The organism is Maribacter sp. 2-571 (genome assembly GCF_050589625.1).
Classification (GTDB): Bacteria; Bacteroidota; Bacteroidia; order Flavobacteriales; family Flavobacteriaceae; genus Pelagihabitans.
In genome coordinates, this window is sequence record NZ_JBNGOP010000033.1 from 1 (window position 1) to 55,893 (window position 55,893).

Genomic DNA, 55,893 nt, shown 5'->3' on the forward strand with positions numbered 1-55,893 from the left:
GTAGTTAGTAGTTAGTAGTTAGTAGTTAGTAGTTAGTAGTTAGTAGTTAGTAGTTAGTAGTTAGTAGTTAGTAGTTAGTAGTTAGTAGTTAGAAAAAAACAAAATACAAATGTCAAACACAAATACAATAGCCGATCACATTCGATAATCTTGTACTTGATACTTGAATAAAAGAGTTAGAAAATACAAATGTCAAACACAAATACAATAGCGACCACATTCGATAATCTTGAATTTGACACTTGAACTTGAATTTGAATTATGAACCTATTTGACGTATACCCTTTGTACAACGTAACCCCCGTTTCCGCTGAGGGAATGGTCGTTACCGACGATAAGGGCAAGGAATATTGGGATTTTTATGGCGGACATGCCGTAATCTCCATTGGCCACTCCCACCCGCATTACATCAAGCGGCTTAAAGCGCAGCTCGATCAGATCGGTTTCTATAGCAATGCCGTAAAAAATCCATTGCAAGAGCAATTGGCGCAAAAATTGGGAGTCCTTTCCGACTGTCCGGATTACAACCTGTTTCTTTGTAATTCCGGGGCGGAGGCCAACGAAAATGCTTTAAAGATCGCCTCGTTCCAAACCGGAAAATCAAGGATTATCGCCTTCAAAAATGGATTTCACGGACGTACCTCTGCCGCTGTTGCCGCAACCGATAATGCCAGTATCAATGCCCCGATCAACCAGCAGCAAAAAGTAACGATCGTACCGCTAGATCAGCTCGAAACCTTTCAAAAAGAAATTGAAAAAGGAGATGTTTGCGCGGTAATTTTAGAGGCCATACAAGGCGTAGGCGGGTTGGACGAACCTACCACCGCGTTTTACCAAAACGTGGCCCGGTTGTGCAAAGCGAACCAAGTGATTCTAATCGCTGACGAAGTACAGTCCGGTTTCGGTAGAAGCGGGAAGTTTTTTGCGTTTCAGCATCACGGCATTCAACCGGACGTTATCAGTATTGCAAAGGGCATGGGCAACGGCTTTCCCGTTGGAGGAGTCCTTATCCATAACGACATTCCCGCAAAATATGGAATGCTCGGTACCACCTTCGGAGGAAACCATTTGGCCTGTACGGCAACCTTGGCCGTATTGGAAGTGTTGGAACAGGAAAACCTTATCTCCAATGCGGAACGGATTGGCAAGTACTTTTTTGAAAAGGCCGCAATGTTTCCACAGGTAACAAAAATTAAGGGTCGTGGATTAATGTTGGGGCTTGAATTTGACTTTGAAGTGGGCGAACTCCGCAAGAAATTGATTTACGACCATCGTATTTTTACCGGTGGTGCCAAAAACAAAAAGGTGTTGCGCATTTTGCCGGCCCTAAACATTAAAGAAGCACAGATCGATATATTTTTTAACGCCTTAAAAAAAGCGCTACGGTGAACAAACAACTACAACTAGCAGAACGGAACAACGTATTGTTGTTAATGGCACAACTCGTTACGGGTGCGGCTCCCGAGCTTCTCGAAGCCAATAAAAAAGACCTGGACGCCTACAGTGGGAACGATATTGCCATGCGCGACCGGTTAAAGGTAGACGATGAAAAAATAAAAGGCATGGCGACCTCTTTGCAGCAATTGGCGGCAGCGGCAGATCCTTTGGGTGTGGAGCGTTTTGCCTTTACCCATGAAAATGGAATGGAAGTCAGCAACAAAACGGCCCCTTTTGGCACGGTATTGATCATTTATGAATCCCGGCCCGATGTTACCATAGAAGCTGCGGGAATCGCGTTTAAATCGGGAAACAAAATTCTGCTCAAAGGAGGAAAGGAATCGCTCAACAGTAATCTGGTGTTGATTGGCCTATGGCACCGCGCACTTAAAGAGGTAGGCTGCGCAACCGACTGGGTACAGTACCTCCGGTTCGATCGTACGCAAACCCAAGCGTTTCTTCAAAACCCGACACAGCGGGTAGATCTCATCGTGCCCCGTGGCGGGGAGCGGCTTATCGCCTTTGTAAAAGAAAACGCCAGCTGTCCGGTAATCGTAAGCGGACGAGGCAATAATTTCGTGTATGTAGATGGCGAAGCGGATCTGGAAATGGCACTGGACATCATTATCAATGCAAAAACCACAAAAATATCGGCTTGTAATGCCTTGGATAAGGTACTTATTGCCGCGGACCTTCCCAGAAAACAGGAGTTTTTAATGCAGCTGATACAAGAATTGAAAAAAAGAAAGGTGACCCTCTTTGCAGCGGACCAGCTTATCGATCTGGAAGGGACAACCCCATTGCCCGATGAAGCGATGTGGTATGAAGAGTTTTTGGATTATAAAATCGTAATCGGTCAAGTACCCGATGTGTATTCCGCAATCGACAAAATCAACACTTTTGGAGGTGGGCATTCCGCAGCGATCATTACCGCAGACGCTGAAAAGGCCGATACCTTTATGACCGCTGTCGATACCGCTGCTGTGTATCACAACGCATCTACCCGTTTTACGGATGGGGGACAGTTCGGACTCGGTGGGGAATTGGCCATCAGTACCGATAAACTACATCAAAGAGGTCCTATCGGACTGCAACATTTGGTCACTAATAAATGGTACGTCACCGGAAACGGACAAACCAGGAACTGATATTGTATAAAGGTGTAGCATGGTAAAAAAAAGAATATTGTTGAAAGTAGGGTCCAATACCCTGACCAAGGAAACCGACCATATCTCCCGCGGAAAAATCGAGGATATCGGTAGACAGATTGCCAAACTTAAAGATGATTATGAATTCATCATTGTGAGTTCAGGGGCCATCGCCGCTGCAAAACAGTTTGTAAAATTGGAACACAATGGAGAAGAAATTAATGTAAAACAGGCTTTAGCGGCAATAGGGCAACCCCATTTGATGCGAATTTTTCAAGAAAATTTTAGGGAGTTGGGACTGTTTACCTCTCAATGCCTACTATCCTATGCCGACTTTGAACAACCCGACTCCAAAGCCAACATTCGGAATACCATCAACGTTTTGGTGGCAAACAACTGTATTCCGATCATCAATGAAAACGATACCGTTTCTACTGCCGAAATACAGTTCGGGGACAATGACAAGCTCGCTGCACTGACCGCGGCATTATTGCAGGTAGACCTATTGATGATCGCGACCAATACCGATGGCATCTATACCAAAAAATCCCTTGCCGAAAAACATCCGGCAACTATCGATACGGTTACGGACATTAACGCATTACAACAGGAAATCAGTTCGGAAAAATCGTCTCATGGTACGGGAGGAATGCAATCCAAGATCGAAGCGGCCACCATTGCCCAAAATGCGGGGATAGCCACCTGGATCGTAAACGGTTTAAAGGAGAATTTTATCATCGACAGTTTGAACGGAAACGCAAAGCACACCAAAATAAGTACGACATGAATTATCTTTCCCTAGCAGCTATCGACCATTTGCCCACCTGGGTAAACGAGGCCAGAAAATTAAAATCGGACCCTTTGGCCCATAAGGCCCTTGGAACGGGAAAAACCTTATGCCTTTTATTTTTCAACAACAGTCTGCGCACACGATTGAGCACCCAAAAAGCTGCGATGAACCTGGGCATGGACACGATGGTCATGAATTTTGGGGGTGAAGGATGGGCCCTTGAATTCGAGGACGGTACCATAATGGACCAGGGAAAGGCCGAGCATATCAAGGAAGCGGCACAAGTAGTATCCCAGTTTTGCGATATTGTTGCCATTCGTGCATTCGCCGGTTTGGAAGACAAAGAAAAAGACCAAGCGGAAATTGTGTTGAACGGCTTTAAAAAATATGCTACGGTACCGGTAGTGAATATGGAAAGTTCGGTAGGGCATCCGCTTCAGGCCCTGGCCGATGCCATTACCATTGCCGAAAACCAAAAAACGGTCCGGCCCAAGGTGGTACTTTCTTGGGCACCGCATCCCAAGGCCCTCCCGCATGCCGTGGTGAACTCCTTTGTTGAAATGATGCGGCATCAGGAAGCCGATTTCGTCATTGCCCACCCCGAAGGATATGCCCTCGACCCTAACATAACCCAAGGCGTACAGAGTACCCATGACCAACAAGAAGCATTGAAAGGGGCCGATTTTGTATACGTAAAAAACTGGAGCAGTTTCACCGATTATGGTGCCGTGCTGAACCAAGACCCCGATTGGATGATCACCGAAGAAAAGTTGGGAAAAGCCTTTTTTATGCATTGCCTTCCGGTACGCAGAAACGTTGTGGTGGCCGATGCCGTTATGGATAGCGACCGATCGCTGACCATTTCCCAGGCCAACAACCGTACCTATGCCGCCCAGATCGTTTTAAAGAAAATTTTAGAAGAGGGCCGATCTTAAAAGCATTTGGCATTAAACCATAAGTATCCTATGAAACCATTAGTATCCGTAGTAAAAATCGGGGGGAACGTTATCGGCAATGATACCGAGTTAGCGACCTTCCTAAAACGGTTTGCCGCGATCAAAGGGCATAAAATACTGGTGCATGGCGGCGGCGCCCTAGCGACCGAGCTTGCGGCAAAATTGGGTATTCCTTCAAAAATGGTGCAGGGAAGGCGCATTACCGATGCCCAAAGCCTAGAGGTGATCACCATGGTGTATGCCGGGCTCACGAACAAAAAAATTGTAGCCAAACTGCAGGCAAACGGCTGCAATGCCATTGGATTGAGCGGTACGGATGCCAACCTGATACAGGCGCACAAACGACCGGTAACCGACATTGACTACGGCTTTGTAGGAGATATTGACGGCGTGGCCACCAAAACGGTATCCCAACTCTTGAAAGCGGATCTGAGTCCTGTTTTTTGTGCACTTACCCACGACGGTCACGGACAGTTGCTCAATACCAATGCAGATACCATTGCGGCGGAGCTCGCCATTCATATGAGTCGTTTTTACACCACCACGCTCTATTACTGTTTTGAAAAAAAGGGTGTACTAAAAGATATCGATGACGAAAATTCGGTCATCGAACAGTTGGATAACCGATCTTACACCCGATATAGGGCCGAAGGCGTGGTTGCCGACGGAATGATACCGAAATTGGACAACTGCTTTCATGCCCTGGAAAGGGGCGTAACAAAAGTATGTATCGGAGACACCGCAATGATTGCGGATACTCAAAACAAGTTTACGACCATTACCTTTTAATATGACCCAAACAGCACTTACAGAAAAGGCACTTTCCCTTCTAAAGACATTGATTTCCATACAATCGTTTTCTTCCGAAGAGGATAAAACGGCCGATGCCATAGGAAACTGGCTCAGGGATTTTGATATCCCCTTTGAACGGGTACACAACAACATCATTGCAAAAAACAAACATTGGCAAGACGACAGGCCCACACTCTTGCTAAATTCGCATCACGATACGGTAAAGCCGAACAAAGCCTATACAAAAGACCCTTTTCATCCGCATATCGAGGACGGGAAATTGTATGGCCTGGGCAGTAATGATGCCGGTGGGGCCTTGGTATCGTTATTGGCAACCTTCGTTCATTTTTATGCCGACGAAAACTTGGGCCATAACATTCTTATGGTGGCCTCCATGGAGGAAGAAAATGCGGGTCCGAACAGTTTAAGGGGACTGCTTCCAAAATTGCCCAGCATAGCTGTCGCCATTGTTGGGGAACCTACCCTAATGCAGTTGGCCATTGCCGAAAAAGGACTAGTGGTGTTCGATGGTACGGTAAAGGGAACCCCTTCGCATGCCGCGCACCCCAACACCGACAATTCCATTTACAATACTATCTCCGTTTTGGAATGGTTTAAAAATTACCGCTTCGAAAAAAGTTCCGAGGCCTTGGGGGACGTAAAAATGACCGTTACCCAAATCAATGCGGGTACCCAGCACAACGTGGTGCCCGCCCAAGTAAATTTGGTGATCGACGTACGGGTCAACGATGCGTACACGAACCAGGAAATGGCAAACTTGTTAAAAGCGGAGGCACCCTGTGAACTACAGGAGCGAGGATTAAAACTGAATTCCTCTAAAATTGATAAAGACCATCCTTTGGTGCGTTCGGGCTTGGCCTTGGGAAGAACTACTTACGGCTCCCCTACCCTTTCAGATCAGGCCGCGCTCAGCTGTCAATCGCTAAAATTGGGCCCTGGGGACAGTACCCGTTCGCACTCGGCGGATGAATATATTTACGTAGATGAAATAACGGAAGGAATCGATCTGTATATTCAGATTTTAAAAGGATTTCTCAAACAATAAAACACCAACGCGGATACCGGGTACTCCGGTACTTGATTTTTGAACATGAACTTGAACATATGACATGAGCCATAACAATTCTTGATACCAAGCGAAATGATTATTGGCGAATTACATGTGACCATTAAAAAACATTAAATATAAACACATGAAACTTTGGGACAAAGGCTTTAGCACCGATCAAAAAATAGACCATTTTACGGTAGGGAACGACCGTGAACTCGATTTGCTGTTGGCCAAATACGACGTCATCGCTTCCAAGGCACATGCAAAAATGTTAGGTTCCATAGGAATACTCCAAGGTGAGGAAACGGAAGACCTGTTGCGGGAATTGGACGCCATTGCCGATACCATTGCTAAGGGCACCTTTGTAATAGAGGATTCTTTTGAGGATATGCACTCTAAAATTGAATACCTCCTTACCGAGAAATTGGGCGATACCGGAAAAAAAATCCACACCGCCCGCTCCCGAAATGATCAGGTTTTAGTGGCCATGCACTTGTACCTTAAGGACGAGCTCACGGAGATCAAGGAACAGACAAAAGCGTTGTTCGAATTATTGTTGGATTTGGCGGAAACCCATAAAGCGGTTCTGCTGCCCGGGTATACCCACCTGCAAATTGCCATGCCCTCCTCTTTCGGACTTTGGTTTTCGGCCTATGCCGAAAGTCTGATCGACGACCTCTATTTCGTAGAGGCCGCTTATAAGGTTGCCGATCAAAACCCTTTGGGCAGTGCCGCGGGTTATGGTAGTTCGTTCCCTATAGACCGAACGCTGACCACTCGTGAGATGGGTTTTGAAACCATGAAATACAATGTGGTCGCCGCACAAATGGGTCGCGGAAAAGTGGAGAAGGCCACTGCATTCGGACTGGCCAACATCGCCGCAACACTCTCCAAAATGGCCATGGACATCTGTTTGTATATGAGTCAGAATTTTGACTTTATCTCCTTCCCCGACGAACTGACCACGGGTTCCAGCATCATGCCCCACAAGAAAAATCCGGATGTTTTTGAACTGGTTCGCGGCAAGTGCAACAAGCTGCAATCCATTCCGAACCAGCTGACCTTGGTCATCAATAATTTGCCCAGCGGCTACCATCGCGACCTACAACTGGTAAAGGAAATTATTGTTCCGGCCATTCAGGATATGAAGGCCTGTTTGGAGATACTGACCTTTAGCTTAAAGGAAATACGGGTAAACGATACGATATTGGACCATTCCAAATACGATTATCTTTTTAGCGTGGATACCTTGAACGAGTTGGTGCAAAATGGCATGCCTTTTCGGGATGCTTATAAAAAGATGGGGCAAGAGATCCAAGCGGGTACCTTTGTACCCAAACGAGACACTGTGCATACCCATGAAGGAAGTTTAGGAAACCTGTGTTTGGACGAAATCCGAAATAAAATGAAGGAGGGATAACGGAAAATATCAAATGACCTATTGGCAAAACCGCGTGCAGCAGCTTCATCTTCCTTTTTCGGTACGGCCCGAAGGAGAAAATAGGATTACGGTAAAAGAGTAGTCCGTTCTAAAAGAAACGATCAATTGATCATTCCCAGGTTAATGACCTCTTGATCGGTCAAATAGCGCCAGTGGCCCCTAGGCAGGTCCTTCTTGGTCAGACCGGCGTATACCACACGGTCCATTTTTACGATTTCGTATTCCAAGGTTTCAAAGATTCTTCTTACAATATTATTTCTACTGCTATAAATTTCAATGCCGACCTCGGTCTTCGGGGCTTTTTCTACAAAACTGATTTCCTGTACTTTTACCACCTTATCATCCACCGCTAATCCTTCCTGAATTTTCTTAAGATCCATACTGCGAAGTGGCTTGGTCAATTCGATATGATAAATTTTACGCAGTCCGTTCTTTGGACTGTTCAGGCGTTTGCTCAATTCTCCGTCATTGGTGAACAGTTGCAGCCCCATACTCGGTTTGTCCAATTTCCCAACGGGCTTCAATTCCGATTTAGAGGCTTGCGAAATGAGGGAAAGCGCGGTACGCTGTCCACGTTCGTTTCTACCGGTTACGGCAAAATCCTTTGGCTTGTTCAACAAAACATATTCGCGTTTGGCGGGGTTCAGCAAACGGCCGTCAAATTTCACCTCATCGGTACGCTTCACCTTGAATCCCATTTCTGTAACCGGTTTTCCGTTTACGGTTACACTGCCCGCAGCGATATAGATATCGGCCTCCCTACGCGAACATACCCCCGAATTGGCGATATAACGGTTTAAACGCATTACATCGGGATTGGATTCGGCGGCCGGTGGCTGCACTCGTTTTTTATCGGAAACCTTCCCTTTTACGAACGTTCTCTCCCGGGGCGCACCCTTTTTTCCCGACTGTTTTTTATTTTTGAACGAACCCGACTTGGCCATGTGTCTATTTTTTGGCAAAGGTAATGTTTTCGGTGGCGTAGACACTAGAATACCAACTGCTAATTAAAACGAGCCATTCCAAAGCCGAAAACAGAAGGGCATTTGTATTCCAATAGGTGTTTGGAATTCCGTTCTGTTATGGCACCTCCTAAGCTTATGAGAATCCAAGGTCATAGGAATTCTACCGACCTCGCCCACAGTATCGAACACCATCGAAACTCGTCATAAATGGTCGTCCCAAAATCATTGGCATGTTCGTTTTTAGTCCCTTGAACTACTGCAATTATTCCGATCCACCAACGTTATATAGCCACAAGCAATACCATACCGCATGAAAGCCACTATCATAAAAAGACATCCATTCTACTCGCTCTTTGTTACCATTTTAATAGTGGTATCGTTACTAGGGTGCTCCAAAGGGGATACTTCCGGTGAGACCGTAGCCGTTAACAATCCATTGGAAAACCCTGAAAACGGACCGGCCGCAGGAAACCCGGACGGGAACGCTACAATACCCTTGGAAGCAGGGCTAGAGGATGTAACCGATCCTGACACCATTATCGGAAATGGTACGCCGGAAAGCTGCGATTGCGATGCCGTAATCGATGCCGTGGCCAAAGGTGGTAAAATAACATTCGACTGTGGTGCCGATCCGCTTACCATAACCATGGACAGGACGGCAAAAGTGGTGAACGCGGCAAATGACGAAGTGGTTATCGACGGCGGCGGATTAATTACGTTGAGCGGTGGCGGTGCATCAAGAATCCTTTATATGAATACCTGCGATCAAGACCAGGGCTGGACCACGGCACATTGCCAAAATCAGGACCATCCTCGACTAACCGTGCAGAACATTACGTTTGCGGACGGGAACTCCATTGGTGAAACCGAATATGACGGAGGAGGGGCCATATGGGTACGGGGAGGCAGATTCAAGGCGGTAAACTGCCGTTTCTTTAACAATGTGTGCGCAGGCACGGGACCGGATGTTGGAGGCGGTGCAATTCGCGTTTTTAGCCAATACGAAAATCTACCCGTTTACATCGTTAACAGTACGTTCGGCGGCGGCGAGGGATACGGTAATTCCGGTTCCAACGGAGGGGCCATCAGTAGTATTGGTGTTTCGTGGACCATTGTCAACAGTCTTTTTTCGCACAACACCGCAATCGGCAATGGAGGAAACCCATCACAGTCCGGAACACCGGGCGGTGGCAGCGGTGGAGCGATCTACAACGACGGCAATACGATGACACTGACCGTTTTGGGAACTTCCATCGAGCGGAACGAGGTGAATACGCATGGATCATCCATTTTTTTCGTAAGCAACGATCATTCCGGTAACATCAGAATAGACAATTCGGTAATTCGGAACAATATCGGAGGCAGCTGGTATCCCGTTCATCCCAGCATTTCCATGCATGATGATACTCCAATCGAGGTTACCAACTCCACCATTGAGTAGAAAAAGGATATTTTTTAGTCCCGAAGTTCAATGGTAGACTGCCGTTCCCGATTTACGGATAAACGGGTAACATCGGGTCGCGAATAATGGCCCACCGGATCAAAGTTTTGCCGTTCCTCATAAACGCGGTTAAAATCCAAGGTTTCATAGATCAACCCTTCGGTATGGAGCACGGGTTCCACGATCCATTCCCCATCGGGTCCGGCGATACAACTACCGCCATTGGCCAATACCTCGGGAGCGTTTTCTTTAAGTTGCGCAAGGTGTGGCGTGTTTTCGGGGAAGGCCGCTTTTGTCATCAACGACGAAACGGACAGCACAAAACTGCGCGACTCCCTTGCTATAAAACGGGTAATATCCTTGGTATTATGATTACTGCCCGGCCATACGGCAACATGCAGATTTTCACCCTGGCCGTACAAGGCGGCGCGGGGCAACGGCATCCAGTTTTCCCAACAATTGAGGCCGCCTACGGTAAATTGCTTGAGCGGGTGTACTTGAAGTCCATTTCCGTCGCCCGGAGCCCATGTCAACCGTTCGTCGTAGGTAGGCTGTAGTTTGCGATGTACGGACTTTATTGAACCGGTCGGGTCGATATACACCAAGGAACAGTAAATGCTATGTCCGCCCCGATCTTTAGGACGTTCCATCATTCCCAAATAAATGGCGATTCCGTGCTTTTTGGCCAATGCACATAGCCCATTAAGCTCTCCGGCCTCGATCTGTATGGAATTGCGCACATAATGCGCATGCAGTTCCTTGTTTACCTTCAAATCCCATTTGGCGCCCTCGGTCCATGCCAACCAAAAGGGATATCCGGGCAGCAATGCCTCTCCAAAAACGATAAGCTCGGCACCTTCGGCCGCAGCGGCAATTACATGCTCCTCAATTTTATGTAGGGTTCCTTTTTTGTCGAACCAAACGGGTGTAATTTGAGCTAGGGCTACCTTTAAGTGATTTTCCATATACGCAATCGGTCTATAACGAGATCTAGGTCTATTAAAACAATACTGAACACTCCAAAAACAATAATGAGTTTTAAAATGTTATGCAACCAAACATACTCCTTTTTTGTATTGGAACGCCATAACAAAACCAAAAAAAGTAGGAGTACGCCCATGCATGCCTTAAAATAATAATCCATTCGACCGACATTAAAATTTTCGATCAACAACCATGAGGGAAGCAAGGTCAACAAAACGACAACGGTGATGACCACCTTAGAGATTACCGTACCGTAAATGATGGGTATGGTACGATACCCGTGGGCCAGGTCACCGGCAATATTTTCCAGGTCTTTGATAATTTCCCGTGCCAACATTAAACAAAAAAGAAAAAGGGCGTGAACGAAAATGTCGGTCTGAAAATTTTTGTAGTACACAAAAACCGCAAAAAAAGGAGCAATAGACAGGGTTACGGAAACGACATTACCGACAAACGGTACTTTTTTCAACTTATGCGAATACAGCCATATTCCAAAAATATACGCGGAGAAGAACAGCACCGCCCTGAAGGATACATAACTGGCGACAAAAACGGCCAGCAAATTGAGCAAAAAGTAGGTCGTCAATTTAAACCGCTGGCTAACCAAGCGATCTAACATACTCTTGCGGGGTTTGTTGATCAAGTCTTTTTCCGCATCGTAAAAATTATTGATGATATAGCCGCTTGCGATAACCAGGGAAGAGGCCAAAACGATGAAAAAGAGATTGAGGTCAAAAATAATTTTACCCAAAGGCAGGTCCGGCGATAAAATAAATATGGAGGCCAAATACTGTGCTACCAAGATTATGAGCACATTATACCCCCTAACGACCGAAAAAAGGCTCAATACTTTTAAAAGTAAGAGCCTATTCTTTCTGCTGAGCATGAATTTTTGATTAGAAGTTGTATACCACCTCTAAATTGTAGTCCTTCAACGCTTTTTTTGCTTTTTCGATATCTTGGGTGAATCCGAGAATATAGCCACCTCCACCGGAACCGCAAAGTTTTAAGTAATAATCGTTGGTGTCGATACCATTTTTCCAAAGGTCATGGAACTTGGCAGGTATCATCGGTTTAAAGTTGTCCAACACTACGTTTGATAATTGTTTGAGGTTTCCAAAAAGGGATTTGAAATTTCCTCCTACAAAATCGTCAACACAGGCATCGGTATGTTTTATAAATTGGTCCTTTAGCATGCTTCGGAAGCCTTCCTGCTTCATTTTTTCCATAAAAATCTGTACCATAGGGGCCGTTTCACCGGTTACCCCACTGTCCAAAAGAAATACGGCACCTTTACCATCAGTATTCTGCGAAGGAATACTGGTCGACTCTATATTGTCTTTGGAATTGATTAAAATGGGCAGGCTCAAATAGCTGTTCAACGGATCTAATCCGGAAGATTTTCCATGGAAAAAAGACTCCATTTTTCCGAAAACCCGTTTCAATTTCAACAGTTTCTCCCGGGTAAGGTTTTCCAATACGGTAATCTTATCATTGGCATACTTATCATAAATAGCGGCAACCAATGCCCCGCTACTCCCTACACCATATCCCTGCGGAATTGAACTGTCAAAATACATTCCCTGTTCCACATCGCGCTCCATGGCCTCCATATCAAAGTTCACCAAATCGGGAAACTCCTGCTGCATACCTTCAAGATATCGAACATAATCCCGAAGGGCACGATTAGATGTTTTAGCGTTATCGTCGGCGTTCGCATCCGACTTTAAGGCTCCCTTAAAAAAGTTATAGGGAATGGATAGCCCTTTGGAATCCTTGATAATGCCATATTCTCCAAAAAGAAGAATTTTTGAGTAAAATAATGGTCCTTTCATTGTTTGGTACTGCGACAAGGGCAAAACCCTTGGTTTTGTTTTACGAATTTACAAAATTGTTCAACAATTACCTGTTAAAGATAAACAAAATTGCGCTCATATACGACTCAGCTCGTTATACGGTCGTTTATTGGTTACTATAGGAACGCTCCCATTTTAAATTACGTATCCCGATTTTCTATATTGCCCACTTTTTTGGCACCCTGCCCTACCGCATCGCAAAGGTGATCTCCTTTTTCGCAATAGGTCAAAAGCGCATCCTTTATAAAATCGTAGACCGCTTTTTTGTCCTTTTCGGGATACAGCACATGAACGTTCGCGCCGGCATCCAAGGTAAAACCTACCGGGATATCAGTGCTTTTTCGAAACTCCCAAATCCGATTAATGATTTCCAAGGTATTGGGTTTCATTAAAATAAAGTAAGGGACACTTGTCATCATCATCGCATGGAGCGTTAACGCCTCGTTTTCGACGATATTGATAAACGCCGATAAATCACCCGTAGCCAAAACATCCTTGAGTCTACTAAGGTTAGCGTTCGCCTGTTCAAATCGTGACGATGCAAAGGCATGGCCCTCCATCAACTGATGTCCAACGCTGCTACTCACTTGCTTTTGACCTTTGTCCACCAACAAAATAGTATCCATATAGTTTTCAAAAACAGGATGGATCACATCCGTATGGGGAATCCCAAAAAGATCGGAACTTCCTTCAAATCTCGAATGTAAGCCCCACTGCACCAAAGGCCCATCAATGCTCCTGCACGCGCTTCCCGATCCTAAGCGGGACAAAAAAGATGCTTTACGCTTAAAATAACTGTCCTCCATTTCAGGACACAGTTCACGTTCCAAATCCACCAAACAGAGCGCCAAGGCGGACATGCTACTTGCCGATGAAGCGATGCCGCTACTATGCGGGAAGGAGTTTGAACTTTCTATTTTGAATCGGTATTGTTTTAAAAAAGGCAGGTACGGATAAATCCGCTCAAAAAACTGGGCGATTTTCGGGTGAAAGTCCGGCTTCTCTTCACCTTCGAACAGTAGATCAAAATCAAAAGATGCGGCCGGGGCATTTTTTCTTTTATAGGTAAGCGCCGTTGTTGTAGCTGCGGCATTTAAGGTGAAGCTTATCGACGGATTTGCCGGAATCTGATTTTCCATTTTACCCCAGTACTTTACTAAAGCAATATTACTAGGAGATTTCCAGATTACGGTCCCTTCCCGCTTTTCTTGGGAATATGCCGAGGGAATAAAGTCGGTAGCGATCATGAAAAATCATTTTTTGCAAAGATAGTTTTTAAGCTGTTCTTCGCTAGCGGTCCCTAAAATAAATCTTACCTTAGTTAAGGTAAAGGTAAATTGGCTATCTATGGAACCGAGTTGAAGGCAAATCAAGTCCTTGCCAGACAGCACGAATCGTTTAAAAGGCAAAAACTGAAAAACAAGCTACTTTATATCGTTATTTCCGTTATCATCTGCCTGGCGGTCGGGTTTTTGTCCGGTTTTGCCACGCAAAGTTCGGTCGGCACCTGGTACGTTACCTTGAACAAGCCCAGTTTTAACCCCCCGAACTACCTGTTTGCCCCGGTATGGACGGCACTTTACTGTATGATGGGCATTGCCGCGGGAATCGTTTGGGCAAAAGGGTTTTACCACAGGTGGGTAAAAACCGCATTGTACCATTTTGGATTCCAATTGCTTCTAAACGCAAGTTGGAGCATTATTTTCTTTGGTTTACGGGAACCTTTTTGGGCGTTCCTTATCATTATCGTTTTGATCGGAGCGCTATTACTGACCATACGATGGTTCAATGTAGTGAGCAAACTCGCAGCGTTGTTGCTTATTCCCTATCTGGCATGGGTTTGTTTCGCCGCCCTTCTCAATTATAAGATATGGGTATTGAATTGATCCTGGCGCCTATCGTTCCGCAAAAGAATATTGATTTTACCATGCACGGACCGTTACACTCCGGAAAGCTCCAGTATTTTTTGCATGGTTTTATGATTGCGTGCCGTGACCTCAACTTTTAATTTTCTTTCCAGAACGGCGGCATTCAGTTTGGCGTTCCCGTATCCCTTAGTACAGTAGAGGTACAAACAATCCGTTCCCAGCGCAAACTTTTCATTGGGATAGGCTGCTTTTTCGAGTACCGAAAAAGAAACGGTGGGCCATTGTTTCAGCAAGAGGTAATACATTTGGGATTCCGTAAAATTGGAGGCACCGACAAACGGATTTTCGGTCATCATACTGCGCAACTTCCCCTTGCTGCGCAAAAGCACCGGAACGTCAAAACCAAAGGTTTTCTTTATTCCCATTTCAAGGGTAGCGGACAATTGCCCTTCATTCGACAAGGGTCCGTTAAAAACAACATTTCCGCTCTGGATATAGGTAATTGCATCGGCATACCCCAATTTGGCAAAAAGCGTTCTCAGTTCCGCCATGGGAACGCGCTTATGCCCTCCAACGTTTATCCCCCTTAATAGTGCAATATAGGTTTCCATCTCAACGCTTTACAATTGCCTGGGCCGCCACGTAGGCACTTGTCCAAGCATTTTGAAAATTGAAGCCGCCGGTTATGGCGTCCACGTTCATGATCTCTCCCGCGAAATAAATGTTTTTCAACAGCTTGCTCTCCATGGTCTTAAAGTTGACTTCCTTTAAATCGACACCGCCGGCGGTAACGAACTCCTCTTTAAAAGTACTTTTGCCGTCTACCTGAAACGTACAGGCCGTTAGTTGCTCCGCTAAATTTTGCAATTGTACTTTGGACACATCCGCCCAGGTTGTCGTTCGTTCCAGTCCTGCGCTTTGCACCAAGTTGGTCCATAATCTTCTCGGTACGTTTACCGCTTTTGTACGCAGTACCGTTTTTTTTGCTTCCACTTCCTTTATCTTCATCAGATAGGGAAGCACCTGCGCCGGATTAAAATCGGGAAGCCAGTTTACGCGTATTTTAAACCGATACCCGTACTCGTTCAAAACCTTTGCGCCCCATGCCGACAGTCGTAAGATCGCGGGACCACTAAGCCCCCAATGGGTAATCAACACGGGGCCTTCTTCCTCCAGTAGCGTTTCCGTTGCCTTTTGGCTACGCAAGGTAATGGTAATGTTGGGGTTGAATACCCGTTTCACCATGATGGACACTCGGGCCGGCGTACTCAAACCCGGAATTCCATTAATGCGTTCGTCCTTTATATTAAAGGTAAACAAGGAAGGGGTGGGCGCTACGATCGTATGTCCCAAGTTTTTCAATACCGTCCAAATCTTTGGATTGCTCCCTGTGGCCATCACAATTTTTTTGGTAGTATAGGCATGTTTGATGGTCGTAATCTCCCAAATCGGATTTCCATTATCCCCGAGCTGGACGATATCGGTTACCGAACTGTGTTTTAAAACCTGTACCCCCAAACGGTCGGCTTCGCCCGTAAAGCAATCGATAATGCTCTGGGAGCTGTCGGAAACCGGAAACATTCTTCCATCCTCCTCAATTTTTAAGGGAACCCCACGTTCTTCAAAAAAGGCCATAGTATCGCCCGTGCAGTAGGTGTGAAAAGGCCCGAGCAGCTCTTTTTCCCCTCTCGGATAGTTTTTGACCAATGTTCCGGGGTCGAACTCGGCATGGGTAACGTTACAACGTCCTCCACCGGAAACTTTTACTTTTGCGAGTACGTTCTTTCCCCGCTCCAAGATCGCGACCTTTAAACCGTTATTTCCCGATGCAATATGAATGGCCGCATAAAAGCCCGCCGCCCCGCCGCCAACAACGATTACATCGTACTTTGTACTCATTTGGAACAGTCCATTATCGAACCCTTTCGGGATAGTTAGTGATGATGCCGTCTACGCCCCATCGTTTGGCGCCATTGATGTGGTTGTCGGTATTAACGGTCCAGGTATAGATCTTAAACCCAGCATCCCTGATGGTATTGCAGATTTCTAGATCCAGTGTGGTAAAATCAGGATTTATGGCCACTGCACCCAGGGTCTTCGCGACGGCAATGGCATCCAGCGGATTTTCTTCGGTCAACACGGCGATGGCAATTTCGGAATCGATTGTTCTCATATCCCGTAGTTCGTCCCAGTTAAAACTAGAGATAATGATATTTTGGGCATCCCATCCGTGGTCTTTTTCAAACACTTTTACGATACGGTGTACTTCTTTTGCGGTGCCCGCACCTTTTAGCTCTATATTGAGCAGTACCTTGTTGTCGATAAGCTGCATCACCGCTTCCAGAAGCGGAATGGAATGCCCACCTTCCAAGGTCAATTTTTGAAGGTTCTTTAGGGTATATTCCTCAATTTCTCCGGTACCATCGGTCAGGTCGTCGACCGTGTCATCGTGAAAAACAACGGTTTCCCCGGTGGCAATGCGAAACACATCGATTTCGATGCCGTCCACACCCAGATCCAATGCTTTTTGCACGGAGGCCAGGGTATTTTCCGTTTCGTGCCCCATAGCACCACGATGTCCGATAACCAATGGTCGATGTACGTCCATACAACTGTTTAATGTGAATACGGCGGCAATGACCCAATGTGCATACCTGCCCATAAGTTACTTATTTAATGGTAAAAATAAAGGATTCCAGGGGAGCGATCTGTACGGTGATCTTTCCGACCCCGTCAGCAACGACAAGTTCGTTTTTTCCGTGATACAGCGCATCTTCAACTTCATAGGTACCCTCCGCCATATCCCATTTTTTAAGAAGGTCGCCCGGCACTTTAAATTCGAGGTCATATGACTTCTCGGCGTCAAAATTGGACAGCACGATTAACTTTTCTTCCGAAGACCATCGGGCATAGGAAAGCAACCGGTGATCATAACCGGCCGTATGGTCCTTGTTAAAAAAATGAAGTTCTTGATAGGCTCCCATCAATGCACTGCTCTGAAGGGTAACGTTCAAGAGACGCTTGTAAAAATCCCGTAGCGCTTTTTCGTTTTCGTGTAGCTGTCCGCCATCGAACGCTTTGTTATTCACCCATCGCTGATGGTGCGGAACCCCGATGTAATCGAAAATAGAAGTTCTTGTGGGTTTTCCGAACCCGGCATCTTCCGCTGCGGGCTCCCCTACTTCCTGACCAAAATAGATCATGATCGGGGCGGTGGTCATGGTAGCGGAAACCACCATGGCCGGTTTTCCCCTTTGTGCGTCCCCGGCAAAATCGGGACTGGCGATTCGTTGCTCGTCATGGTTTTCCAAAAAATGCAAAAGGTGGTGTTCGATGTCCTCCGTATTTCTCTTGACCACGGGAATATGGTCCGTCCACCCATGGCCCTGCATGATATGTTTTAGGGAATCGTACATTTCCACCTTATCGTACAGATAATCCATTTTCCCCTTTTTAATATAATTTCGATACTCTGCGGGGTTATATACTTCGGCCAATAAAAAAGCTTCGGGGTTTATATTTTTGATATGGGAGTTCATGTAGGACCAAAATTCCACGGGAACCATTTCGGCCATATCGAACCGAAACCCATCCACTCCCTTGTCCAACCAGTACAATGCGATATCCTTGAACTTCACCCAGGATCCCGGCACCTTTTTATCCGACCAAAATTGGTAGTGTGCCGCTACATTTTCGGTGTCGTATCCATCGGGAAGCACGTCAAAATCATAGCTGCCATCGGGCCGTACCCCATAATTTATTTTTACCGTCTCGTACCAATCGTTACTATCGGGCCGTGCCAACCGGGAACCGTTTCCGGTCCATTTGGCAGGAATTTCATTGAATCGATCATCTGCCAAGGGGTGCGGTTTCCCTCCAAGTGGGCGATAGCCGTTACGCCATTCCGGCACTTGAAAAACGGTATCGGGAATGTAATAAAAATCATTGTCCCTAGCGTATGCTACTCCGGTATCATCCTTGGCACCGAAAGGTTCCAGACCTTCGGGAGTGGAAGTACCTTCGTAATTTCGGGCGACATGGTTGGGTACGATATCGATCAACAACTTTAATCCCGCCTTGTGCGTTCTTTGGATCAGGGCTTCAAACTCGGCAAGTCGTTCTGCAGGGTTCTCGGCCAAATCGGGATTTACGTTGTAGTAATCCTTAACGGCATACGGGGAGCCTGCCCGACCTTTTACGATATCGGGGTCGTCATTGGAAATTCCGTATTCCGTATAATCGGTAATGACATCGTGGTGCGGCACACCGGTATACCAAATATGGGTGACGCCCATTGCCTTTATTTCCTGTAAGGCCTTCTCGGTAAAGTCGGAAAACTTACCGACCCCGTTTTCTTCCAAGGTTCCCCATGGGATGTTGGCGGTATTGGTATTTCCGAACAAACGGGTAAACACTTGGTAAACGACCTGCTTTTTTTTGCCGGGAACTTCCTTTTGCATCTTGTCTTTTTCGGTTTTACAGCCCAAGGCCAGTATACAGCCCAACAGCACCATGTATCCTAGTTGCCGTCCCATATTACAGGGTGGATACTTCTTCCGGGTTCAAATGTAAAGGTTTCCCGTGCAATAGTATGGTCAACGGCCGGGTTCCTTCCAAGGTAAAGCTGGCCTCTTGGTTTTCGACCATTACTTTTACGATTTGATCGCGAAAATTTACCTTGAACGAATAGGACTCCCATTGCTCCGGAATTTTAGGGGCAAAGGACAGCATATCGTCAACAATCCGCATGCCGCCAAACCCTTCTACGATACTCATCCAGGTACCGGCCATTGAAGTAATATGCAAGCCTTCTTCCACCTCCTTGTTGTAATCGTCAAGATCTAAACGCGACGTTCGGAGGTAAAATTCATACGCCTGGTCCATTCGATCTAACTTCGCCGCTTGAATACTGTGCACGCAAGGCGACAGCGAGGACTCGTGTACGGTAAAGGGTTCATAAAAATCGAAGTGTTTTTCCAGATCTTCAACGGTAAAATGGTCTTCGAAGAAATAAAAGCCCTGTAGCACATCGGCCTGTTTGATGTAGGGCGATCGCAGAATTCGGTCCCAACTCCATTTCTGGTTGATGGGCCGTTGTGTTTTATCCAGATCGGCAACGGTAATCAGTTCTTTATCCAAAAACCCGTCCTGCTGTAAAAATACATCGTGCTCCTTCGATCTTGGGAAGTACATGTTGTCCGCAACCTCTTTCATTAAAGCGGTCTCCGAATCGGTGATGCCGGTTTTTGTAACGATACGCGCATGGTCTTGGGCGTATTCTTCCTTTACTTTTTGCAATTGTTCCAAAGCGTAGGAAATACACCATTTTGCCGTATAATTGGTATACCAATTATTGTTCACATTGTTTTCATACTCGTTCGGACCGGTTACGCCAAGAATTACATATTGGTCCTTATCCTTGGAAAAGGTAGCCCTTTGCTGCCAAAAACGGGCGATACCGATAAGCACTTCCAGTCCCATTTCCGAAATATAGGAATAGTCGCCCGTAAAGCGGTAATAGTTGTAAATGGCAAATGCTATGGCGCCGTTCCGATGTATTTCCTCAAAGGTGATTTCCCATTCGTTATGGCACTCCTCCCCGTTCATGGTTACCATAGGATATAGGGCCGCACCATTGGAAAAGCCGAGCTTTTCGGCATTTTCAATGGCCTTTTGCAAATGGTTGTACCGATATTGCAACAGGTTACGGGCCACTTTTTGGTCCTTGGTGGCCATGTAGAACGGTATGCAATAGGCTTCGGTATCCCAGTAGGTACTTCCCCCATACTTTTCCCCGGTAAACCCTTTTGGGCCAATGTTCAAACGGCTGTCGGTACCGAGATAGGTTTGATTGAGTTGAAAAATATTGAACCGGATACCTTGTTGCGCCTTAACATCCCCCGATATGGTAATATCGCTCATTTCCCATATGGTCGCCCACGCGTTGCGCTGTAGTTCTAAAAGGGACTCAAAACCCAATTCGGTCGCCTTTTGAAGGGCTTCTTGTGCCGCTTCGATCAAATCGCCCGTTCCATGGTTTCGAGAAACGGTGTACCCTCCAAATTTATGCAACGCCACGGTACCGCCCTGTGATACCTTTTGGGTATAGCGATGGGAAACATAGGTGTCCTTAGTGGTTTTCTCGGAAGGAGTGTCCGTATGGCGCCCGTTGTAATACACCTTGGACTCCATAAAGGTACAGGTGTCAAAGTTCGTTTTCATGGTATGCGCGGCGATAAAGGCCTGCGCTCCAATAGAAGTTACCTTGGTGGTGTTCCAAAACTGATCGTCCCAATTGGTATCATGATTTTTGATACCACTATCCAAATACGGTTCAAAGACCACCTCAACATCGTCATTCAAAGGGGTTACCTCAAAGGCGATCGCCCCTATTTCATCGATTTCCAAACTTAAAAAACGGGTTACCGCTACTTGCACCGCAATGCCGTTCGGCAATGTGGCCCGAAAAGTACGGGAATACCATCCCTCTTTCATATTGAGCTCCCTTCGGAAATCCGAAATCTCCGTACAGCTGTTCAGATCCAAAGCGGTTCCGTTCACTACCACATCTATTCCGATCCAGTTGGGGGCATTCAGTACTTTTGCGAAGTATTCGGGGTAGCCGTTCTTCCACCAACCCACACGGGTTTTATCAGGGTAATAGACACCTGCAATGTAACTTCCTTGGAAGGTATCACCGGAATACCGTTCCTCAAAATTGGCACGTTGCCCCATGGCACCGTTACCGATACTGAACAAACTTTCCGACGATTTTACCTGTTCCTTATCGAACCCCTCTTCTATGATACTCCAAGCATCCGCTTTTATATAGTCTTGATTCATACGCTTAAAAATAAGTGGGCACCTACGGCAAACCGTTTTGCCCATGACATGCCGTCAATTGGATTATATGCTGTTATTTGTTTGCCAACGCATCTAAAAACGTTAGGTCTATTTCCGTAAAATCGGTGAAGTTATGATCGGCTTCGTGCAATACGTCGGATTCCCCGATACCGATACTTACCATTTCCGCCGCATTGGCGGCAGCGATACCGGCCACGGCATCTTCAAAAACCACACAACGATCGGGAGCTACATTCAGCTGTTGTGCCGCAATCAGGAACACCTCTGGATCCGGTTTGGCCTTACTAACCGAATTGCCGTCCACTATGGTATCAAAATACGATAAAAGCTTCACTTTTTCCAGTATCGGCCTGGCATTTTTACTCGCCGACCCCAATGCTATGGGCGTTTTGTTACTTTTCAGATGTTCCAATACTTTAGCGACATCGGGTAAAATTTCCGACGCGTCCATCTTTTCGATATGCGCCAGATAATCTTCATTTTTTTCGACCATCCATGCATCGAACTGTTCTTGGGAAACGCTACGGCCGCCCATTTCCAATAAAATTTCAAGGCAACGTTTTCGGCTTACCCCTTTGAACTGTTCATTATCTTCTTTCGTAAATTCGATACCGAGTTCATCGGCCAATTTTTTCCAGGCCAAATAATGGTATTTGGCGGTATCTACGATAACGCCATCCAAGTCGAATATAAATCCGGTGGTGTTCATGTACTATTGTTCTAGATTATTACTGTAGGTCGACACTGTTTGAAAGGAAGACCCCATTTTAGTTTTCGAGAAGTTTTCTACCTGATGGTGCACATGCAATCCAAAGGGATACATTTTTTGTTAGCGCCAATCTGAAAAAAACAGTACTAGTGAGAAGTAGTTAAAGTCGTTGATGGGTCAAATATAAAAAAAAATCGATCTGCTCCCTTCTTTGGAACATTCAAATTAGCAGTTTGTTCCGTGTTTAACATTTTTGGACGGTTTGGAGCACTTTTTGATTTCCAAGACATGAAGTCATTTGGTGGAATCCCTTTCTATCAATTCGGTTTTGATCACCTTTAGTTCAAACTGCTCTTCCTCCTCCTCCACTTCCAAGCGATGTATCAACATATTCGCCGCGTTCTTGCCCATTTCCAGGCCGTGTTGACTAATAGTGGTAAGGGTGGGACGTGAGTTTTGGGAAAGCACCCCATCGGAAAAACTGATGACCGAAACGTCCTCCGGAATCCGTATCCCCTTTTGCCGGGCCACGTTCAGGGCCGTAATCGCGAATATTTCGTTCACGGCGAAAATACCGTCAATATCGGGGATTTCGTCAAAAATTTGATTCAACTCCGACTCCAGCGTTTTTCGCAATAGCTCTGCATCGGTCTGGTCCTTGATCTTTACGATAAGCTCGGGGCTAGCCATCATATCGTTTTCTTTCAGTGCATCCAAATATCCCTGGGTACGCAACCTACCAATGTTAATATAATCCTGCGTGGTCAACAACAATATTTTTTTACTGCCCGTATCGATAAGTTTTTGTACCGCTTTTTTGGAACTGTCCCGATCATCGACCACCACTTTATCGCAGGCGATCTCGTGCATTACCCGATCGAACATAACTATAGGAATTCCCTGGCTGATGATCTCTTTTAAATGATGGTAGTCCTGTTTCAATAGCGTCTCCTTGGACAGCGACATGATAAAACCATCGATACTGCCGTTCACCAGCATGTCCATGTTGATCACCTCCTTGTCGAACGATTCGTTGGACACCCCTATAATTACGTTATACCCTTTGGCGCTGGCAACGGCTTCAATACCGGCAATGACCTTGGCAAAAAAATAGTGGACGATTTCCGGAATGATCAGCCCGATCGTCTTTGTTTGTTTGTTCTTTAAACTCAGTGCTATATTATTGGGACGGTAATTATAAAACTTGGCGAAAGCCTGTATTTTCTCCCGGGTATCCTTGCTTATGGCCTTGTCGTCATGCAGCGCTTTGGACACCGTTGAAATCGATACATCGAGCTCTTTTGCAATCCGTTTAAGGGTCATTTTAGGTTTCATAACAAAATATCTTCGTTCGTTTTAGGTCCGGAGGGAACCTTCCCCACTTGCTTTTTCGGCCTACAAGTATTGTCAGTATTGCGAATTTCGGCGCTCAAAAACTACAAAGCTATCAAAAATTATAGCGAAAAATAGAAAAATGGCAATGACCAGTGCTTTTTTAAAAAGATTAAACAAAACCAAAAGTTATTCACATGAAAACGTTGTAATAACTGTATCTCAATGACTTAGCCGTAATTTAACATAATATTTACATACATTCGGCGCCGAGAAGTAGTGACAGTGACAATATCAAATTACAAACAACCATTAATTTTTTAAAATTATGAAATCACCTAAAAAGTACCTTTTTCTAGTACTTTTAACGCTTCCTATCGCGGTTTTTTCGCAGCTAAAAGTAAGCGGTACCGTAACGGACAACCTTGGGGAACCACTGCCCGGGGTAAATGTTGTGGTAAAGGGAACGGCGACGGGAACGACCAGTGACTTCGACGGACTTTACGAGATTACCACCAATGAGGGGGACATACTTCAATTCTCCTATTTAGGATTTAAGACCAAAGAAGTAACGGTGAGTAGTGCAACACAATTGGACGTGGTGCTCGAAGAAGATTCACAGTTGTTGGAGGAGGTGGTAGTTATCGGTTATGGAACCACTACCGTGAAGGATGCTACGGGTTCATTGACCGCCGTTAGCGTAGAAGATTTTAACAAGGGGGCTATCGTATCCACTGACCAATTATTGACCGGTAAGGCCGCCGGCGTTCGCATTACCAGTGCAGGAGGAGCGCCGGATTCGGCACCGAACATCAGAATTCGGGGCGGTTCATCGCTCACGGCCCAAAACAATCCCCTCATTGTAATCGATGGCGTGCCGATAGATAACACCAACCCGGCTGGGGTCAACAATCCATTTTCGCTGATCAATCCGAACGATGTGGAAAGCTTTTCCATTTTAAAAGATGCTTCGGCAACGGCAATCTATGGCTCTCGGGCTTCAAATGGAGTTATTATAATTACGACTAAAAAGGGTACCTCGGGCGCTCCAAAATTTAATTTTTCAACTAATACTTCAATAAGTAATGTCGGTCAAAAGATAGATTTAATGGATGGACCTACCTTTGTTCGTTTTATTAACGAATTCCATCCAAACGAAACTGATTTACTTGGTATCGAAAATCCCAATGGCGGTAATCGTTTGCTATCCGACACCGATTGGCAAGATGCCATTTACAGGACAGCCGTTTCCTACGATGTGAATTTTAGTGCTAGGGCCAATCTATTCGACAAGGTCCCCGCACGACTTTCGCTCGGTTACAATGAAACTGAAGGTTTGGTGAAAACAAATGATTATGAGCGTTTTACCGGCTCCATCAAATTGACGCCCATGCTCTTTGACGACCATCTGAAAATCGATGTTAATGCGAAGGGCATCCGTTCTGAAAAAAATGCAATAGATGAAGGAGGTGCCTTGGGCGGCGCCGTAAGCATGGACCCTACCAAGCCTATTTTTGACAATTCGTCCGACAATAGGTTTGGCGGTTTTTATCAGCTTACCAATCCGAACGGTTCCTTGGATGGACAGTCCAACCCGCTAGCATTGCTATTGCAACGCAAGCGTCCTGAAAAAGTGGAGAAAATTCTTGGTAATATAGAGTTTGATTACAAAATGCACTTTCTTCCGGAATTAAGGGCGGTACTCAATCTTGGCCTAGAAGCCTCCTCCGCAGACATTGAAGAAGTCTTTTCCGATAATTCACTCGCCACCTACAGGCTTTCTAGCGAGACCGATGAATTCATCTTTAATCCGGGTGTCAACTACAGGGAAAATCAAAGTATCCTGAACCAAACATTGGATGCTTACCTAGTATACGCGAAAAGCTTTGATAAAGGTATCGTATCCCGCTTTGATGTTCAAGGCGGTTACGCATATCAAAATTTCAGGAACGAGGGCGACAAGGAAGAGTATACTTACGAATCGGTTGAAGATGGGCCAACAGGCAATAGGAAGCTAGTTTTCGACCCGTTGAATCCGAACAATTATTATTTTTCTGAACTGAACTTGCAATCATTTTTTGGTCGGACGAACATCAATTTTGCCGAAAAGTATCAGCTGACCCTATCTTTTAGGGCAGACGGATCTTCCCTATTCAATCCGGACGACCGTTGGGGTTATTTTCCAGCGGCGGCAGTTGCCTGGCAGATTCAGGACGAGCCTTTTTTGAAAGATGTGTCATTCGTAAATAAGTTAAAATTACGCCTGGGTTGGGGACAGACCGGACAGCAAGACATAACAGGGGCCGTCGGGTTTTATCCGTCCACTCCGCTCTATGAACCGGGCTCGGTAACCAGCCAATACCTTCCGGGCACAAATCTATACTCGGCCAAAGCGTTCAACGAAAACTTGACTTGGGAAAAAACCGTCACGTACAATGCAGGTCTTGATTTTGGCTTTTTTGAAAAGCATTTTATCAACGGTTCTTTTGATGTATTTTATCGAGAAACTTCAGATCTGTTGGCACAAGTGCCCGTAGCACCGGGACAAGCACTTACCGACTCCTTTGTAGACAATGTCGGTGAAACGGAGAGCAAAGGCTTTGAACTAAGTTTGAACGCGGGCCTTGTTCAAACGGAGCATAGCAACTTTGAAATCTATACCAACTTGGCCTACAGCGAAGCAGAAGTAACCAGTTTGGAAGATGTAACACGAATAACAGCAACCGAATCGACCCTACCCAACGGGACAGGAAGATTTTTGGCGCGCCACACAGTAGGGTTCCAGCCCTACTCCGCATGGGTGTTCAGACAATTATACGACGATTTAGGAAATCCCGTACATGGTGCTTTTGCAGATTTTGATGGAGATGGTGAAATTACAAGCGATGATCGCTACTTTAGAGCACTCCGACCCAATTGGACTTTTGGGTTTGGATTCAATTTCAATTACAAAAACCTTGATTTTAGTTCCAGTTTTAGAGGCCAACTAGGCGGAGAGGTATACAATGCAAGAAAACTGACTTCCGGTTGGATCGATAGGCCTTTACCGGTAAATGCCAACAATTTAAGCAATGTATTGGATTTTTATAACGGTTCTGCGGACTTCAATTTGGTAGATGTAATAGGAGATATTCCTTTCTCGGATTATTTTCTAGAAGATGCCTCCTTTATCAGGTGTGAAAACATTGTTCTCGGTTATAAGATTCAAGATGTCTTTAAAAACGCATCTTTAAGGTTGTACGGCGTTATCAATAATCCCTTCCTTATTACAAAGTATGATGGCCAAGACCCGGAAAACTTTAACGCGATCGACAACAATTTTTATCCAAGGCCAAGATCTTTGACCTTTGGCTTAAACCTTGATTTTTAAATTAGTTAATATACTTGTTATGAGAATAAAAGTGTTTTTTTTAATGTTGTCTTTACTAGCGATATCTAGTTGTACGGATGACCTTGATACCAAGCCCGAAGTAGAACAAACCTTGGACGACCTCTTGGCGGATGACCCGGATGCCGTAGCTGGGTTACTGTCCAGATTATACGCTACATTTGCCCTTTCCGGTCCGGATGGGCCCAGCAGTTCGGATATCAGTGATAATGCAGGGGAATCGCCATTTCTTAGAGGTATTGTAAATCTTCAGGATTTTACCGCGGACGGTATGAAAAACCGTTGGGGAGATGACGGTTTAGATCAATTGACCACCACTTCGAACTGGGACGAGAACAATAAATTTTTCAGGTATTTGTATAACCGTATCTATTATACGATACCGCAAGCGAACAACCTTTTGGTAATCTTGGAATCAGAAACAGTAGAAGACCAAGAACAAGTGCGGTCGGAGGTGCGATTTTTGCGTGCCTTGGCATACTATTATCTCATCGACTGTTTTAGTAAGGGCGTGTTGGCGACCGATCAGAACTACGGTACCTCTGCCCCACTTCCAGAAGCATCAAGGGCAGAACTTTTTAGTTTTGTAGAACAAGAACTCCTAGATATTGAACCGCTTACCGCGGCAAGTAACGACTACGGAAGGGCGAACAAGGCAACGGTACAAATGCTTTTGGCAAAACTCTATATGAATGCCGGAGTATATACCGGTGAAAGTCGGTATACCGAAGCACTTGTTTACATAAACAAGATTATCCAAGAAGGCAACTATTCACTAGCGCCCGACTTTCTTATTAACTTTTCCGGTGATAACGATAGCTCGCCCGAGATTATTTTTCCTCTTCTTGCAGATGCCGAAAGCAGTCAGAGTTTTGGAAACACCACCTACATCGTCAACGGAAATCTCAGTACCGAAACCTTAACGACCACAGATTTTGGAGCAACCCAAGGATGGACCGGTCATCGCGCCACCAAAGCTTGGTACGGCCTTTTTGGAGATTTGGCCACTACAACCGATGACCGGGCATTGCTCTTTTGGACGGAAGGCCATAATTTTGAAATGAACGACTACCGGGAATGGACCGACGGGTATCCGTCCATTAAGTTTAGAAATTCGGGCTTTTCCACCGACCTACCTTCTACGGACTTTTCAGGTACCGATTTTCCATTGTTTCGGCTGGCCGATGCCTATTTAATGTACGCAGAATGTGTCCTTCGAAATGCCGAGGGAGGCGATTTAAATCAAGCATTGGGCTATGTGAACCAAATACGGGAACGTTCAAATGCAACACCGATCAATGAAGCGGAACTCGATCTAGATTTTATCCTAGATGAGAGAGCGCGAGAGTTAAATTTGGAAGGTCACAGAAGGTCAGATCTGATTCGATTTGGAAAGTTTACAGGTGGCAGTTATTTATGGCCATGGAAGGGAAATACCGTTCAAGGCACTGCCATACCGGACACTTATGAGTTGTTCCCCATACCCTTATCCGCGCTAGAAGCGAACACCAACCTAACTCAAAATCCAGGATATTAAAACTAACTTTTAAGATTATGAAAACGATTTATAAATTCATTACCGTTCTTTTATTAGGCACCATTGTCTCTTGTGAAAATGAAGACGTGGTCCCTGAATTCACCCTTCAGCAACCCGCCAATACCGTAGCGCTTACCTCAACGGTCTCGGAAGAATACCTTCTTTCCGCGGAAACCGCCGAAAATTTGGCCGAACGGTTGGTCTGGAATGCCGTCGCCTTTAACGTACCTACCGAAGTGAGCTATAAGGTGGAGTGGTCCATTACGGGGAACTTTGATGAAGGCAGGGAAGAATTTGCCTCCGGTAGGCTTACGGAAACCAACTATCCAATTTATGTTGGCCCCCTTATGGAAATTGCCAAGAACGAACTTGGACTGGACGACGACCCCGGTAACGATATCGGAAACACCGGGAAGATACATTTCAGGGTGAAAGCGTTCGCTGGTACCGGAGAAGGGCAAACCACAACAAGTTCCATTTCCGAAACCGTTACGCTGAACATTACCTTGATCGAAACCGCCGAAGAAGGTACTCCGGTACCAAACTGTCCTTCCATTTGGGTAGTAGGAGCGGGTGCCGTAGATGCAGGTTGGAACTGGGACAGCCCGATCGAATTTACTTGTGTTGACCAAGTATATAGTGCAAACATTAACCTTACCAACGATACGTTCCGTTTCTTTTTGACGGAAGGCGATTGGGCCTCAGGACAAAACTATCCTTTCTACGCAGGCGAAGGCTATACCATCAACGAAAATTTCGAAGACGGTTTGGACGGTGATAACAACTTCCGATTTATCGGTACTCCGGGGACCTACTTGCTAACAGTGGATACCGTTAACAAAACAATTGTTTTGGGCGAAGGTTCCGGTGAAGGCACCGGAGGTGAAGAAGAACAACCGGAAGAGGAGGAAGAGCCGGAGGCGATGGTGCCAGAAATGCTATACGTCGTCGGAAGCTTCCTAAATGCCAGTGGATACGGCGATGATTGGACCCCCGCCAATGCTGTACCCTTGGCACCTTCCTCTGAAGGAGCATCCGATTTTGAAGGTTTTGTAAACATCGATGCCGAAAATGCCCAGTACAAGTTCTTGCCAACGAACGAAAACTTTGATGGGGATTATGGTGATACCGGAGAAACTGACGGGTCTTACAGCGGAACCATAGAACAAGAGGGAGAAGTAAACTGTAGCACCCCGGATGGTACCGCTGGCTACTATCTTGTTAAAGCCGATCTGGAAGCGCTCACCTATTCTTTGGAGAAAACCTCTTGGGCGGTAACCGGAAACGCAACTCCTTTAAGTTGGCCTGCAGGTCCTGACGGCACACCAGGTCAAGACCATGATATGACATACGATGCTACATCACAAACCTGGTCGATCACCATTGACCTCGTAGCACAAGAAGCTCCCGACAACGGTTTGAAATTCAGAGCTAACGATGCTTGGTCACTTAATCTGGGTGATAACGACGAAAATGGATCATTACAGTTCAACGGAAGAAACATCACCATTCCCGAAGATGGCAACTATACCGTAACCCTCGACCTAAGCAATCCAAGAGCTTATTCCTATACCTTGGTGAAAAACTAAGATTGAGTTAAACAAAGGGCCGCTGTGCGGCCCTTTTTAAAGTTGAAACGATCGCGCGCGCCTAAGCGGAGCCGATGTTACACTATAAATGGCCTCCTAATGGTTTCGGGAACGTTTTGGAGCCAAATCCGGAAAAGTGGAACGTTTCCCTTTTCCACATTGAAAAAGTTCAAACACCCCGTTAGCACACTATCTATGAAAAAAGCAATACTTCTCTGTCTACTATCCTTCATGGGGTTTTCATATGCCCAACAACAGGAAGGGACCTTTACCATAGTCCCTACCGCTTTTGATGAAGATCAAGAAATAACGATTACCGTTGCGGGTATCGATACCGACCTGTGGGAAGTATCCGATGTGTACCTATGGGCATGGTATTACGACAGTCCTACCGCCACCAACGCCATCAATTCCCCTACTAATGGCGAATGGGGAGATTCCGACGAGCAACAAAAAATGACCGATAACGGAGATGGCACCTTTAGCATCACCATTACCCCGACAACCTTTTACAATGCTACGGGTATCGACCGTATAGGAATGCTGGTAAAGGCAAAAGACGGCAATGGCGATAAAAAGACCCAGGACAATGTTGTTTCGGTCGGCGCGTTCCAGGTCAATCTGACAAGTCCTACCGAAAACCCGGTCGTATTGGACGCGGGAGAAAGTGTGCTTATTACCGCCACTGCCTCGCTCGCTTCCGATTTTGTTCTAAACGCCAATGGGCTCCAGATCAACAGCAGCACGGCCGCTGCTACCGAGTATAGCTATACTGCTACCAACATCACGGAAAACACGGTTTTTGAGCTGGAAACGACAAATAATGGCCAAACGGTAAACAACAGTTTTCAGGTCGTTATTCGACCACAGGTACAAGAGGCGCCCGTACCTTCCGGTCTGTTGGACGGGCTCAACCTCGACCCCAACGATCCTACCACGGCCACCTTGGTGTTGTATGCCCCGGGCAAGGATTTTGTGCATGTCATCGGCGACTTTAACGATTGGCAGATCGACGATAGTTATTTGATGCAAAAAGACCCTTCGCAGGACCGTTTTTGGATCACCTTGAACGGCCTTGTGCCCGATTTTGATCATTTGTACCAATATGCCGTCGAGTTCAGCCTGAAAATTGCGGATCCCTATTCCACCTTGGTCCTGGATGGCTTTGGAAACGACAACTTTATCGACGAAACCACATACCCCAACATTCCCGAATATCCCGCGGGCCAATCGCAGGCCATAACCGTGCTCCGTACCGGAGAGGCGCCTTACATTTGGCAGGCAACGGATTATGAGCGGCCAAAAAAGACCGATTTGGTCATTTACGAACTGCTCATCCGGGACTTTGATGAACTACACAGTTTTGATGCGGTAAGCGCGCGGTTGGACTATCTTGAAAATATGGGCATCAACGCCATCGAATTGATGCCGGTGAACGAATTCGACGGCAATGAAAGCTGGGGCTACAACCCCTCTTTTCACATGGCACTGGACAAGTACTACGGCACCAAAAATGCTTTTAAAGCATTTATAGACGAATGCCATTCCAGGGGAATAGCGGTATTTATCGATGTGGTCTACAACCATGCTACGGGGCAACATCCCTATTACCGAATGTGGAATACCGACGACGGCGGAACGGGAGGCCAGGCGTCAGCGGAAAATCCGTTTTTCAATCCCGTTGCCACACATTCGTTCAGCGTTTTTAACGACTTCAACCACCAAAGTCAAGCAACAAAAGACTACGTAAACCGCACGGTAACCTATTGGATAGAGGAATTCAATATCGATGGGATGCGTTGGGACCTCACCAAAGGCTTCACCCAGAACTGTGCCGCCTCGGACGATGCCTGTACCAGTGCAACGCAAAACGACCGTATTGAAGTACTGCAGGGATATGCCGACAACCAATGGGAAGCCGATGAAGACTTCTACGTCATCTTCGAACATTTGGGAGGTATAGAAGAAGAAAAGCAATGGGCCGATTACCGTTTGGACGAAGGTAAGGGCATCATGCTATGGAACAAACAAACAGGGCCATATAACGAGGCAACATTGGGCTTTCATGCAGGAAACAGTTCCAATTTTTCTGCGGTTTCCTCCCAAGAAAAAGGTTTTGACAACCCTGCCGCGGTTTCCTATATGGAAAGTCATGACGAGGAACGTTTAATGTTCAAAAATTTGGAGTTCGGAAATGCCGAGGGAGACTACGACGTAAAGCTACTCGATACCGCATTGGAACGCATGCAGACCGCGGGGGCTTTTTTCTTTACCGTTCCCGGCCCCAAGATGATCTGGCAATTTGGTGAACTTGGTTATGAAGTTTCCATTGACTTTAATGGAAGGGTAGGCAACAAACCCATCCGCTGGGAATATTTTGATGTTCCCGCCCGAAAAGCAATTTACGATGTTTGGTCCGATCTTATCCGTCTTCGTACGAACGAACCGATTTTCGAGACCACCGACTTCACTTTGGACCTCGGTGAGGCCAGCGGCCTAAAGAAAATTCAATTGACCGACCCCAATGCCTCCGATACCGAAATAGGATTTGTGACCATTATCGGGAACTTTGGAACCACACCACAACGCATCGCCCCTTCGTTTCAAGAAAGCGGGGTATGGTATGAATTTTTGGAGGACAATAAAAAATACTACGTCACGGACACCAACAAGGAAATACTGTTACAGCCGGGCGCATTCCGAATTTTCGGTAACAACCCTTCCGATGTATTTCCTGACAACAATCCACCGGATACAGATGAAGATGGGGTATCCGACCTAAATGATAGTTGCCCCGATACACCTTTTGGTACTACTGTTGATGTGACGGGCTGCGAAATATTCAGCCTAGCGGCGAATAATTTTACCGTAATCGTAACCGATGAAACCTGTAGAAACAGCAACAATGGCAGCATCGCTATTGCTGCTGCCGCCACCTACGACTACACCCTTACCCTTAGCGGGGCGCAAGAAGTCACAACGGCCTTTACCGAAGAAGCCAGCGTTAACGATTTGCCCGCTGGCGATTATACGGCCTGCATTACGGTAGCCGGCATTGATGGGTATGAGCAGTGTTTTGAGTTGACGGTTTCCGAACCCGAAGATCTTTCGGTATTGTCAAAAGTGAATACGGCATCGAAACAACTTACCCTGGAACTTAAAGGAGGAACCCGCTATTGGATTACTTTGAACGATATCGTTTTTACGACAACGGATTCCACATATACCCTTGATCTAAAGTCAGGGGCCAACAAACTTCAGGTCAAAACGGGGAAAGACTGCCAGGGCATTTACGAAAAAAGCTTGGTTTTGGGCGAGGAAGTACGTGCCTATCCCAACCCGATCAAAGGGGATAAATTGTTTGTTTCCTTAGGAAGACAGCTTCCCGTTGATGCGCTTTTGGAATTGAGCAGCTTGGACGGACGGGTGCTTCTTTCGGATACGTACCCCACAAGCAACGGAGAAATTGAAATCGACGTATCTCGTTTGAGCCGTGGCGTGTATCTGGCAAAAATTCAAATGCCCGATGAAACGGTATTTTTAAAAATAGTAAAATAAGGGACCGACTTTGGCCATTGAAGACATCTTACCTTTTAAAAAATTAGACAAATGAAAAAGTTTAAAAATACAGTTCTGGAAATACTGGCAATAAGTTTATGTATTGCCTGTGGCGGAAGCGATGATGGCGGAGAGGTAACTCCCCCCGAGGCTACTTTGCCCCCATCGGCAGCTTCCCTCATTTTTCCCGAGGACAATACCGAATGTAATGAAGGCACCCTGATATCGGAAACCCAAAGTGAGGTGGTCTTTCAGTGGAACGCTTCGGAAAACACCGATTTTTACACCGTTAGCGTAAAAAATCTGAATACGGGGAATACGCTGGACGTGGAAACCAGAAATGCCGAAACGGGAATAATTATCGAACGTGGTGTTCCCTATTCCTGGTTTGTAACCTCTAGAGCGGCGGGTACCGCTGAAATAGGGGAAAGCAGTGTTTACAAATTTTATAATGCCGGCGTTCCGGTAACGAACCACTCCCCTTTTCCCGCTGAGGCAATAACCCCACGGGTAGGGGAAAGTGTTGCCGCAGGTGCGGTCGTTTTAAGTTGGGAATCGACCGATATTGACGATGACATTGTTTCTTACGAATTGGTACTCGATCAAAATAATCCTCCCGCAACCTCCTTGCAAAATACCGCGGAGAGCAGTTACACCTTTGAAGCCACTGCGGGCACGGTGTATTACTGGAGGGTCGTTACCACCGACGCAGCGGGGAACAGAGCTCCTTCCGAAGTGTTTCAGTTTAAGGCAGATTAAAAGAATGGCACTACCGAGAGGCGTACTTTTTGCCATTTTTGCAATGTGCTGTCTCTCTATTTTTGGGCAAGGGAAGATAAGGGTAGAACCTCCCAATTGGTGGTCGGGCATGGTCCATAACGAAGTGGAAATCATGTTTTACGGAGCCGACATAGGCGCCTACGGCCTTACCCTTGAAGATTATATTGGTATACAGTTGAAAGCGGTAGCCCGGCCCTCCAACCCAAATTATATTTTTGCGACCATAATAATCGAAAATGGCACGCTACCGGGAAACCTAAAATTTGTCCTTTCCAAAAAAGGGACCTCACCAAAGACAGTCCCCTATCCCATATTAAAAAGAAAACCGGAACAAGATCAAATACAAGGCTTTGATAGTTCGGATGCCATTTACTTGATTACCCCAGATCGTTTCGCCAATGGAAACCCCATGAACGATTCGGTAGGGGAGATGAAAGAAAAAGCGGAACGTACCAACGTCAACGGACGACATGGTGGCGATATCGCTGGAATTTCGGCACATCTGGATTATATTAAAGACCTGGGGTTTACCGCGCTCTGGAGCAACCCGCTCCTTGAAAATAATATGAAGGAGTACAGTTACCACGGTTATGCAACCACCGATTTTTATCGGGTAGACCCGCGCTTTGGTGACAACAAAAGTTTTAAGGCGCTCTGTACCAAGGCAAAGCAAAAAGGCCTTAAGGTAATAATGGATATGATCGTCAACCATTGTGGGTCAGATCATTGGTGGATGAACGACCTTCCCTATGAGGATTGGATCAACCAATGGCCGAAATATACGGGGACCAATCATAGAAAGACCGTCATTCTAGATCCCCATGCGTCCGCCTTGGACCGTAAACAGTTTTTTGATGGGTGGTTCGTTCCTACAATGCCCGACTTGAACCAACGCAATCCCAGCTTGGCCAAATACCTTGTTCAAAACACCTTATGGTGGATCGAATACTCCGGTATTTCCGGTATTCGCATGGACACCTACCCCTATCCCGACATGTACTTTATGAGTGATTGGAGCAAAGCTGTGATGACCGAGTACCCTAACTTTACTATTGTCGGGGAAGAATGGGTTACCCGCCCCACCATGGTCTCGTATTGGCAGGCAGGAAAAGAAAATCCCAATGATTATACCTCCTCCCTAAAAAGCTTGATGGATTTCCCCTTACAAAACGCACTGGTCACTTCCCTGAACAATGAAAAAACCTGGCAATCGTCATGGATCGATGTTTATGAGGCCTTGGGACAGGACTATCTGTATCCCGATCCGAACAATTTGGTTGTCTTTCCCGACAATCATGATATGAGCCGGATTTACACCCAAGTGAACGAGGACCTAAACAAATTTAAAATGGCGTTGGTGTATACCGCTACCGTAAGGGGCATTCCCCAATTCTATTACGGCACGGAAATTTTAATGGGAAACCCGGGAACGACCGAGCACGGGGTCATCCGTTCCGATTTTCCCGGTGGGTGGGAAGGCGACACGGTGAATGCTTTTAATGGGAAAGGCCTGTCCGATATACAAAAAGAGACCCAACAATTCGTACGAACCCTTTTAAGTTGGCGAAAAAACGCCACTGTAGTACACCAAGGCGACTTACTGCACTTTGCTCCCAAAGGGGAGGAAGAAGTATATGTCTTTTTTCGCTATAACGACACCGAAAAGGTGATGGTCGCTTTCAATAAAAATCCAAAAACGGTACATCTGGACCTTAGTGGGTATTCCGAAATCATTCCACCGAACATTAAGGGTACCGCCATTTTATCGGGAACACGGATCGAAGCGGAAGGTGGGTTGAGCATTCAACCGAACAGTTGCCTGATCATTGAACTGGAATAACATTGAAGGTAAGTTCAACTCAAGAGGTAGAATCCCTTTTTATCAATGTTGCCTTTATCACTTCCGTTTTAAAGTTTTCCTCCTCCTCATCGATATCATTCTCCACCCTTTCGATCAACATTTTCGCGGCGACCTCGCCCATTTTCTCTCCATGCTGTTCCACCGTGGTCAGCGTAGGTGTCGCATAGCGCGATAAAATACCATTGGTAAAACCGATAAAAGAAATATCTTCCGGTATCCGCAGTCCCTTTTTTTGGACCGCCCGCATGCAGGTAATCGCAAAAATTTCGTTCACACAAAGTACGGCATCAATGTCATGCGCATCAAAAAAAGCATCGATAATGGTATCGCTCTCTCCATTGTAGGGCAGTTTTAAAACCAAAGCCTTGTTCGCCGCTATACCATTGTCCATTAAGGCCTTTGTATATCCTTCGGCTCTTTTTTTACTTACGTTAAAGTAATTCTCGGTGGTTACCAGCGCAATCTTTTTTCTACCGTTTTTAATCAGGTTCTTGGTTGCCTTATAGGATATCTCAAAATCGTCGATGACCACTTTATCGCAAGCCACCTCATCGGTAACCCTATCGAACAATACCAATGGTACGCCCTGCTCCGTAACTTCCTTTAAATGGTTGAAGTCGTTTTTTTGTTGTGTTTCGGCCGATAGCGACATAATGAAACCGTCAATACTGCCGTTGGCCAGCAATTCCATGTTAATGACCTCCTTGTCAAAAGATTCATCGGAAACACAAACGATGACGTTGTAGCCTTGTTCATTTGCATATTTCTCGATGCCCCTAAAAACGGTGGTGAAGAAATGATGGACGATATCCGGGATAATAACCCCGATGTTTTTTGTACGCTTGTTTTTAAGGCTGATCGCGATGTTGTTCGGCTTGTAATTGTAAAGCTTGGCGAACGCCTGAACTTTCTCTTTGGTATCCCTGCCGATTTCCTCGCTGTTCTTTAATGCCTTGGAAACGGTAGAGATCGAAACATCCAATTCCCTAGCAATGTGTTTTAATGTTATTTTTTGTTTCAAAATCTAAAAGTCATTGGTAGTAATCGTAAAAGTAAACATTTCTATGGCACAGCATACTTTTCCTACTTTCGTTATTTGGTTTAACAAATTAAGCAAAACCCTGAACAAAGGGAAAAAATGTTATATTTGTCGTTAATTGCGAATTACCTAATTGCGGTGTGCCCTAAATACGAATACCATAATTATAATAAGATGTGATTGATATTGTGTTAAATTAAGAAAGTTATCAACACGAAACCGTTTGCGTAACTCCTTAACACTGACCAAACCTAGTATTAACAAACAATTTACATATTTTTAACGCTTGGAATTAGCTCAATTTTAAATTAACTCAACTTTAAATTAACAGTTTATGAAGATTACACTCTTAAAAAGTTTGCTGTTGGTAGGGGCATTTTTGTGCTTCGGACTAACGCAGGCACAGGAAGTGTCCGGTACTGTATCAGACGCTAGCGGCCCGTTACCAGGAGCCAGTATCGTTGTAAAGGGTACGACCACCGGTACACAAACCGATTTTGATGGAAATTTCACCATCAGTGCCGAAAGTGACGCAACATTGGTGATCAGCTACATCGGGTACACCTCGCAAGAAGTAGCGGTAAATGGCCAAACCAACATTACGGTTACCTTACAGGAAGATGCCGAACAACTGGAAGAGGTTGTAATCATCGGTTATGGTACTACTACGGTAAAAGATGCAACGGGCGCCGTTTCCTCCGTTACCGCGGAAGACTTTAACGGCGGTATCATATCATCTCCGGAACAGCTGATACAAGGTAAGACCGCTGGTGTACAGATTACACAGTCCAGTGGTGAGCCAGGGGCCGGAATTTCATTGCGAATTCGTGGTACTGGTTCCGTACGTGGAAACAACAGCCCACTCTTCGTAATTGATGGAGTTCCCGTATCGAACGAAAGCGTTTCCGCTTCCGGTGCCGATGTTGGGGCAGGAACCAGTGGTTCCAAAAACCCGTTAAACTTCTTGAACCCGAACGATATTGAAAGCATGAGTGTCTTGAAAGACGCATCTGCAACCGCAATTTACGGTTCCAGGGGTGCCAATGGTGTTGTAGTGATCACCACCAAATCCGGTAAGGCCGGCGGCGCAAAAGGACAATTTAATTTTAGTACCAACCTGAACATCGCGCAAGTGGCCAATCAATATGATTTGCTCAGTGCCGATGAGTTTCGGGAAAGAGGTGGAGCGGACTTAGGTTCCTCTACGGACTGGCAGGAATATATTTTCCGTACCAGTGCCTCCACGGACAACAACCTATCCTATTCCTTAAACTACGGAAAAGGAAACATCCGGGCTACCTTTGGTTATGCCAAACAGTTCGGTGTTATTGAAAACACGGATCTGGAAAGGATTACGGGAAGAATAAACGCCAACCATCGCTTTTTGGACGATAAGTTAAAAGTAGGTTTACAAGCGACCATATCTCGAATTAACGACAGAGCTCCTTTCGTGAGTAGAACTTCGGGAAGTACCGGTGACCTTTTGGCTGCAGCATATTATTCTAATCCGACCAGGCCAGCAGACCCTTTGTCAAGTGCCGACCCTGATCGAAATCCGGCGAACCTATTAGCCTTCTATGATGACAATACCAACACTAACCGTTTTTTAGGAAACCTTTCTTTTGATTATGCTTTCACCGATGAGTTATCCGCAAAATTGAACCTAGGTTTGGATACTTCCGATTCCTTTAGGGGACAGGTAGTAGGGCCTCAAATAAATGGTTTCGCGAATGGCGCTCCTGGAAATGGACGTGCTGCTATAGGTAATCTGGATACCGAAAATAAACTGGTCGAACTTACCGTAAACTACAAAAAGGAAAACGAAAATTCAAAATTTGACGTACTTGCTGGGTATTCTTTTCAGGATTTCAACCGTTCTGGCGCCAATATCTTAGGTCAGGGATATGGAGGAAGAACCGACCTTAACGACATCATCAATGTTACCGATCAAACGTATAATGCAACCCGTAATTTGGCGAGCAATTATCAGGCCTACGGTATTGGAACCTTTGAGGACCAACCGGAAGCGGGCAACGCTTTTCGAATTTTAGGCTTGTTCCCCGGTATTAACGAAACTACTGGAAGCTTACCTAGTATTCCGATTACTGCCTTTGCGGTAGATACTTTTGACAATACCGATGAGCTGCAATCCTTTTTTGGACGTTTGAATTATACCCTACAGGACAAATATTTGTTTACCGCCACGTTTAGGGCGGATGGTTCGTCTCGATTTGGGGGCAACAACCAATATGGTTACTTCCCTTCTGCCGCTTTTGCCTGGAAGTTAAATCAAGAGGATTTTGTCAGCGACGAAACCTTTTCTACGCTAAAACTACGTTTGAGCTGGGGTATCACCGGTAATCAAGACGGTTTGGGTTATGGAAACTTTGTTAATCGTACACGATGGAGGAATGGACCTGCAGGAAATGCTTTGGGTATTTCTTCCAACTCGCAGTTGACCGCTCCTGCAACAGCGGAGGTGTCTTTCGCAAATCCTGATTTAAAATGGGAAGAGACCACTCAGTTTGGGCTCGGACTTGATTTTGGTTTCGACAGCGATCGTTTTAGTGGTACTATTGATGTATACCGTAAAGAAACTACCGATATTTTGTTGAACCTACCAGCGGTACAACCGGCGACTTCGCCCTTTGTATTCCAAAATATTGATGGCACCATCGTCAACCAGGGTCTTGAACTTGGGTTGGATTATGACCTCGTTCGCGCAGAAGATTTTGATTGGAATGCCAATTTCAACATCTCCTTTAACGACAACGAACTTACCGATTACAATGGTCCTAACATTCAAGCTGGAAATCTTTATGGACAAGGTTTGACCAATTCCACCTCACAGGTGCTGACCAATGGTAAGTCGCTTTATACTTATGAATTGCGTTTGGTAGACGAGAATCTAAATGTAGAAACCGACCCGACCATATTGGACAAGTCAGGGCTTCCTACCATCATTTCTGGGTTTAGCACCAGTGCACGATACAAAAACTGGGACGCATCCTTATATTTCTCTGGACAATTTGGCTTTTATGTATACAACAATACGGCAAATGCCTTATTCGCTACTCCTCAAATCGGAGGTAGAAACAACTTAGAAAGTATCGTAAGTAGCGGTATAGCTCCCTCCTCTCAAAACCCTAGTACATTCTTTTTAGAAAAAGGAGATTTTGTAAGGCTTCAAAACGCTTCCATTTCGTATAATGTACCTTTGAGTGGTGAAGGCACGTTCAAGAGCATGCGATTGAGTGCCACAGGGCAGAACCTGTTTTTAATCACCGACTACAGCGGAATCGATCCTGAAGTAAGCACTTCGGATATTCCATTGAACGGATTGCCTTCCGCTTCTATCGATTACCTTGCCTATCCAAGGCCAAGAACTTATACCTTAGGTGTAAACGTTACCTTTTAAAAAAAATAGAATTATGAAAAAAATAGTAAAGTATTTAAGTTTAACGCTTCCGATTGCAGCTTTGGTCTCCTGTTCCGACTTGGAGATCGAACCTACGGATTCGTTTATCAGTGATGGCTTTGCCGGAGTGGCAAACGTTCAAGGAGAAGTAGCAAATATTTCCAACATTATAGCTGGAGGAAACTTGGGCAACCAAGATGGCCTTTATGCCCTCAATGAAGTGTCTACAGATGAGTTCATTGTTCCCACAAGAGCATCGGATTGGGGAGATAACGGCCGTTGGTTATCCATTCATCGACAAACTTGGAATTCGGAACTTTCCGATATTCAAAACTCTTGGCAAGCGCTGAACAGTGTCACTATAAACGCTACCAGAATCATTAATCCACAGAGCGTTAATACCGCTGGTGGTGATGTTACACAGCTCAAAGCGGAAGCCCGTTTTTATAGAGCTTGGGCAATGCATTGGATTTTGGACATGTGGCGACAAGTTCCTTACAGGGACGTAAACCTACCAAATAGCGCAATCCCTGTGGTATTGACCGGTCAAGTAGCTATAGACAGTATAGTCTCCGATTTAAATGCTGCTATCCTGGACTTACCCCAGGTAACCTCTGGCGATGGTATTTCAAGTAAATCATCTCCTACCCAAGCTGCTGCCCGGCATTTATTGGCCAAGGTATATTTGAATAAGCATGTGTATTTGGATAGCTCTCCTGAAGCGGCCGATATGCAAGCAGTCGTAGATGCTGTAGATGGTATCGCCGCTGATGGCTATAGCCTTGCCGCCTCTGGAGAATTCTTCGATATTTTCAGACCTAGCAATGATGTGGAAACCATTTGGTGGTCGCCGGCGGACACCGGCCCAAGAACATGGAATACCCTACATTATTCTCAAACTGTTCCGGTAGCGGGGCAGGACGCCGAGCAAGGAGGATGGAACGGTTTCTCCACTTTGGCTGAGTTTTATGACCTATTTGAAGGTGCACCAGAGACCAACTATGTAGGAGATGGGCAAGAAGAGCGCAGAGGTTTTGTTCCAGACCCGGCGACCATAGACGATCAAAACTTGGCCATAGGGTATGGTTTCCTCATTGGTCAGCAGTTCAACAGAGATGGAACTCCGGCCGACGCCAGGGAAGATGTAGGTTCTCCTCCACTAGTTTTCTCAAAAGAAGTTGAACAACCTGAGTTCGTTGCCCCTGCCGACAATTCGATTTTAGAAACCGCAGGAACTAGGGTAATCAAGTACCACCCAAACGAAGAGGGTGGAGATCGCAGAAGACATATCGTAAATTACAGATATGCTGATGCATTTTTGATGAAAGCAGAAGCCATGTTCCGTATGGGTATGGATGTTACCGCTATGATCAACGAACTACGTCAAATACGTGGTGCTTCAGATTTGCCCGCGATTATGGAAGCTGACCTGCTAGCAGAACGCGGAAGAGAAATGTACGGAGAAGTAACTAGACGACAAGATTTGATTCGATTCGGTCAATATCTACGTGCATGGAATCTAAAAGAGGCCGGTGACCCGCATTTGGAAATTTTCCCGGTTCCTAACGCAGATGTATTGGCTAATCCCAACATAGTACAAAATCCAGGATACTAATCAACCTCGATACCAGTATTAAAAAAAGGCCGTTCAATTGAACGGCCTTTTTTTACTTATACCATACTACTATAGTGATATGGTATAAAAACTGAACATCTATGTCCATTTTGTTTACAGAAAGTGATTCTCGATCAAATGCTCAAAAAACTCATTTAATCATAGAACAACAAGCCTTAAACAGGGATTAAATTTCAGAGCAAAGGATAGGAAGAACGCATTTCATGAATTAATTTTATCAATAATTCTTTTGAATAACTTTACCCAAGGCTACGAAATCAAAAAAGAACATATCCAAGCAAAGCTTAAACTTCATCATACGATATACCATTATACAAATCTTATAAAATCATGCTATCATTTATGTGCAATGTCATCTTAAAAAAACTTGGTTTTTTGTTTTCATTGTTCCTTTTGTTTCATTCCTGTACAAATGAAAAAAAAGACTCTAGTACCGATGTATCGAATACCTTAAAAATGTTTACACTACTTCCCTCGGATACAACTGGAGTAACTTTTGTAAACAAAGTAGAAAATCAGAAAAACTTTAATATTTTCAAATACCGCAACTTTTATAATGGTGGTGGAGTAGCCATAGGGGACATCAATAACGATGGGCTTGCCGACATTTATCTGACCGGCAATATGGAACCTAACAAACTCTATTTAAACAAAGGGAATTTTCAATTTGAAGATATTTCCGAAAAAGCGGGTATACAGGGGAATAAACCGTGGTCTACCGGTGTGACCATGGTGGACATCAATGCCGATGGTTTTCTTGACATCTACGTGAGCAATGCCGGTAACATGAAAGGCGACAACCACGACAACGATCTCTACATCAACAATGGTGATTTGACTTTTTCCGAAAAATCCGAAGAATACAATCTTGCCAAGACCGGCTTTTCTACACATGCCTCTTTCTTTGATTACGATAAGGACGGTGACTTGGACGCCTATATTTTAAACAACAGCAACATACCGGTAAGTAGCCTTGGTTTTGCCGAACAACGGAACGTTCGGGCGCAGGACTGGGAAGGCGTACCTACTATTTTCAAAGGGGTGGGAGATATGCTATTGCGCAACGACGATGGTAAATTTATAGATGTAAGCGAGGAAGCCGGCATCTATGGTAGTTTGATCGGGTTTGGACTGGGTGTACTCGTCAGCGATGTAAATCAAGATGGATACCCCGATATTTATGTGTCCAACGACTTTTATGAACGCGATTATCTTTATATCAACCAACGGGACGGCACCTTTAGCGAGGAAATTAAACAATGGACCTCGCACTTAAGTCTCTCCGCCATGGGTATCGATATGGCCGACATTAACAACGACGGAAATGCCGATATTTTTATCACCGACATGCTCCCGGAACCGGACGAACGGGTAAAATCGGTAATGACCTTCGACGGTTATAATACCTTCAAACTAAAACAGAGCAAGGATTTTTACCAACAATACATCCAGAACACCCTACAGCTCAACAACGGAAACGGCTCCTTTTCCGAAGTCGCCTATTTCAGTGGTGTCGATGCTACCGATTGGAGTTGGGCCGGACTGTTGTTCGACATGGATAACGACGGACTACGGGACATTTATGTAACCAACGGGGTCAACCACGATCTGACCGATTTGGATTTTATAGACTTTTTTGCCAATGAGATTATCCAAAAAATGGCGTTGACCGGAAAAAAGGAGTCCATCGACTCCATACTCAACAAAATGCCCATACGACCACAACCCAACTATACCTATAAAAACAATGGGGACATTACCTTTTCCAACACCGGTGCCGATTGGGGACTGGCCATTCCAAGCCTTTCCAATGGTGCCGCTTATGGCGATTTGGACAATGACGGGGATCTGGACCTAGTGGTGAACAATGTAAATATGGAGTCTTTCGTATACCGCAACAATGCCAGGGAACTTACCAAAAACAAGTATCTCAAACTGCGGCTTCAGGGCTCCGATAAAAACAGCTTTGCCATAGGAACGACCGTAAGGGCCTATTATGGCAACAACCAACTGCTACAGGAACTGGTGCCCTCCAGAGGATTTCAATCCTCTATGGAATATACCATGACCTTGGGGCTGGGCGAAACCGAACAGCTCGATTCGGTGAGAATTATCTGGCCGGACTCCAAAACCCAACTGTTGACGAATGTACCGGCAAATCAGACCCTTGAAATGAAACAAACGGATGCCGTGGATATCTTTTTGTACAAAAAAGAGAAAGCGGCCCCTACCCTATTCAATGTACTCCCCAATAGCACGCTTTTAAGCCACGAAGAAAACAATTACAACGATTTTGATTATGAAGGCCTGATCTACAAACAACTCTCACAGGAAGGGCCTGCCCTGGCCGTTGGCGATGTCGATAAGGACGGCAACGAGGACGTGTTCGTAGGTGGTGCCAAAGGACAGCCCGGTTCCCTATACCGCCATAAGGGAAAGGGAAAAGTGGCAAATGTCCCTCAACCGATATTTGTTGAAGATGCCTATTTTGAAGATACCGCAGCAGCGTTCTTGGACGTGGATGGCGATGGCGATCAAGACCTGATGGTAGGCAGTGGCGGCAATCAGGTCGGTGATGAAAAAAAATATCGGGTACGCCTTTACCTAAACGATGGAACCGGAAACTTTACACCATCGGAAAGCAAACTACCCTCCACCTTCAGGAACATTGCCATAATCGCTCCCCATGACTTTGATGATGATGGGGATATCGATGTTTTTGTCGGCTCACGCAGTATTGTGGGCACCTACGGGGCCGACCCCGATCATTTGTTTTTGGAAAATAAAGGGGATGGAAGTTTTGTGGACGCTACCGAAAGGTTGGCCTATGATACTAAAACCGCTGGGATGATCACCGATGCCATTTGGACCGATATCGACGGGGATGCCATAAAAGATCTGGTAACGGTATCGGACTGGGGAACACCGCAGGTCTTCAAAAATAATGGAAGAAGGTTACAACCATTCGTTTCCGCTTTGGATAGCCTGAACGGATGGTGGAATACCGTAGCAACGGCAGATCTCGACAATGACGGTGATCAAGACCTTATTATAGGCAACCAAGGCAGTAATTTACACTATAGACCCTCTACCGAAAATCCCATGAAAATGTGGGTCAACGATTTTGATAACAACGGTAGTTTGGAACAAATTGTAACCCAATACGCCAACAAGGAAGATTTTCCCATACATCAGAAACAGGAGCTCACTAGTCAACTCGTCACCCTAAAAAAGCAAAACTTAAAAGCTTCCGATTACGCAAAAAGATCCATTTCTCAATTGTTCCCCGAGAATGTGGTCGCCAATGCCATCGTAAAGACCGTTTCAATTTCGGAATCCATCATTGCCATCAACGAAGGAAACGGAAAATTCACCATTAAAACCCTACCGAGCAGGGTACAGCTCTCCTGCGTATGCGGCATCAGTTGTTCGGATGTGAACGGCGACGGCAACATCGATCTGATCATGGCAGGGAACGATTTTGAATTCAAACCCCAGTATTCCCGCTTGGATGCCAGTTATGGCAATGTGCTGTTAGGGGATGGCCAATTGAACTTTGAATGGCAGGGCTATTCCAAAAGTGGTTTTTTCATCCGAGAAGAGGTCAAACACTTAAAGGAGTTCAGGGATAATAAGGGAACCCGCTTCCTTTTTGCCGCCATCAATGATAGCAAACCTAAAATTTTTGCATTGCATGAGTAAGCACTTCGCTTTTTTGATAGCCATTACCTTGGTATGCAGTTGTAGCCAGAAAGAAGGTAGTCTTTTCAAAAATCCAACTCCAAAAGAGACGGGAATTCATTTTGAAAACGCTTTGAACGATTCGGACGCCCTGAACATTCTGGATTACCTCTATTTCTATAATGGTGGCGGCGTAGCCATAGGGGACATCAATACGGACGGCTTGCCCGACATTTACCTGTCCGGCAATAGGGTCAAGAACAAACTGTATCTGAACAAGGGCGATATGACCTTTGAGGACATCACCGAAAAAGCCGGGGTGACCGGTAGAAGTGATTGGAATACCGGTGCCGTAATGGGCGATGTCAACGGCGACGGGCTATTGGATATTTATGTTTGTGCCGTTGTGGGCATCAATGGTTTTAACGGATACAACGAACTGTTTATCAACAATGGGGATACCACCTTTACCGAAAGTGCCCGTGCGTATGGGCTCGATTTCGACTCCTATAGTTCCTCGGCGGCTTTTTTGGATTATGACGGCGATGGGGATTTGGACATCTATCTGCTGAACCATGCCGTACATACCCAGGAATCTTTTGGAAAGGCCGATCTGCGATTGCAACGCAACGAACAATCCGGTGACAAATTGTTGCGCAATGACGGCGACACCTTTACGGATGTTAGCGAACAGGCGGGGATTTTTGGAGGCATTACGGGTTACGGGCTGGGAGTGTCGGTCGCCGACTTTAACCAAGACGGCCACCCTGACATCTATGTCGGCAACGACTTTCATGAGGACGATTACTACTACATCAATAACGGCGATGGAACCTTTAGCGACAAATTGCGCAAGTATTTTGGACATACCTCACGGTTCTCCATGGGGAACGATGCGGCCGATATCGATCACGATGGCTGGCCCGACCTGATTTCGTTGGATATGCTTCCCGAAAAAGAATCGGTCTTAAAGGCCTCGGATGGAGATGGCGACCTACAGACCCAACAGCTTCGGGTAGACCGTTATGGCTATCACTATCAATTTTCAAGAAACATGCTCCATATGAACAGAAAGGGGCATCCCTATCTTGAAACGGCCTTAATGAGCGGTATTGCAGCAACGGATTGGAGCTGGAGCGCCCTTTTTGCCGACTATGATCAGGATGGCGAGCAAGATCTTTTTATCTCGAATGGCATTCCCAAACGTCCCAACGATTTGGATTACATCAATTTCGTGTCCGATGAAAAAATCAAACAAAAAATAAACGACACCAAACTTGTGGACCAAGAGGCGCTAGACTTGATGCCCGATGGAAAAATATACAACTATATATTTCAAGGCGGCAATCCAATGCAATTCGAAAATCGTTCGGGAGATTGGACGGTAAAAGATTCCTTGATTTCCGGGGCCACGGCTTGGGGGGATCTCGATAACGATGGCGACCTGGACCTTGTGGTCAACAACTTGAACAGCCCGGCTTCATTGTATGTGAACAAAACGGACGATACGGCGCATTACCTTAAGCTGAAATTCAAATACGACAAAGGAAACCAACTCGGTATCGGTACCAAAGTTTATTCCTATCACAACAAAACTTTACAGTATAAAGAACTCTATACCGCCAGAGGGTTTCAATCCTCTTCGGAACCCATCATCCATTTCGGTTATGGAAAAACCGCAAAAATAGACTCCCTACGGATCGTATGGCCAAATGGCACTACCCAAACCTTAACGGACATCCAAACGGACCAAACGCTAACGTTGGTACCCGAAAACACCATTGCCTATGAGTATCCGGCACAACGCATCAAAAATCAGGAACTTTTCAAGAAAGTACCGGACAATATTGGGATATCTTTTGAACACCGTGAGGACCGTTACACCGATTTCAACAGACAAAAACTGATTCCGTATCAGGTTTCCGATCGTGGGCCGGCCACGGCTATCGGTGATTTGAATTCCGACGGAAAAACAGACGTATTCTTTGGTGGCAGCAAGTTTGCGGCTTCCAGGATATTCGTACAGACCGACAGTGCTTTTGTGCCCTTACGCATTGACGAGATTGCCAAGGATTCGGTGAAGGAAGATGTTGCCGCGGCCATTGTCGATATCAACGGTAACGGCAAAAATGACCTCTATATAGGTTCCGGTGGTGGGGATTTTTTCGACCAAATGGCACCGCTTTTGGACAGTTATTATAGTGCGACCGATAGCAGCTACCAAAAGGCCCCTTTACCCGAAACCTTTCAAAACGCCTCCGTAGTAGCACCCTACGATTTTGATGGCGATGGGGATATGGATCTTTTTGTAGGGAACCAGGCAATGACCAACGATTTTGGCAGCACCCCTTACTCCGCGCTATTGGAGAACGACAAGGGTGTTCTACGTTTGACCGAACAACCCGAATTGAATACCGTTGGGATGGTAACCGACGCTATTTGGAACGATTTTAACGGCGATGGTCAAATAGACCTGATCGTAGTGGGGGAATGGATGGCCCCCGTTTTTTTTAAAAATACAAATGGTAGGCTAAAAAAGACCGATGTTGGCATCGACCGTTTGAACGGCCTATGGCAGGCCATACAACCCTATGATATTGACGGCGATGGGGACACGGACTATTTGCTCGGCAATTGGGGGGAAAACACCAAGTTCAAGGCTTCCGAAAAGCGACCGTTGCATTTATATTATGGCGATTTGGACGATAACGGCCAAACCGAAACCATTACCGCAATCAATAAGAACGGGGGGTATTACCCCATCGAGACCTTGGGCGGCCTTGCTTCCCAACTCATTTTTCTCAAGAAACGGTTTCTCCGGAACAAGGACTTTGCGGGAAAAACGATCGATGCCCTATTCACTTCGGAAGAACTTGAAAAAACCGAGGTATTGGAAGTACACCAATTACGATCGGGCTATCTGAAAAACGAAGGGGGAACATTCTCTTTTATACCGTTTCCAAAAACCTTGCAAATAGCTCCGCTGACGGCTTTTGCGGAGTATGATTTTGATGGCGATGGAAAAACCGAAGTATTGACAGCGGGAAATTACTTTGGGGTAAAACCCTATCACGGTAGGTTCGATTCCTTTCCTGGGGCCCTGATCAAAACGGACCAAAACATTGTTCTTGGAGATATGCTGGGGTTGGAACTCTCCCATAAGGCAGTCCGAGACTTGAATATCATATCGTTCCAAGATAAATCGTATCTTTTGGTGACCATAAATAACCAAAAAGCGGAAGTGTATCAAATCCGTTAAAAACCGACGCGATTCGATTCCCTATCCCTTTATGGAAAATAGAAGGGGTTATATTTAAATCCCTCCGAGATAACATACACCGTAAACACCTATTGAAATGAGCATTGTCCTTTTTGTTTGGTAAAAATGCCAATAATAAATACTACTGTCACGCCGAGCTTGTCGAAGCGCGTCCTCAAACCCGTTTTATGAAGGTCCTGCACAATCGAACATTTCGTCAAGGATACAATGCCGTCAGTGGAAACCAAATATCAAGAAGGGATTAAAAGGCGGCAATAATATTACAAGAATAATACCATTTTAACTTTGAAATAGCACAAATACAGCGGAACATTCAATAAAGTTAGGATTTTCCCGTTGACAGAAGATAGGCAAGGTGAGTAGTTAAATAAGAAGAAGCTGAGGTATACTATGCATGTCCGGTCGACCGCAGTCGAGACCTCGTTTTGAGCAACGAAAAGTCCTCGAATGTATTCGAACAAAAGCTTCAAAGCTTTTGACTGTTCTGTATGCATGAAATATCATCTTGGCCATGTTATTAAAATAAGAACCGTAATACTGGGGGTATTGACCCCGAACGGATGCATTGCAACATACAATGGTCCCGACCAAACTGATTCCGATTTATGAAACCTTTCGCGAAAGAAACCAACATTAGCCTATTAAAAGTGTTGTTTGCCTTTTGTCTAATCTATTCCTGCACAAAAAACGTGACCCTTTTTACCGAGGTTGAATTTGAAGTGCTGACGCAATATGATGATGAAGGTTTTATCAACCAACCGCTTGCTTCGGGCTTTACCGTGGTACCCGAAGAAATCATGGAAGACTATACCTACAGTTTTTCGTATCGCTTGGAGTCGGGCGAAGGCGTTTTTTTGAAACCGGACGGTGAAATCCTCCCTCCCAATACGGGGCTACCATTGGACAATCTTTCCCTATCGCTCGATTTTATGGGAACATCGGAAGGAGAACAGCAAGTTGTCATTACCGTTACGGACAGTTTTGGTTTTTCCGTTAGTTCGGAACTGACCTATACGTTGTCGGAAATCCCCATTACCTGGACGGCTTCGGGTACCGCCGTTCAAGTGGCCGTGAATGAACCCACCGCAATTACCGTGGTGTTGAATACAGAAAATACCGCTCCAGAACTGGTTTATGAATACCGCTACACCATTATTTCTGGGGAAGGCACGCTAACATCGGAAGAAGGTAGCGCGATACCACAAAACGAATTCGAAGCCATCGTTCCTGGAAGCTACACGCTCAATTTTACCCCTAGTGCGCTAGGGGAGACCATACTCTCCTTTGTAGTCCGGGATAACAATGGGCAGGAAACCACGGTCGAAGTTACCTTTGAAGTGCTTGCCGAAGTAACGGATGAACTTGCTCCCGAGCTCGAATTGAATGGAGCTAACCCTCAGAACATTGCGTTAAATGGCCCTTATCAAGAATTGGGTGCAACCGCTGTGGACGAAGTGGATGGCGACCTTACCACTTCCATTACGATCGACGCTACCGAAGTGGATACAAGTACAGAGGGAACCTATGAAGTACGGTATAGTGTAAGCGATAACGCGGGAAATACAGCAATTGAAATCCGTATCATAAACGTTGCCGACAATGCCGTTAATGAGGCCCCGACCGCAGTCAACGATGAAAGGACAACCGATACCAATACCGCGAGCCAACTTGACCCTACCTTAAACGATATCGATCCCGAAAACGATGTGTTATCGGTAGTTTCCGTGGGGACAATAGCGCCCGAAAATGCGGGAACGGTAACACAAAATGGCAATACCTTGACCTTTACACCGGCAACCGATTTTACGGGAACGGCGACCTTTGAATACACCATTAATGATGGAACCGTTGGAAACGATGCAACGGGCACCATTTCGATAGAAGTAATGACAAACGTTATTTCCGTGACATTCATAACCGTCAATGGGCCAACAACATTGCAGGCAGGAACAAATGAGACCTTTACCGCCGATGTCGACCCAGACAACGCCACCGACCAAAGCGTCACTTGGAGCAGTTCCAATACTGCAGTGGCCCTTGTGGATGAGAACGGATTGGTTACCGCGGTAGCGGAAGGCACCGTTAACATCGTGGCTACAGCCAACGATGGATCCGAAGTGAGCGGCGCCAAGGAACTTACCGTTACCGATAGCTATGTTCCAGCGACCTCCGTTGTTTTTGATAGCCCCAACGATGTTCTTGTTTTAGGGGCAACGGAACAAATTACCGTCACCATCTTACCCGCTGATGCGACACCTACGGCAGTAGACAACTGGATCAGTTCCGATAACAATATCGCTACAGTAGACAATAATGGCCTCGTGACGGCCGTAGGACCAGGGACCGTAGATATAACAGGCATTGTGGAGAATGGTAGCGCCGACCCCGGAGACTGGGTCGGGGGCGGTAAAAGCTTTACGATCACCGGGATTCCGGTAACGTTCATAACCGTCAATGGCCCAACAACATTACAGGCAGGGACAAATGAGACCTTTACCGCCGATGTGGATCCTGACAACGCCACCGACCAAACCGTCACTTGGAGCAGCTCAGATACCAACATCGCCACGGTAGATGCCGACACCGGACTGGTCACGGCGGTATCCCCCGGAAACGCCAACATACGGGCCACGGCCAACGACCAATCCGGGGTTTTCGGATCCCTCGGAATCACTGTCACCGGGATTCCGGTAACGTTCATAACCGTCAATGGGCCAACAACATTACAGGCAGGAACAAATGAGACCTTTACCGCCGATGTGGATCCCGGCAACGCCACCGACCAAAGCGTTACTTGGAGCAGCTCCGATACCAACATCGCCACGGTAGATGCCGATACCGGACTGGTTACGGCGGTATCCCCCGGAAACGCCAACATACGGGCCACGGCCAACGACCAATCCGGGGTTTTTGGATCGCTCGGAATCACGGTTGCGTCCGCCAATCAAGCGCCCATTGCACAAGGGGATTTATTAAGGGTACTTAGTAATACCGTGACATCCATAAACGTATTATCAAATGACAATGATCCAGACAATGACACTATTTCTATTATCAGCGAAACCAATCCAACTTTAGGATCGATCAGCCGAACAGATGACGGTTTCGAATATACGCCCGACGGCAGTTGTACCAATACCAGTTTTACCTATACCATTTCCGATGGAAACGGTGGAGAGGCAACGGCTACCGTAATGGTTGAAAAAGGTGGCACTACAATTGGAAATAATCAAACTATCAGTCCTAACCTACCTTCAATATCAGGGACGATAACAATTTATTGTGAAAGCTCATCTTTCACGGTATCCGCTTTTGGGGGAAGTGGCAGTTCTTCGGTCACATTCAATATAGATGGGGATTCTACTTCGGTCACCGCGAACGCTGGTCAGGCAGTAACCAACGAATCTGATGATTATGGTCCTGGAGTATACAACTATACACTAAGTGGAAGCTTTAATGGCTCCAGTGGCAACAGCGGTTTTGTTACTGTTACAAACAATTAGACTTTTTCCAATTGGCTAAACCCTTTTAATATCTCACCACTTTAGAAAACATACAAATCCGGATTAGACGTATTCGGTCTTTCTTACTGAACTCATTTAGACTTTTTGGATTGAAGCGAAAATTAGTGATTTAAAGGCCTGTTAAGACTTTTTTGAGTTTCATAGCAGGGCTACGAGAGGAAAAAAAGGCAAAAACAGGGCTGTAAAGAACAATTTTTTAGCAAATTAAAAAAGTCTAAATGAGTTCACTTCAAACAGAACCCAGTTCCAACCATCGTGTAATCCAAAAGGTTGATTTTACAAAAATTAAATAACCATGCCACATGTGACCTTGCCTATGCTAGCAGTGATTGCTCTCTATTAATGGGGCACATAAGAAAACGGTTGGACACCTTTCCGAAGCAATGTAGAAAGTGGTGATTCCAATTAACATAAAAACACTAAAAAAAACCGTATTTTTGATGTTAATTTTACACGAATGCCATGGGCTGTAAAGCCATGGTAAAATGACGATGACAATGAAAAAAGTATTATTATTTTTCGGCGGAATGCTGTTGGTATGGTCTTGTGAGGAGACGCAAAAAAAGGAACCCATTTCCATTTCCCCGGATGCCTTACATGCCGCCATAGACAAGGTAACGGAAATAATGATCCACGATATTTTCTCGCCGCCAGTAGCGAGCCGTATTTTTGCCTATCCCAACATTGCGGCCTATGAGATCATCGCTTTACAAAACGACACCTACCGCACGCTCTCGGGACAGGTGACCGATCTAACGCCCATACCCAAACCTAATGTGGAGCAAACCATCCATTATCCCATGGCTGCACTCGTTGCCCATATGGAATTGAGCAAACAGCTTATTTTTTCCGAACAGGAGATGGAGCACTTTCGGGATAGCCTATATACCTCTTGGGAGACTAAGGATGCCTCCCTTTTCAATACCTCAAAAACCTACGGGTTACAGGTAGCGGCACATATTGCGGAATGGATGAAAAAAGACAATTATGCGCAGACCCGCACCATGCCGCAGTTTACGGTACGTATGGAAGACGAAACACGGTGGCAGCCGACACCACCGGCCTATATGGCGGGTATAGAACCGCATTGGAGCAAAATACGCCCCTTTTTGATCGATTCTGCAGCGCAGTTTAAACCAGTACCGCCCCCGCCCTTTTCCATGGAAAAAACCGCTGATTTTTATAAAGAACTAGAGGAGGTATATGACATCAGTAAAAAAATAGAAAAGGATGGTGATGCCTCCGAAGAAATTCAAATTGCACAATTTTGGGACTGCAACCCCTATGTATCGGTTACCCGAGGACATTTGATGTTCGCTACAAAAAAGATAACCCCCGGCGCCCATTGGATCGGGATTACCAAAATTGCCGCTAAAAAAACCGATAGTGATTTTGACAAAACCGTATATGCCTATACCAAGACCTCCATGGCCATTGCGGACGCCTTTATCAGTTGTTGGGACGAAAAGTACCGCAGCAACCTAATACGGCCGGAAACACTGATCAACCAGCATATCGATGAAAACTGGAAACCGGTATTGCAAACGCCTCCGTTTCCCGAATATACGAGCGGACACAGCGTCGTATCCGGTGCGGCCTCCATTGCGCTGACGGATATTTTTGGAGACGGTTTTCAATTCGATGATGATACCGAGGTGCCATATGGCCTTCCGGTACGTAGTTTCGAATCGTTCGAGGCGGCCGCCGATGAAGCGGCGATCAGTCGCATGTATGGTGGCATCCATTACAGGGCCGCTGTTGAAGTAGGCGTTGAACAAGGTAGAAATCTGGGTACCTATATCATGGACAAAGTACAAATGACTTCCAAACAACCGATAGCGGCAAACGAAAACTAATGGGGAAAAAAATTGCCTGGGGTATTGGCCTGCTGCTTCTTGCAGGCTTAGGATGGTATCTTTTCCTAAAACCCTATGATTATCTGATCACCTTCAAGACCAGGGCTATACCCGGCACAATCAACCAGACTCTAAAAAAGTGGAACGCTACCATATCGGAAAGCACCTTCTTGGGCCAGGAAAGTCTTACGGACTTCACCTACGAACAAAATCACAATGATTCGCTGGTTACCTATCGATGGCACATTGACCGCATGAAAGATTCACTTTCCAAAGTAAAGGTGTACGTTACGGAACCTCAAAACAGTTTCTACAACAAGCTAGTCGTTCCCTTTACCAAAAATACCTTTGTACGACGCAGCGAAGAAACCATATTGGAGGCCATGAATATCCTTGCCGACCATTTGGAAGCTTTTAAGGTCGCGATTGTCGGGGAAGCGGAACGGCCTGCTGCTTTTTGCGTATGTATCGCGTTACAGGGAAGCCAACAAAGCAAGGCCGGCGGAATGATGCGCAACTACTCCTATTTAACGGGAGTCGTAGCACAAAACAAACTTGTTCCAAAGGGACATCCGTTCGTCGAGATTACCGATTGGCAAATGGAAAAAGATTCCATATCCTACAACTTCTGCAACCCGATCATCGAAAAGGACAGCCTCCCCCCTTTGCAAGAATTGTTTTATAAAAAAATTCCTGCTCGAAAAGCGGTAAAGGCCTTGTATAACGGAAACTACATTACCTCGGATCGGGCGTGGTACCACCTTTTGGAATACGCCGAAAAAAAGGGAATCACACTGGAGCGCAAACCCTTCGAGATTTTCAACAACAATCCCAATATGGGCGACCCGGAGCTTACGTGGGAAGCGGAGGTGTATATGCCGGTTAAATAGGAGTTAGGAGTAAAAAAAGACCGCTGCGCTGAAAGAAAAAGGATAAAAGACAAAAAAGTTCAAGTTCAAACTCAAGCGAACCACTTTTTACTCACCACTTTTTACTCAATAGTGTCCGGTTAACGTAATAGTAATCTTTGTAAAGACCTTAAAAATATACAAGTTACAGCCGTTCTTTGATTTTTTGATTTGAAATGTTCG

At 45.6% G+C, this 55,893-nt stretch carries 35 protein-coding genes; 22 read left to right on the forward strand and 13 right to left on the reverse strand.

The features are described 5' to 3' along the window. Positions 1–261: 261 nt before the first annotated feature. The 7 genes from ACRD7P_RS18425 to argH all read left to right on the forward strand — a co-directional run bounded on the left by ACRD7P_RS18425 (position 262) and on the right by argH (position 7,615). Complete coding sequence (locus ACRD7P_RS18425; protein ID WP_430909183.1) at positions 262–1,389, forward strand: aspartate aminotransferase family protein; 1,128 nt, start codon at positions 262–264, stop codon at positions 1,387–1,389. After that, the gene (locus ACRD7P_RS18430; RefSeq protein WP_430909184.1) at positions 1,386–2,585 is read left to right on the forward strand and encodes a glutamate-5-semialdehyde dehydrogenase; all 1,200 of its coding nucleotides are present in this window, start codon (positions 1,386–1,388) and stop codon (positions 2,583–2,585) included. Before ACRD7P_RS18425 ends, ACRD7P_RS18430 begins: the two co-directional genes overlap by 4 nt. A 19-nt stretch (positions 2,586–2,604) precedes the next feature. Further along, positions 2,605–3,372: a glutamate 5-kinase gene (proB, locus tag ACRD7P_RS18435; protein ID WP_430909185.1), complete on the forward strand. Its 768-nt coding sequence runs from the start codon at positions 2,605–2,607 to the stop codon at positions 3,370–3,372. Then, entirely contained in the window at positions 3,369–4,310 is a 942-nt protein-coding gene (locus ACRD7P_RS18440) for an N-acetylornithine carbamoyltransferase (protein ID WP_430909186.1), read from the forward strand. The genes proB and ACRD7P_RS18440 overlap by 4 nt, the downstream gene beginning before the upstream one ends. A gap of 30 nt (positions 4,311–4,340) precedes the next feature. Further along, complete coding sequence (gene argB, locus ACRD7P_RS18445) at positions 4,341–5,120, forward strand: acetylglutamate kinase (RefSeq protein WP_430909187.1); 780 nt, start codon at positions 4,341–4,343, stop codon at positions 5,118–5,120. Position 5,121: 1 nt separating this feature from the next. Beyond that, positions 5,122–6,189, forward strand: coding sequence for a M20 family metallo-hydrolase (locus tag ACRD7P_RS18450; RefSeq protein WP_430909189.1), 1,068 nt, complete (start codon positions 5,122–5,124; stop codon positions 6,187–6,189). Positions 6,190–6,337: 148 nt separating this feature from the next. Next, on the forward strand, positions 6,338–7,615 hold the full coding sequence (gene argH / locus ACRD7P_RS18455; RefSeq protein WP_430909191.1) for an argininosuccinate lyase: 1,278 nt from the start codon (positions 6,338–6,340) through the stop codon (positions 7,613–7,615). 122 nt (positions 7,616–7,737) lie between these two features. Here the strand turns inward: argH and ACRD7P_RS18460 are convergent, their stop codons facing one another. Then, positions 7,738–8,580 carry a pseudouridine synthase gene (locus tag ACRD7P_RS18460; RefSeq protein ID WP_430909193.1) on the reverse strand — a complete coding sequence of 281 codons (843 nt, stop codon included), beginning with the start codon at positions 8,578–8,580 and terminating at the stop codon, positions 7,738–7,740. Between the two features lie 331 nt (positions 8,581–8,911). On the opposite strand from ACRD7P_RS18460, the gene ACRD7P_RS18465 reads away from it, so the two are divergent. Then, complete coding sequence (locus ACRD7P_RS18465; RefSeq protein WP_430909194.1) at positions 8,912–10,042, forward strand: hypothetical protein; 1,131 nt, start codon at positions 8,912–8,914, stop codon at positions 10,040–10,042. Positions 10,043–10,056: 14 nt separating this feature from the next. On the opposite strand, the gene ACRD7P_RS18470 is transcribed toward ACRD7P_RS18465, so the two are convergent. From ACRD7P_RS18470 to ACRD7P_RS18485, 4 genes are all read right to left on the reverse strand, one after another. Continuing rightward, the gene (locus tag ACRD7P_RS18470) at positions 10,057–11,007 is read right to left on the reverse strand and encodes a carbon-nitrogen hydrolase family protein (RefSeq protein WP_430909195.1); all 951 of its coding nucleotides are present in this window, start codon (positions 11,005–11,007) and stop codon (positions 10,057–10,059) included. Continuing rightward, positions 10,992–11,912: a geranylgeranylglycerol-phosphate geranylgeranyltransferase gene (locus ACRD7P_RS18475; RefSeq protein WP_430909197.1), complete on the reverse strand. Its 921-nt coding sequence runs from the start codon at positions 11,910–11,912 to the stop codon at positions 10,992–10,994. The genes ACRD7P_RS18470 and ACRD7P_RS18475 overlap by 16 nt, the downstream gene beginning before the upstream one ends. A 10-nt stretch (positions 11,913–11,922) precedes the next feature. After that, entirely contained in the window at positions 11,923–12,861 is a 939-nt protein-coding gene (locus tag ACRD7P_RS18480) for a mevalonate kinase family protein (protein WP_430909198.1), read from the reverse strand. A gap of 161 nt (positions 12,862–13,022) precedes the next feature. Further along, complete coding sequence (locus ACRD7P_RS18485; protein ID WP_430909199.1) at positions 13,023–14,129, reverse strand: diphosphomevalonate/mevalonate 3,5-bisphosphate decarboxylase family protein; 1,107 nt, start codon at positions 14,127–14,129, stop codon at positions 13,023–13,025. Positions 14,130–14,294: 165 nt separating this feature from the next. On the opposite strand from ACRD7P_RS18485, the gene ACRD7P_RS18490 reads away from it, so the two are divergent. Beyond that, a complete protein-coding gene (locus ACRD7P_RS18490) occupies positions 14,295–14,768 on the forward strand; it encodes a TspO/MBR family protein (RefSeq protein ID WP_430909221.1) in 474 nt (157 codons plus the stop codon). A 53-nt stretch (positions 14,769–14,821) separates the two neighbouring features. Here ACRD7P_RS18490 and ACRD7P_RS18495 read toward each other — a convergent pair whose 3' ends face one another. The 7 genes from ACRD7P_RS18495 to ACRD7P_RS18525 form a co-directional block, all read right to left on the reverse strand. After that, positions 14,822–15,361, reverse strand: coding sequence for a DUF1697 domain-containing protein (locus tag ACRD7P_RS18495; RefSeq protein WP_430909200.1), 540 nt, complete (start codon positions 15,359–15,361; stop codon positions 14,822–14,824). Position 15,362: 1 nt separating this feature from the next. Further along, the gene (locus tag ACRD7P_RS18500) at positions 15,363–16,649 is read right to left on the reverse strand and encodes an NAD(P)/FAD-dependent oxidoreductase (RefSeq protein WP_430909201.1); all 1,287 of its coding nucleotides are present in this window, start codon (positions 16,647–16,649) and stop codon (positions 15,363–15,365) included. A 13-nt stretch (positions 16,650–16,662) separates the two neighbouring features. Then, positions 16,663–17,412 (reverse strand): glycerophosphodiester phosphodiesterase, encoded by a 750-nt coding sequence (locus tag ACRD7P_RS18505; protein ID WP_430909202.1) that lies wholly within the window; start codon positions 17,410–17,412, stop codon positions 16,663–16,665. Positions 17,413–17,419: 7 nt separating this feature from the next. Then, complete coding sequence (locus ACRD7P_RS18510) at positions 17,420–19,285, reverse strand: alpha-amylase family glycosyl hydrolase (RefSeq protein WP_430909203.1); 1,866 nt, start codon at positions 19,283–19,285, stop codon at positions 17,420–17,422. A 1-nt stretch (position 19,286) separates the two neighbouring features. Further along, positions 19,287–21,593: a glycoside hydrolase family 65 protein gene (locus tag ACRD7P_RS18515; protein WP_430909204.1), complete on the reverse strand. Its 2,307-nt coding sequence runs from the start codon at positions 21,591–21,593 to the stop codon at positions 19,287–19,289. Between the two features lie 73 nt (positions 21,594–21,666). Beyond that, positions 21,667–22,323, reverse strand: coding sequence for a beta-phosphoglucomutase (gene pgmB / locus ACRD7P_RS18520; RefSeq protein WP_430909205.1), 657 nt, complete (start codon positions 22,321–22,323; stop codon positions 21,667–21,669). Positions 22,324–22,617: 294 nt separating this feature from the next. Beyond that, the gene (locus ACRD7P_RS18525; protein WP_430909206.1) at positions 22,618–23,658 is read right to left on the reverse strand and encodes a LacI family DNA-binding transcriptional regulator; all 1,041 of its coding nucleotides are present in this window, start codon (positions 23,656–23,658) and stop codon (positions 22,618–22,620) included. A 325-nt stretch (positions 23,659–23,983) separates the two neighbouring features. On the opposite strand from ACRD7P_RS18525, the gene ACRD7P_RS18530 reads away from it, so the two are divergent. The 6 genes from ACRD7P_RS18530 to ACRD7P_RS18555 all read left to right on the forward strand — a co-directional run bounded on the left by ACRD7P_RS18530 (position 23,984) and on the right by ACRD7P_RS18555 (position 36,347). Beyond that, a complete protein-coding gene (locus tag ACRD7P_RS18530; protein ID WP_430909207.1) occupies positions 23,984–27,025 on the forward strand; it encodes a SusC/RagA family TonB-linked outer membrane protein in 3,042 nt (1,013 codons plus the stop codon). 43 nt (positions 27,026–27,068) lie between these two features. Beyond that, entirely contained in the window at positions 27,069–28,580 is a 1,512-nt protein-coding gene (locus ACRD7P_RS18535) for a RagB/SusD family nutrient uptake outer membrane protein (RefSeq protein WP_430909208.1), read from the forward strand. Positions 28,581–28,597: 17 nt separating this feature from the next. Continuing rightward, complete coding sequence (locus ACRD7P_RS18540) at positions 28,598–30,169, forward strand: SusE domain-containing protein (RefSeq protein WP_430909209.1); 1,572 nt, start codon at positions 28,598–28,600, stop codon at positions 30,167–30,169. 195 nt (positions 30,170–30,364) lie between these two features. Next, positions 30,365–33,727 carry an alpha-amylase family glycosyl hydrolase gene (locus tag ACRD7P_RS18545; protein ID WP_430909210.1) on the forward strand — a complete coding sequence of 1,121 codons (3,363 nt, stop codon included), beginning with the start codon at positions 30,365–30,367 and terminating at the stop codon, positions 33,725–33,727. A 51-nt stretch (positions 33,728–33,778) separates the two neighbouring features. After that, entirely contained in the window at positions 33,779–34,486 is a 708-nt protein-coding gene (locus ACRD7P_RS18550; RefSeq protein ID WP_430909211.1) for a hypothetical protein, read from the forward strand. 4 nt (positions 34,487–34,490) lie between these two features. Then, the gene (locus ACRD7P_RS18555) at positions 34,491–36,347 is read left to right on the forward strand and encodes a glycoside hydrolase family 13 protein (RefSeq protein WP_430909212.1); all 1,857 of its coding nucleotides are present in this window, start codon (positions 34,491–34,493) and stop codon (positions 36,345–36,347) included. Positions 36,348–36,366: 19 nt separating this feature from the next. Here ACRD7P_RS18555 and ACRD7P_RS18560 read toward each other — a convergent pair whose 3' ends face one another. After that, on the reverse strand, positions 36,367–37,389 hold the full coding sequence (locus tag ACRD7P_RS18560) for a LacI family DNA-binding transcriptional regulator (protein ID WP_430909213.1): 1,023 nt from the start codon (positions 37,387–37,389) through the stop codon (positions 36,367–36,369). A gap of 352 nt (positions 37,390–37,741) precedes the next feature. On the opposite strand from ACRD7P_RS18560, the gene ACRD7P_RS18565 reads away from it, so the two are divergent. The 7 genes from ACRD7P_RS18565 (at position 37,742) to ACRD7P_RS18595 (ending at position 55,692) form a co-directional block, all read left to right on the forward strand. Then, on the forward strand, positions 37,742–40,825 hold the full coding sequence (locus ACRD7P_RS18565) for a SusC/RagA family TonB-linked outer membrane protein (protein WP_430909215.1): 3,084 nt from the start codon (positions 37,742–37,744) through the stop codon (positions 40,823–40,825). A gap of 13 nt (positions 40,826–40,838) precedes the next feature. Continuing rightward, positions 40,839–42,440 (forward strand): RagB/SusD family nutrient uptake outer membrane protein, encoded by a 1,602-nt coding sequence (locus ACRD7P_RS18570; protein ID WP_430909216.1) that lies wholly within the window; start codon positions 40,839–40,841, stop codon positions 42,438–42,440. A 363-nt stretch (positions 42,441–42,803) separates the two neighbouring features. Further along, complete coding sequence (locus ACRD7P_RS18575) at positions 42,804–46,163, forward strand: VCBS repeat-containing protein (RefSeq protein ID WP_430909222.1); 3,360 nt, start codon at positions 42,804–42,806, stop codon at positions 46,161–46,163. Then, a complete protein-coding gene (locus ACRD7P_RS18580) occupies positions 46,156–49,401 on the forward strand; it encodes a VCBS repeat-containing protein (protein WP_430909217.1) in 3,246 nt (1,081 codons plus the stop codon). The genes ACRD7P_RS18575 and ACRD7P_RS18580 overlap by 8 nt, the downstream gene beginning before the upstream one ends. Before the next feature lie 626 nt (positions 49,402–50,027). Beyond that, entirely contained in the window at positions 50,028–52,925 is a 2,898-nt protein-coding gene (locus tag ACRD7P_RS18585; protein WP_430909218.1) for an Ig-like domain-containing protein, read from the forward strand. Between the two features lie 518 nt (positions 52,926–53,443). After that, positions 53,444–54,802: a vanadium-dependent haloperoxidase gene (locus tag ACRD7P_RS18590; protein WP_430909219.1), complete on the forward strand. Its 1,359-nt coding sequence runs from the start codon at positions 53,444–53,446 to the stop codon at positions 54,800–54,802. Continuing rightward, entirely contained in the window at positions 54,802–55,692 is an 891-nt protein-coding gene (locus ACRD7P_RS18595; protein ID WP_430909220.1) for a GyrI-like domain-containing protein, read from the forward strand. The genes ACRD7P_RS18590 and ACRD7P_RS18595 overlap by 1 nt, the downstream gene beginning before the upstream one ends. Positions 55,693–55,893: the final 201 nt, after the last annotated feature.

Excerpts from the sequence above, each read along its gene's own strand:
- ACRD7P_RS18425 (WP_430909183.1), top strand. The coding sequence starts at position 262 with ATGAACCTATTTGACGTATACCCTTTGTACAACGTAACCCCCGTTTCC.
- proB (WP_430909185.1), top strand. The coding sequence starts at position 2,605 with ATGGTAAAAAAAAGAATATTGTTGAAAGTAGGGTCCAATACCCTGACC.
- ACRD7P_RS18440 (WP_430909186.1), top strand. The coding sequence starts at position 3,369 with ATGAATTATCTTTCCCTAGCAGCTATCGACCATTTGCCCACCTGGGTA.
- argB (WP_430909187.1), top strand. The coding sequence starts at position 4,341 with ATGAAACCATTAGTATCCGTAGTAAAAATCGGGGGGAACGTTATCGGC.
- ACRD7P_RS18450 (WP_430909189.1), top strand. The coding sequence starts at position 5,122 with ATGACCCAAACAGCACTTACAGAAAAGGCACTTTCCCTTCTAAAGACA.
- argH (WP_430909191.1), top strand. The coding sequence starts at position 6,338 with ATGAAACTTTGGGACAAAGGCTTTAGCACCGATCAAAAAATAGACCAT.
- ACRD7P_RS18460 (WP_430909193.1), bottom strand. The coding sequence starts at position 8,580 with ATGGCCAAGTCGGGTTCGTTCAAAAATAAAAAACAGTCGGGAAAAAAG.
- ACRD7P_RS18465 (WP_430909194.1), top strand. The coding sequence starts at position 8,912 with ATGAAAGCCACTATCATAAAAAGACATCCATTCTACTCGCTCTTTGTT.
- ACRD7P_RS18470 (WP_430909195.1), bottom strand. The coding sequence starts at position 11,007 with ATGGAAAATCACTTAAAGGTAGCCCTAGCTCAAATTACACCCGTTTGG.
- ACRD7P_RS18475 (WP_430909197.1), bottom strand. The coding sequence starts at position 11,912 with ATGCTCAGCAGAAAGAATAGGCTCTTACTTTTAAAAGTATTGAGCCTT.
- ACRD7P_RS18480 (WP_430909198.1), bottom strand. The coding sequence starts at position 12,861 with ATGAAAGGACCATTATTTTACTCAAAAATTCTTCTTTTTGGAGAATAT.
- ACRD7P_RS18485 (WP_430909199.1), bottom strand. The coding sequence starts at position 14,129 with ATGATCGCTACCGACTTTATTCCCTCGGCATATTCCCAAGAAAAGCGG.
- ACRD7P_RS18495 (WP_430909200.1), bottom strand. The coding sequence starts at position 15,361 with ATGGAAACCTATATTGCACTATTAAGGGGGATAAACGTTGGAGGGCAT.
- ACRD7P_RS18500 (WP_430909201.1), bottom strand. The coding sequence starts at position 16,649 with ATGAGTACAAAGTACGATGTAATCGTTGTTGGCGGCGGGGCGGCGGGC.
- ACRD7P_RS18505 (WP_430909202.1), bottom strand. The coding sequence starts at position 17,412 with ATGGGCAGGTATGCACATTGGGTCATTGCCGCCGTATTCACATTAAAC.
- ACRD7P_RS18510 (WP_430909203.1), bottom strand. The coding sequence starts at position 19,285 with ATGGGACGGCAACTAGGATACATGGTGCTGTTGGGCTGTATACTGGCC.
- ACRD7P_RS18515 (WP_430909204.1), bottom strand. The coding sequence starts at position 21,593 with ATGAATCAAGACTATATAAAAGCGGATGCTTGGAGTATCATAGAAGAG.
- pgmB (WP_430909205.1), bottom strand. The coding sequence starts at position 22,323 with ATGAACACCACCGGATTTATATTCGACTTGGATGGCGTTATCGTAGAT.
- ACRD7P_RS18525 (WP_430909206.1), bottom strand. The coding sequence starts at position 23,658 with ATGAAACCTAAAATGACCCTTAAACGGATTGCAAAAGAGCTCGATGTA.
- ACRD7P_RS18530 (WP_430909207.1), top strand. The coding sequence starts at position 23,984 with ATGAAATCACCTAAAAAGTACCTTTTTCTAGTACTTTTAACGCTTCCT.
- ACRD7P_RS18535 (WP_430909208.1), top strand. The coding sequence starts at position 27,069 with ATGTTGTCTTTACTAGCGATATCTAGTTGTACGGATGACCTTGATACC.
- ACRD7P_RS18540 (WP_430909209.1), top strand. The coding sequence starts at position 28,598 with ATGAAAACGATTTATAAATTCATTACCGTTCTTTTATTAGGCACCATT.
- ACRD7P_RS18545 (WP_430909210.1), top strand. The coding sequence starts at position 30,365 with ATGAAAAAAGCAATACTTCTCTGTCTACTATCCTTCATGGGGTTTTCA.
- ACRD7P_RS18550 (WP_430909211.1), top strand. The coding sequence starts at position 33,779 with ATGAAAAAGTTTAAAAATACAGTTCTGGAAATACTGGCAATAAGTTTA.
- ACRD7P_RS18555 (WP_430909212.1), top strand. The coding sequence starts at position 34,491 with ATGGCACTACCGAGAGGCGTACTTTTTGCCATTTTTGCAATGTGCTGT.
- ACRD7P_RS18565 (WP_430909215.1), top strand. The coding sequence starts at position 37,742 with ATGAAGATTACACTCTTAAAAAGTTTGCTGTTGGTAGGGGCATTTTTG.
- ACRD7P_RS18570 (WP_430909216.1), top strand. The coding sequence starts at position 40,839 with ATGAAAAAAATAGTAAAGTATTTAAGTTTAACGCTTCCGATTGCAGCT.
- ACRD7P_RS18575 (WP_430909222.1), top strand. The coding sequence starts at position 42,804 with ATGTGCAATGTCATCTTAAAAAAACTTGGTTTTTTGTTTTCATTGTTC.
- ACRD7P_RS18580 (WP_430909217.1), top strand. The coding sequence starts at position 46,156 with ATGAGTAAGCACTTCGCTTTTTTGATAGCCATTACCTTGGTATGCAGT.
- ACRD7P_RS18585 (WP_430909218.1), top strand. The coding sequence starts at position 50,028 with ATGAAACCTTTCGCGAAAGAAACCAACATTAGCCTATTAAAAGTGTTG.
- ACRD7P_RS18590 (WP_430909219.1), top strand. The coding sequence starts at position 53,444 with ATGAAAAAAGTATTATTATTTTTCGGCGGAATGCTGTTGGTATGGTCT.
- ACRD7P_RS18595 (WP_430909220.1), top strand. The coding sequence starts at position 54,802 with ATGGGGAAAAAAATTGCCTGGGGTATTGGCCTGCTGCTTCTTGCAGGC.